This is a genomic window from Mesorhizobium sp. M8A.F.Ca.ET.208.01.1.1 (assembly GCF_004791315.1).
Taxonomy (GTDB): Bacteria; Pseudomonadota; Alphaproteobacteria; order Rhizobiales; family Rhizobiaceae; genus Mesorhizobium.
Genome location: NZ_SRUT01000002.1, coordinates 165,302 through 222,972, shown reverse-complemented (window position 1 = coordinate 222,972; position 57,671 = coordinate 165,302). Strand labels below are relative to the sequence as shown.

Sequence of the window (57,671 nt, the reverse complement as noted above, 5' to 3'; positions counted from 1 at the left end):
TCATGATTTACGAAGTTTCAGCGGAGCGCTCCGATGATCGCTTCACGGTCAACCCGGCGCGCCGCTTCCTGGATTGGCGCCGGGAGTTGCGGAAGCTCACCAATTGCGGCATCCCGATTTCGGCACTGAAAGCCAGGGAGGGCCTTGTCGCGCTCAAGATCGCCCGCGTCCACTATGCGCGGGGCGACCTGGAGACCGCGTCGCGCTTCCTGGCGGTGGCCGCGGCCGCACCGAAGCGGCGTTCGGAAGCCTGGCGCTGCCTGCGCTACACGCTCAAGCTCAAGGTGCGGCGCCGGCTGTCCTTTCCGCTGACCCAGATGCAGGGCGCGTTGTAGGCCTCGCGCCGCGCCAGGTGCCGACGCCAGCAGGATCGCCTGCTTTGCAGGCGGCGTGTGGAACCAGCAGTCAACCAGCAGCTTATCTACGCGTATTTGCGTGGAGCTTACATGCTGCAGAGATCAGGATTGTCGCTGAGCCCGTCGGCGGAGACAGATGCATCGCCGCGGAACGGGGCGCAAAGCTCAGCCGAGCATGCCGCGCTGACCTATGTCAGCGATGCCGAGCCCGGTATCCGCCGGCTGAAGGCGGGCAAGGGATTTACTTACAGGGGACCGGAGGGGAAAGCGGTGTCCGACGCCGCCAGGGCGCGCATCGCGGCGATCGTCATTCCGCCGGCCTGGACCGATGTCTGGATTTCGCCCGATCCGAACGGGCATATCCAGGCGACCGGGAGGGATCAGCGGGGGCGCAAGCAGTATCGCTATCATCCGCAATGGGCCGAGGAGCGCGACGGCGCCAAATATTCGAGCCTCGTCGCTTTCGCCCAAAGCCTGCCGGACCTTCGGCGCAGGATCGACAGAGACCTGCGCCGTCGCGGCCTGCCGCTCGAACGCGTCGTCGCCGCGGTGGTCTGGCTGCTCGACAACACGATGATCCGCGTCGGCAATGCCGCCTATGCACGCGACAACAAGAGCTTCGGCCTGACGACATTGCGGGACCGGCATGTCGACATCAAGGGATCAAGCCTGCGCTTTGCCTTCAAGGGCAAGTCCGGCAAGGAATGGAGATTGAAGCTGGTCGACCGCCGCATCGCCGGGATCGTTCGGGGCGCGCAGGACCTGCCGGGGCAGAAGCTGTTCCAATATCTCGACGAGGACGGCAACAGGCGCCCTGTGCGCTCCGACGACGTCAACCACTATATACGCGAAGCGGTCGGCGACGCGTTCAGTTCGAAGCATTTCCGCACGTGGGGCGGCACCATCCACGCCGCGTCACTGTTTGCGCAGACGCAACTGCCCGAAAGCCAGGCGCAGCAAAAGCGGGTGATGAACAGCGTCATCGACAAGGTGGCCGAGCGGCTGGGCAACACGCGTGCGGTCTGCCGCAAATGCTATATCCATCCGCAGGTTTTCGAGGCCTGGTCGCAGGGACGGCTGCTTGCCGAAATGGCGGAAGCCAACAAGCGCAAGCGGTCCATAGACGGTCTCGATGAGGAGGAGGCGCTTGTGCTGAGATGGCTGGAAACACACGAAAGCTAACCCGGCGCGACTGACGAACACCGAATCCGCAGCTGCCGGATTTTTTTATCGACGCCGTGTCGGGATCGGTCCTACTGTTTCGTCCTTTGATACAGAAAGGACCGATCATGCTCTACGCCATCCTGTGCTATGCTTCCGAAGACGTCGTCAGCTCCTGGAGCAAGGCGCAGGACGACGAAGTGATGGCCAATCTCCTCAACGTCCAGGACAAATATGCCAAGGCCGGCCGGCTCGGCCCGGTGGCGCGGCTTTTGCCGACGACAGCGGCGACGACACTGCGGAAGGTCAAGGGCGAATCCGTTGTCATCGACGGGCCGTTCGCCGAGACCAAGGAACAATTCCTTGGCTTCTACACGCTCGAATGCGCCGATCTCGACGAGGCCGTGGAATTCGCCCGCGAACTCTCCGAGGTCAACCCCAGCGGCGGCTCGTATGAGATCCGGCCGGTGTCCGTCTTCAATCCCACCGGGGTTGCCGTATGACCGAACTTGCCTGGATAAGCTCGGCCATCAGTGCCGCCCGTCCGCAGGCGATGGGCGCGCTGCTGCGCTATTTCCGCGACCTCGACACCGCGGAAGAAGCTTTCCAGGATGCCTGCCTCAGGGCGCTCAAGAACTGGCCGCAGAATGGACCGCCACGCGATCCAGCGGCCTGGCTGATCTTTGTCGGCCGCAACAGCGGCATCGACGCGGTGCGCAAGCGCGCCAAGCAGGCGCCGATGCCGGAGGAAGACCAGATTTCCGATCTGGAAGACGCCGAGAGCGATATCGCCGAGCGGCTCGATGGCGCGCATTACCGCGACGACATATTGCGGCTGCTGTTCATCTGCTGTCACCCTGATTTGCCCGCGACGCAGCAGATCGCGGTCGCGCTGCGCATCGTCTCCGGCCTCACCGTCAAGCAGATCGCGCGTGCCTTCCTGGTCGGCGAGAGCGCCATGGAACAGCGCATCACCCGCGCCAAGGCGCGCATTGCCGATGCGGGCGTGCCGTTCGAGACGCCGGGCGCGGCCGAGCGCTCCGAACGGCTCGCTGCGGTCGCCGCCATGGTCTACCTGATCTTCAACGAGGGGTACTCGACCAACAGCGGCGAAGCGCCGGCCCGCGCGCCGCTGTGCGAGGAGGCGATCCGGCTGGCCCGGCTGCTGCTGAGGCTATTCCAGACCGAGCCGGAGATCATGGGGCTGACGGCATTGCTTCTCCTGCAGCACGCGCGCGCACCGGCCCGTTTCGACGGCGACGGCGAGATCGTGCTGCTCGAGGACCAGGATCGGCGCCTGTGGAGCCGCAAGATGATCGAGGAAGGGCTGGCGCTGGTCGACAAGGCCCTGCGCCACCGCAAGCCCGGTCCTTATCAGGTGCAAGCGGCGATCGCCGCACTCCATGCGCGGGCGGCGAAAGCCGAGGACACGGACTGGGTGGAAATCGACCTGCTTTACGGCCTGCTCGAACAGATGCAGCCGTCGCCGGTCATCACCCTCAACCGTGCGGTCGCGGTCGCCAAGGTGCGTGGACCGGAAGCGGCACTGGCGATGATCGAGCCGCTCGAGCCGAGGCTTTCCGGCTATTTCCATTTCTTCGGCCTCAAGGGCGGGCTTCTGATGCAGCTCGACCGGGGCGAGGAGGCACGCATTGCCTTCGACCGCGCCATCGCGCTGGCCAACACGGCGGCGGAAGCGGCCCATATCCGCATGCATATCGACCGCCTGATCAAGGACGGCGCCGTGCGCGCGCCGGCGACAAAGGCAAACTGAGCCCCCTCTGCCCGTTCAGCCCAGGCATCGTCTGGCTCAATCGTGCGGCTTGGGCTTGGACCATGCCGGGGTGGCGATTTTCCCCTGAAACAGGTAATGGCACGCCATGACAGCCCCTTCCAGCCGCGACGGCGCCGGGAAGGCATGGCGCAAGGCGTTGACCCCAGCCATATGAGCGGCGGGATCTGAAAGGAACAAAAATGACGATAGCGAAGGAAACGGCCGAGCTTCTGGCGAAACTGGGCGTGGCCAAGGAGGCGCTTGACGGCGGCGACCTGATCGTGCGCAGCCCGGTGACGGGTGAGCAGATCGCGGCGCTGAAGACGATCTCGCCGGCCGATGCGGCAAAGACCATCGACGGAGCGCACAAGGCATTCCAGTCCTGGCGGCTGGTGCCAGGTCCCAAGCGCGGCGAACTGGTGCGGCTGCTGGGCGAGGAACTGCGCGCGCACAAGGCTGAGCTTGGCCGGCTGGTGTCGATCGAGGTCGGCAAGATCCCCTCCGAAGGGCTCGGCGAAGTGCAGGAAATGATCGACATCTGCGATTTCGCCGTCGGTCTGTCCCGTCAATTGTACGGGCTGACCATCGCCACCGAGCGTCCCGGCCACCGTATGATGGAAACCTGGCATCCGCTGGGCGTCGTCGGTGTCATCTCGGCTTTCAACTTCCCGGTCGCGGTGTGGTCGTGGAACGCGGCGCTTGCCCTGGTCTGCGGCGATGCCGTGGTATGGAAACCTTCCGAGAAGACGCCGCTGACGGCGCTTGCCTGCGAAGCGATCTTCAAGCGTGCCGTCAAGCGTTTCGGCCCCGACGCACCGCAAGGCCTGGCGCCGGTGCTGATCGGCGACCGCGCGGTCGGCGAGATCCTGGTCGATCATCCCAAGGTGCCGCTGGTTTCGGCCACCGGCTCGACCCGCATGGGCCGGGATGTCGGTCCTCGCCTGGCCAAGCGTTTTGCACGCGCAGTGCTGGAACTGGGCGGCAACAATGCCGGCATCGTGTGCCCGACGGCCGATCTCGACATGGCGCTGCGCGCCATCGCCTTCGGCGCCATGGGCACGGCCGGCCAGCGCTGCACGACGCTGCGCCGCCTGTTCGTCCATGACAGCGTCTACGATGCCTTGGTGCCGCGCCTAAAGAAGGCCTATCAGAGCGTTTCGGTCGGCAATCCGCTGGAGACCTCCTCGCTGGTTGGGCCGTTGATCGACAAGGCCGCGTTCGATGCCATGCAGAAGGCCCTGAGCGAAGCGACCGACCATGGCGGCAAGGTGACCGGCGGGACGCGTGTCGAGAACGGCCATCCCGATGCCTATTATGTCCATCCGGCGCTGGTCGAAATGCCGAAACAGGTTGCACCGGTGACGGAAGAGACCTTCGCGCCGATCCTCTATGTGATGAAGTATTCCGACTTCGATGCCGTCCTCGACGAGCACAATGCTGTCGGCGCCGGCCTGTCGTCGTCGATCTTCACCCGTGACCTGCAGGAATCCGAGCGCTTCCTCGGTGTGGACGGCTCGGATTGCGGCATCGCCAACGTCAACATCGGCACCTCCGGGGCCGAAATCGGCGGCGCGTTCGGTGGTGAAAAGGAAACTGGGGGCGGCCGCGAGAGCGGCTCCGATGCGTGGAAGGCCTATATGCGCCGCGCCACCAACACGGTGAACTATTCCAAGGCGCTGCCGCTCGCCCAAGGCGTCTCGTTCGACATCGATTGAGAATGCCAGGGGTGCCCCCGTCAGGTCGATCAGCTGCGCGAGCATCAATCGACACAGGTGGAGGGTGTACACGCGGCTGTAACGCTGGACAGCTTCCGACACTTGTCCAGCGTCGGCTTTTTCGTAACTGGGCGCTGGCAGAGCCTGCCGACGCTGCCGAGGTCGTCGGCGTCGCGCAGCCACGCAAACGCGGAACCGGTCAATCCACCTGTTCTGGCACAATTCCGGACGGAAACGTATCACGGCTGAAATGGCTCTCGTGTGCCGCTGCTCAGCCGTCGCCTTGCGATGGCGGGAAGCAGGCCTTGAAGGCCGTGTCGACGACGGCCAGCTTGGCCGCCTGGACAGTCATGTATTCCTCGTAAAATCGGTGCGACACCCACATCACCGAATGGCCGCGCTGACCAAGCCAGCCAATGCTGCCGAGCTCCTCTGCCGTGCGCAGTTTGCGGCCGAGATGGGTCCGCGACAGCTTGAGCCATTTGGCGAAGTCACCGATCGAAACCACGCTGGTCGGAATCCGCTCCAGGCCGGCGTGGGCGGGGTCGATGCCCGACATCAGCCAGTCCATGACGATGCCGCCATTGTTGAGCCAGATGAACAGGGAAAAGGTCTGGTTGGGTTCGCGCACCGGCTTGGACGCAAGCAGTCCGTCAGCCACCAGGGGCTGCAGCGTGGCAAGCATCTCGGGACGCTCCAAATATCTGGCCAGCCGGTCGCCGCCGTCGATATGGTCAAGCGTGCGCAGATGGGCTGTTACCCAGCCGGTGAATCGCTCGATGGTCGCCGCTGTCGGCTGCAGGGGATGCGTGCGACCGTCCCCGCCCGCCACATACTCGGCGATGTTGTAGTGCAGCATCTCCTTGATGAAGGCGTCCGCGGTATTGCGGCTGGCCACCGCATTCTTGTGCACGACCTCGATGAAACGCGATACGGTCAGTTCCTTGCGGCGGTCATTCGGGTCGCGCCTGAAGTGCATGGCAAGGCCGACATGACCCAACAGCCAACGCTGCTGGGTGGCAAAGATGGAAGCCAGCCGCGGGCTTTCCTCGTAGATACGGATCAGGGACTGCGACTGTTCCTGAACGTAGCGGTGCAAGGCCGGATGGCCGGCTATGTCTTCCAGATTCAGCGCTGATCTCCCGATGCTTTGAATCACCTCGGATGGCGAGGTTGCGTTCCCCATTTTCCAGTCTTCACCACGCGTGTCCAGACGTACCAATTGCGAAGGACAGGGCCAGCCGAGCCACAGATCCACGGCACGGTTACATGCGCATTCCGCCAACCGCTTGCCATGGCTTGGAAAACGCCTCCCAACTATGGTCAGCCGAACGGTGGAATCCAGCCAAGCGAGCGGCGTGGTGCGACGGTTGTCCGCAGGGGCATTTCCTTTTGCTGGTCCATGGAGGCATCTTTCACCCCCATCACCCCCGGCGAAGTCGAATTAACTGTTGGACAGGTTCGATCCCACCTTCCGACCGGAGTTCAGGCCGGCCCGGCGGGGGGCATGTCGCCTTCACTCGGCGGCCTGGACCCGATTGGCCGCGATGATCGCCCGGATCTCGGACCGGCAGGAGCCGCAATTGGTGCCCGCCTTCAGCGTGGCGCCGATGGCGTCGACGCTGGTGCAGCCAGCCGCCACGGCAGCCGTGATCTGGTTGACTCCAACGTTGAAACAGGAGCAGACGGTCGCGCCGGCATCTGGCCGCTCGGCACCGGCGCGGCCGGCGACGATCCTGAAACGCTGCCGCTGGCTGGCGTGGACCTCATCGAGTTGCTCGGCCGCCCAGCCGCGCGACACCGCGACCGGACCGGGCGCGATGAACAAGGCACCCGCCAGATGCTCGCCGTCGAAGGCGGCGATGCGGTGCTGGCCGGCCTCGCGGTCGTGATAGGCAAGCATTTCGCCATCCGCAGCATCGAAGAGCGAACCGGCGAAGGCCGTCCAGTCGACATCGTCGTGGGCAAAGGCGAGCTCGACCCGCCAGCCGCCCCGGCATCTGGCTACCGCCCAATAGTCGGCCATCGCCACGGGCCTTTTGCGTGTCACGGCAAAGCCGAATGCCCGAGCGGTGAATTTCTCGATGCGGGCCGCGACATGCTTCAGCGCCGGCTGGCCCGACACCGGATCGGTAAGCGATGTGGTGAGCGTGTCGAGCCGACCCCTGGCGGCGAATTGATCGGTCCAGTGCATCGGCGCGAACAGGCTGCCCTGACGCTGGCGCGTGGTCACCAGCGCGCGGACCAGCACTTCGCCGCGCGGAGTCGAGACGCGTGCGATGTCAGCATCGCCAACGCCGTGGCGTTGCGCATCCACCGGGTGGATTTCGACGAAGGGCTCGGCGATGTGCTGGGACAGGCGCGGGCTTTTGCCGGTGCGGGTCATGGTATGCCAGTGGTCGCGGATGCGGCCAGTGTTGAGGATGAGCGGGAAGTCGGGGGTGGTGCGGGTTTCGACGGTCGGGCGGATGGCGATGAAGCGCGCCTTGCGGTCGGGCGTGTAGAAGTTGCCGTTGGCGAAGAAGCGAGTGGGCTGGTGCCCGGTCGAGTTGACCGCGTCGGGCGGAGGTTCAGCTTGAGTACTTCCGCCTGGCTGAAGTGCTGGCCACTGAAACGGCGCAAGCGCTTCATACCCATCGGCGTCAACATCAGCATAGGCCCCGATGTCAAAATCCCGCGCGCCGTCATTCTCGAATCCTGACAACGCGGCGTGCTCAGCAAAAATCTCCGCTGGCGTTTCATGCGCAAACGCGTCGTCAAAGCCCATGCGCCGCGCCACCTCGGCAATGATCCACCAGTCGGGCCGCGCCTCGCCGGGGGCCGGCAAGAACGCGCGCTGGCGCGAGATGCAGCGCTCGGAATTGGTGACGGTGCCGTCCTTCTCGCCCCAGGCCGTCGCCGGCAGCCGGACATGGGCATGGCGGACCGTGTCGGTCTCGGCCAGCACGTCCGACACCACCACGAAGGGGCAGGCCTTGATCGCCGCTTCGACGGCGCCTGCATCCGGCATCGAATCGACCGGGTTGGTGGCCATGATCCACAGTGCTTTCACGCGCCCGTCGGCAACCGCCTTGAACATCTCGACCGCCTTGAGGCCGGGCTTGCCTGCAATCTCCGGTGTCTTCCAGAAGCGACGCACGCGTTCGCGATGCTCGAGATTTTCGATCTCCATATGGGCGGCGAGCATGTTGGCCATGCCGCCGACCTCGCGGCCGCCCATGGCATTGGGCTGGCCGGTGACCGAGAACGGTCCGGCGCCGGGCTTTCCGATACGGCCAGTGGCAAGATGGCAGTTGATGATGGCGTTGACCTTGTCGGTGCCCTGGGACGACTGGTTGACGCCCTGGCTGTAGACGGTGACGGTCTTTTCGGTCCTGGCAAACAGGCTGTAGAAACGGCCGATCTCGTCTTCGCTGAGCCCCGTGGCGGCAGCGACGCCGGCAAGGTCGAGCGCCGAGGCGGCGAACAGTGCCTGTCCAAAGCCGGACGTATGCGCCGTGATATAGGCACGGTCGAGCGCATTGTGCTGACCGAGCCATGCCAGCAGGCCGGTGAACAGGGCGACGTCGCCATCCGGCGCGATCGCCAGGTGCATGTCGGCGATATCAGATGTCATGGTGCGGCGCGGGTCGACCAGCACCACCTTCATCTCGGGCCGTTTTTCGCGGGCAGCCGCGATGCGCTGATAAAGCACCGGATGGCACCAGGCGAGGTTGGATCCGACCAGCACGACCAGATCAGCCAGTTCCAGATCCTCGTAGCTTCCCGGCACCGTGTCGGAGCCGAAGGCGCGGCGGTGGCCGGCGACGGACGAAGCCATGCAGAGCCGCGAATTGGTGTCGATGTTGGCCGAGCCGACAAAGCCCTTCATCAGCTTGTTGGCGAGGTAGTAATCCTCGGTCAGCAACTGGCCGGAGACGTAGAAGGCGACCGCGTCGGGACCATGGTCGGTAACGACTTGCGAGAAGGTCGAGGCGACGAGGTCGAGCGCCTCGTCCCAAGAGGAGCCCCGGCCGTGGATTTGCGGACCGAGCAACCGGCCGTCGAGGCCGATGGTCTCGGCGAGCGCGGAGCCCTTCGAGCATAGCCGGCCGAAATTCGCCGGATGATCGGGGTCGCCACGGACGGACACCTGCCCGTCCGTGGCGACCTTTGCCAGCACGCCGCAGCCCACCCCGCAATAGGGGCAGGTGGTCCTCACCTCTCGCGCTTCAACGATCTCCATGTCAGGCGGCGCGGCTGGCCAGCGCTTCCAGCGCGATGAACAGGCGCTCGCCTTCCCGCTTCACGGGAATGGTGCGCACGGCGCCTTCGTCGGCGCCAAGCGCCTTGCCCGTCTCCAGCGAGATGACCCAATTGTGCAGAGGGCACGTCACGGCCGCGCCATGGATGATGCCCTGGCTCAGCGGTCCGCCCTTGTGAGGGCAGTGGTCCTCGATGGCGAAGACCGCGTCGTCCGCTGTGCGGAAGACGGCGATCTTGCCTTGTGGTGTGGCGACGCAACGCGCGCCCCGCCGGGGAATGTCGGAGAGGGTGCCGATGGCGATCCAGTTCATAGCACTGCCTTTGCTTGATAGGATCGCGCCCAGGCGCCCCCCTCTGTCCTGCCGGACATCTCCCCCTCAAGGGGGGAGATTGGCAGCTTCAGGCTCACCGCCCATTCTGCAACGTCGACAATTGGCGAAGGCCGCCATGGTGATCGATCTCCCCCCTTGAGGGGGAGATGGCCGGCAGGCCAGAGGGGGGTGGCTCGCGCTGACATCTCCATCACTCCGCCGCCTGCGCAAACCCGACCGAAGCCATCGGCCGGAACTCGTGCTTGTCCTTGCCGGAGACGCGCTCGGACCACGGATCGACCTGGGCAAACTTCTGCGAAAAGACGAAGCGCTCGTAATAGGCTCGACGCTTCTCGCCATCGTCCATGATCTGGCGCTTGACCTCGGCTATGCCGATGCGCTTGGCCCATTTGTAGATGCGCTCGAGGTATCGGCCTTGCTCGCGATACATCTGCGTCAGCGCCACGATGTGCTCCAGCGCCTCGTCCTCGGTCCTGACCAGGCCGAGCACTTCCGTGCCCTTGATATCGAGACCGGCGGCACCGGCGAAGTGGATCTCGTAGCCGCTGTCGACGCAGATCACGCCGACATCCTTGCACGTCGCCTCGGCGCAGTTGCGCGGACAACCCGACACCGCCATCTTGACCTTGGCGGGGGTCCACGAGCCCCACATGAATTTCTCGATGCGAATGCCGAGACCGGTCGAATCCTGCGTCCCGAAGCGGCACCAGTCCGAGCCGACGCAGGTCTTCACCGTGCGCAGCCCCTTGGCGTAAGCATGGCCGGAAACGAAGCCGGCCTGGCCGAGATCGGCCCACACCGCCGGCAAATCCTCCTTGCGGATGCCGAGCATGTCGATGCGCTGGCCGCCAGTGACCTTGACCATCGGGATCTCGAACTTGTCGACGACGTCGGCGATGGCGCGCAGTTCGGCGGCGTTGGTCACGCCGCCCCACATGCGCGGCACCACCGAATAGGTGCCGTCCTTCTGGATGTTGGCGTGGACGCGCTCGTTGATGAAGCGCGACTGGTAGTCGTCGGCGTAGTCGTCAGGCCAGTCGCAGACGAGGTAGTAGTTGAGCGCCGGCCGGCATTTGGCGCAGCCGCAGGAGGTCTTCCATTCCAGTTCCTGCATGACCGCCGGAATGGTCTTCAGCGCCTTGGCCTTGATCAGCCGGCGCACCTCGTCATGGCCGAACGTGGTGCAGGAGCACATGGGCTGTACGGCGGCCGGGTTGTAGGTGTCGCCGAGGGTCAACACCATCAGCTTTTCGACCAGCCCGGTGCAGGAGCCGCAGGAGGCCGACGCCTTGGTGTGGGCGCGCACGTCGTCGAGCGAAGTCAGGCCCTTGCCCGTGATCGCGCCCGTGATCTTGCCCTTGCAAACGCCGTTGCAGCCGCAGATTTCCGCATCATCCGGCAAGGCTGCAACGGCCGCCATAGGGTCCAGCGGGGCACCCCCCTGGTAGGACTGGCCGAAGATCAACGTATCGCGCATTTGCGATATGTCGGTCTGTTTCTTCTTCAGGTCGTTGAACCAGGCGCCGTCCGATGTCTCGCCATAAAGCACCGTGCCGATGATGCGGTCGTCCTTGAGCACCAGGCGTTTGTAGACGCCGGCGGAAGCATCGCGCAGCACGATCTCCTGGCGGTCGTCGCCGTCGGCGAAGTCGCCGAGCGAAAAGAGGTCGATGCCGGTGACCTTGAGCTTGGTCGGCGTGTCCATGTGGACGAAGGCGGCGGTCTCGTCGCCGGCAAGCTGATGAGCGGCAACACGCGCCATCTCGTAGAGCGGCGCCACCAGCCCATAAACCATACCGCCCACCTCGGCGCATTCGCCGAGCGCGAAGATGTCGGGGTCGTTGCTGCGCATGCCGGCATCGACGACGATGCCTCTGTTGACGGCGACGCCTGCATCCTTGGCCAGCGCGGCGTTTGGCCTGATGCCGACCGCCATCACCACCAGCGTCGCCGGGATGATGGTGCCGTCGGCGAGTTCCACCTGCTCGACCTTGCCATTGCCCGTAATCGCCTGGGTGTTGGCCTTGGTGATGACCTTGATGCCGCGCTCCTCCACCGCGCGCTGCAGGAGATAGCCGGCGGCCGGATCGAGTTGGCGCTCCATCAGCGTCGGCATGACATGCAGCACGGTGACGTCCATGCCTTGCGCGTTGAGGCCGGCCGCCGCCTCCAATCCGAGCAGGCCGCCGCCGATGACCACGGCCTTGGCCCGCGACTGGGCGGCGAGCATCATTGCCTGGACGTCGTCCAGGTCGCGATAGGTCAGTACGCCCGGCAGATTGTGGCCCGGCACCGGGATGATGAACGGCACCGAGCCGGTGGCGATGACGAGCTTGTCGTAGGGCTCGGTGACGCCATGATCGGAGGTGATCGTCTTCGCCGTCCGGTCGATGGCCACGATCTTGTGGCCTTTGTAGAGGGTGATGCCGTGCTTGATGTACCATCCGTCGCCATGGATGATGATTTCCTCATAGGCCTTCTCGCCGGAGAGAACCGGCGACAGCATGATGCGGTCGTAGTTCACGCGCGGCTCGGCGTTGAAGATGGTGACGGCGTAGCGGCCCGGCGCCTGCTCCAGCAGATGCTCCAGCATGCGCCCGGGGGCCATGCCGTTGCCGATGATGACGAGTTTTTCGGTCATGGCGTTACTCCGCGGCTTCGACGAAGCGGTGGCGTTCGTAGAGGAATTTCAGCACCGCCTCGCGGCAGCGCAGGAAGGTGCGGTCGGAAGCAAGTTCGATGCGCCGGCGTGGCCGCGCCAGCGGCACGGGAAGCACTTCGCCGATGGTCGCGGCCGGACCGTTGGTCATCATGACGATGCGGTCGGACAGCAGCACCGCCTCGTCGACGTCATGGGTGATCATGATCGTCGTCGAGCCGAGCCTGGAATGGATATCCATCACGGCGTCCTGCAGATGGGCGCGCGTCAGCGCGTCGAGAGCTCCGAACGGCTCGTCGAGCAGCAGGATCTTGGGCTCCATGGCCAACGCCCGTGCGATGCCGACGCGCTGCTTCATGCCGCCGGAGATTTCGGCCGGGCGCTTGTCGCTTGCATGCGCCATCTGCACGAGGTCGAGATTGCGCATGATCCAGTCATGCCGCTCGGCCTTGCTCTTCGAACGGCCGAAGACTTTCGACACCGCCAGGTTGATGTTTTCGTAGACGGTCAGCCACGGCAACAGCGAATGGTTCTGGAACACCACGGCACGTTCGGGGCCGGGGCTGTCGACTTCCTTGTCTTCCAAAAGCACGGCGCCGGCGGAAATCTTGGTCAAGCCGGCGATCAGGTTGAGCAAGGTCGACTTGCCGCAACCCGAATGACCTATGATGGAGACGAATTCACCCTTGTGGATGGTCAGCCTGATGTCCCTCAGCACCTCGCTGACCTGGCCGCCACGCGCGAAGGATTTGTCGATGTGGTCGAGTTTGAGATAGGCGGTCATGGCGCTGTCCTCACTTTGCCGTCGTGCCGCGGGTGACAAAGGCGCCGACCGCCGCGACCAGGCGGTCGAGGCAGAAGCCGGTGACGCCGATATAGGCGAGCGCGACGATGATGTCGGGCAGCCGTGACGAGTTCCACGCGTCCCAGATGAAGAAGCCGATGCCGACGCCGCCGGTCAGCATTTCGGCTGCGACGATGGCAAGCCAGGATAGGCCGATGCCGATCCTCAAGCCGGTGAAGATGTAAGGCGCCGCGGCCGGCACCATGATCTTGACGAAGAATTCGAGCTGGTTCAGCCGCAGGATGCGGGCGACGTTGCGGTAGTCCTGCGGGATGTTGCGCACGCCGACGGCGGTGTTGATGATGACCGGCCAGATCGAGGTGATGAAGATCACGAACAGCGCCGATGGATTGGAGTCGCGGAAGGCGGCGAGCGACAGTGGCAGCCAGGCGAGCGGCGGCACGGTGCGCAGGATCTGGAACACCGGATCGAGGCCGCGCATCGCCCAGACCGACTGACCGACCAGCGCGCCGAGCGCGACGCCGACCACCGCCGCCATGCCGAAGCCGATGGCGACGCGCTGCAGCGAGATCAGCACCCGCCAGGCAAGACCGATGTCCTGGGGGCCGTTGTCGAAGAACGGATGCGCGATCAGGTCATAGGCTTCGTTCCATACCTGGCTCGGCGGCGGCAGGCTTGCCGTCGGCGACGAGCAGGCGACCTGCCAGACGACGAGCAGAAGGGCGATGACGATGGCGGGCGGGACGAGGGCGCTGGCGACCTTGCCTGCGATCGATACCAGATCAATGCGCCGCCGCGTCTTGGCGGTGAAGGCGACCACCTCGGCCGGCTTGGCCGGGAATGCTTTTACCTTGGTGTCCTCGATGACTTGGATGGACATGTCCTGGGAAAACTCCGTGGCGTCTGGTCGAACTGAACGAGAGACGGCGAAATGCCGTTTGGCCTGACTAGGCCGATGCCTTGATCGTCAGGCTGTCGAGATAAGCCGAGGGGTTGGCCGGATCGAAAGTCTTGCCGTCGAAGAAAGTCTCGACGCCGCGCGAAGACGAGGCCGGGATGTCGCTTGCCGCGACACCGAGTTCCTTGGCTGCCTCGCGCCAGATATCCTCGCGGTTGACCTGGTCGACCAGCGCCTTGATGTCTGTGGTCGGCGCGAACTTGCCCCAGCGGATGTTCTCGGCGAGGAACCAGCTGTCGTGGCTCTTGAATGGATAGGAGACGCCGCCCTTCCAGAATTTCATGTAGAGGTCGGTGGCGGTGGCGACCCGGCCGTTGCCGTAGTTGATGTCGCCCTTGAGGCGGCCGACGATGTCGGCGACAGGCACGTTCATCCATTGCCGCTTGCCGATGATGGCGGCCATCTCGTCCTTGTTCTCCTTGGCGTCGCACCATTGCTGTGCCGCCATCACCGCCATGACGATCGCCTTGGTGGCGTTCGGATATTTCTCGATGAAGGCGGCGCGCAGGCCGAGCGCCTTTTCCGGATGACCCTTCCAGATCTCGCCGGTCGTGGCGGCGGTGAAGCCGACGCCCTGGTGGACGAGCTGTTCGTTCCACGGTTCGCCGACGCAGAACACGTCCATGTTGCCGACCTTCATGTTGGCCACCATCTGCGGCGGCGGCACGACGATGGTCGAGACGTCCTTGTCGGGGTTGATGCCGCCGGCGGCCAGCCAGTAGCGCAGCCACAGATCATGTGTGCCGCCCGGGAAGGTCATGGCGGCCTTGACCTCCTTGCCTGCCGCCTTCTTGGCGGCGAAGGCGTCCTTCAGCTTGGAGGCATCGAGGCCGACGCCGGTGGCGGCATACTCCTGGGCTACTGAAATGCCCTGGCAATCGTAGTTGAGGCGAGCGACGATTGCCATCGGCAGCGGCTGGTTGTTCTGCGTCACCTTGCCGGTGTGCATGAGATAAGGCATCGGCGTCAGGATGTGGGCGCCGTCGATGCCGTTGGCTTCGCCTCCGAGCATCAGATTGTCTCGCGTCGCACCCCAGGAGGCCTGCTTGAGCACCTCGACATCAGGCATGCCGAATTTCGCGAACAGGCCTTTCTCCTTGGCGATGATCAGAGGCGCGGCATCGGTCAGCGCGATGAAGCCGAGCTTGGCGCCGGTCACTTCGGGACCTTTGCCTTCGGCATGGGCGCCAGCGGGAAACAATGTCCTTGCGGCAATAAACAGTCCCGCCGTCAGCGCGCTGCTGGCCAGAAAATCACGGCGGGTGAAATCCTTGAGGGACGTGCCAGTTCCAATCCGTTTCGTCATCGTCGTCTCCGGTTGAGCGCCTTGGAAGCGCCGTCGATTGCGTGTTCGGCCAAAAACAAAAAAGCCGCCGTCCAGGCCTTCGCGCATCCCTGGGGATTGCGCAGTGACCTGAGCGGCAGCTTTGCCTGTGGCGCCCGCCATTGGACGCCTGTTCCGTTGCCCGAGAAGGGCTCGTTCATTTCAAAGCAGGAACCGTGCCAGTTTCCCTCTGGAAGAAAACATCAAATGAATTCAGTGGGATCGGAGCATCACGCGGCAACTCGATCCACCGCGATTGGGGTCAAACATTGATCACCTTGCCTACAGGGGCGCATAATTTTTGTGCAATGCAAAAGGATGGCGCAGAAATGATCAGGCTTCTCCGAGGGTCGTTTTTTGGCTGTCGACATAGGCGTCGATCTCGTCCGGATCGAAGATCTGGCCGTTGAAGAAGCCGTCCGGGCCGAGCACCAGGCTGGCGCCCGCCGAGCCCACCGGGGTCGCCACCTTCAGCGCACCCTCGACCTTGGCATTGGCGCCCGGCAGCGCGACGCCGAGCGGCTTCAGCGCCGACCGGTAAAGGTCGGGCCGGTAGCAGTCGCGGGCGATGGCGAGATTCTCCGGCGTGTGCGCGACATGACCCCAGCGCACCATCTGGGTGTAGAACCACAGCGCATGGCTCTTCCAGGGGAAATTGGCGGCCTTGTCGAAAGGCACGAAGAAGTCCTCGACGGCCCGCTGTGCGCCGCCGCCGAGCCGCAGATGCCCGGTCAGGATCGGCATCTGAACGGCCGCCTCCTGGCCAAGGAAGCCGGGCTGCGCCATCAGCGCCGCCAGTTCGCCACGATTTGCCGGGTCCTGGCACCAGCGCGCCGAGTGATGCAATGCGCGCAGGAGTGCAGCCAGCGCCTCGGGATTTTGCTCGGCCCAGGCCTTGCGCGCGCCGATGACCTTTTCCGGGCTGTTGCGCCAGAGCAGCGCCTTCACGGTGACGATATGGCCGGTGCCGGCCGCCACCGCGGCGCTGTTCCAGGGTTCGCCGACGCAATAGCCGTCGATGCGCCCAGTGGCCAGCGCGTCGGCCATGAAGGGCGGCGGCACAATCACGATCTCGATCTGCCGCTCTGGATCGATGCCGCAGGCGGCAAGCCAGTAGCGCAGTTCGTAATTGTGCCCGGAATGCGGGTGCACGACGGCAAAGCGCAGCGCCTCGCGGCCGGCGGCCGCCCGCTCGCGGATGAACGCACCGAGGGCCGCGCCGGCGCGAGCCGGATCGAGATCGGGTACGGCGCCGTGCGCCGCCATGCCGGCCCACACGGCGTTGGAGATGGTGACGCAGTTGCCACCGAGCCCCAGCGAAAAGGGCACGATGGTCTCGGAGGCGAGGGGGGTGAGGCCAAGATTGCAGGCAAGCGGCATCGGTCCCAGCATGTGCGCAAGGTCGAAATGGCCGATGGCGATGCGGTCGCGGATGTTGGCCCAGGAGGTCTCGCGGTGCAGCGCCAGATCGATGCCTTCGCGCGCGGCAAAGCCCAGTTCGCCGGCTGCCACCAGGACGGCGCTATCGAAAAGCGGCATGAAGCCGGCGGTGATCTGATGCTCGGCGCCCATGTCTATTCGTCCCCCGGTCCGAGAAGCCCGGCGGCAGTCACCAGGCTCTGGGCGATATCGCTGATCTTGCGGTTCTGGTTCATCGCCGTCTTGCGCAGCAGCATATAGGCGGCCTCTTCGCTCAGGCCGCGCGATTTCATCAGGATGCCCTTGGCGCGGTCGATCACCTTGCGGCTCTCGAGCTCGCTGCGCGCCTCGTCCAGTTCGCGCGCCATGCGCGAGAAAGCGTTGAAGCGGCTCACCGCCATGTCGAGGATCGGCTTGACGCGCTCCTGCCTCAACCCGTCGACGACATAGGCCGAAACGCCGGCATCGACCGCGGCCTCGATCGAGGCCTGGTCGGAGCGGTCGACGAACATGGCGATCGGCCGCTTTACCGCACGTGACAGCTGGAACATGTTTTCCAGCATGTCGCGGTTGGGGTTTTCCAGGTCGATGACGATGACGTCGGGCTCGATCTCGGCGATGCGGCGCGCAATGCCACTGACGTCATGGATGACGGTGACCCGCTGATGGCCCGCCTCGCGCAAGCCAGCCTCGATTATCGAGGCACGGATGCGGTTTTCGTCGATCACCAGGACGGCGAGTGAAGTTCGGATCATGCCCGCATTGTGGGCACGCTCGGAAATTTGTGCAATGCGGCAATGGCGGCGTCGGCGGGAGGCGACGGCTGTCAACGGCTATCCTTGGCGGCAACCCGCCAAGGGTTGGATCAGGAGACGGTTGGATCAGGAGACGGAGCGGCCTCAGCCGCAGACGCGAACGTCCTCGAACACTCTGTGGTGGTGGCGCCAATGCACAATCGTTTCCGTGTGGCAGCGGTGATGGTGGTGGCGCCAGCGGTAGCCGCCATTGTCGTAGTCATCGTACTGAGCGTTCTGGTCGCCGTCATACTCGTTGTCATAGTGGCGCATATGATGACGGCGAACGACGATTCCGGAATCGTCATCCGAGGAATATTGGCCGCCGTCGTCGGACTGGATAGTCAGGCTGGCGGCTTGGGTTGGCGCCGTCGCCGCCGCTGTCGCGGCGAATGCCAGCACCGAGGCCAAAATCAACTTTTTCATTCCATCCTCCTGTATATTCAACACATAAACTCGCTGAAGAACCGGGTGTTCCGCTCGAATCCACACGCTTTGCGACGCCGGCGACATCAAGGTGTTATCGGCCACATGCTAAAGGCGAACGAAGGCGGTCAGCGGCAGATGGTCGGAGGCCACGCGCGACAGCGGCGTGTCATGCGCTTCGACGGTCGCGATCATGCCGTGCCGGTTGGCCATGATCCGGTCGAGTGCCAGCAGCGGCAGGTTGGACGGGAAGGTGGGGACTGCTGGCGGCTGCGGGCCGAAGGTCGCGTGCAGCGTGTTCAGCGCGGAGCGGTTTCCGAGCCGCCATTCGTTCAGATCGCCGAGCAGGAGCGTCGGCTTCTCGTCGGGGCTGTTCATGATATCAAGCACGACCTGGGCCTGCTGCGAGCGGGAGCGGCGCAGCAACCCCAGATGGGCCGCGATGATGCGCAAGGACTGGTTCCCGTCGAGATCGATCTCGGCCACCACGGCACCGCGGGGTTCGAGACCTGGAAGCCTGATCTGATGCACGTCGCGAACGACGCCCCTTTTGAACAGCAGGACATTGCCGTGCCAGCCATGGCCTTTGCCCGTTGCGGAAATGGGCACAGGCACGAGGCCGGTTTCCAGTTCAAGACGGTGCAGGTCGAGGAGCCCGTCGCGGTCGCCGAAGCGATTGTCGGCCTCCTGCAGGGCGATGACGTCGGGGGCGATCTCGCGGATGACGCGGCTGGTGCGGTCGGGATCGAACTTGCGGTCGACGCCAATGCATTTGTGGACGTTGTAGGAGGCGACCAGCGTCCCGGTGACGCCGTCCTTCTTCGGCGACAAGGCGTTGGCCTTGCGCATCCGCCTGTCGCGAATGGACAGGAGCATGCTGGCCGGCAGGCTGCGCCCATTCATTCGCATAGCGTGCCCATCATCCCTGCCGTTCTCATCATGCACCTAGAAATAGAGTCATTCGGCCGATGTTCCATGGTTGGCGACACGCTATCGGGCAAACACGTCATTTTGTTAAAGACAGAATTTCTCAGAGATAGGGCGATCCCAGCCAGAGGATGCGGTCAAACAGGCGGATGATGAAGGGCCGCGCGCGCAAGGAGGCCAGCGTCACTGGAACGGCCGTTTCGATCGCCGATCCGATCCGGGTCTCGATCTCGGTGGCAAAACCCGCGTCGAGGACCTCCAGATCGATCTCGAAGTTGAGCCGCAGCGAACGTGCATCGAGGTTGGAGGACCCGACATAAGCCCATACGCCGTCGATCGAAAGCAGCTTGGAATGATCGAAGGGGCCTTCCGTGCGCCATATGCGGCAATAATTCTTCAGGATCTGGTCGAATTGGGCGGTCATGGCGCGGTCGACGAGGAAGAGGTTGTTCACCGCCGGCACCACGACATCGATCTCGACGCCGCGCCTGGCCGCGGTAACCAGGGCGCTGATCAGTTCCCGGTCCGGCAGGAGATAGGGCGACATCAGGCGTATCGACTTGCGCGCGACCGAGAAGGCGCCGATCAGCAGTTTGTGGTTGGTTTCGTTGCTGGCGTCCGGCCCGGATGCAACCGCACGCACCAGCATCGGCTGGCCAGCGGGCGGTGAAACCGGTGTGATCCGCCAGGCATCGCCCTTCAGCGCCTCCTTGGTGGCGAAGCGCCAGTCTTCCGCGGCGACCGAGAAGAGATCGGCGACAACGGGTCCGGTGACCTGGAAATGCGTGTCCTTGGCGCTGTTCGATCCGGCGAACTCCGCCGAAAAACCCTTGCGGATGTTCATGCCGCCAGTAAAGGCAACCGTGCCGTCGACCACCAGGATCTTGCGGTGGGTCCGCAGATTGGCATAAGGCAAGCGCAGGCCCATGACGATGTTGCCGTTGAAGACATCCGCCGTGATGTTGGCGCGACGCAGATGCCCCAGGATGCTGGGGACGGAGTAGCGGGCGCCGACGGCATCGATCAGCACACGCACGGTGACGCCGCGCTGGACAGCGCCGGCCAGCGCTTCGACGAAAAGCAGGCCGACCGCGTCATTGTCGAAAATATAGGTTTCGAGCAGGACGCTGCGCTCGGCCCCGTCGATCGCCGCGCACATGGCGGGGTAGGCCTCGTCGCCGCTTTCCAGCACGTCGATTGCATTTCCCGGGTTGAGCGCGCGCCGCGCCACCCTGTCGCCCAGCGTTCTGAGGCCGGTGAACCGCTGTCCATAGCGCTCGATGATCAGCGCCTCTTCGGCGGCGACGTCGCGCTCATGCTTGGCCGACACCAGGCCCTCGGCAAGCGGGCGCTGCGCGCTGATCGTGGCGCGGCGGATGCGGTTGATGCCGGCCACGGCATAGATCAGCACGCCGAGAATCGGCGACAGCACCATGATGCCGACCCAGCCGGTGGCGGCGCGGACGTCCTCCTTGGTCATGACGGCATGGGCAATGCCGATGGTCGCCATCACCACCGAGATGATCGCCAGTATTTGGGGCCAGTGAATCGCCAGGGTCTCGAACATTGCCAGGACTATCCAGCGAGCGCCCGCGGAAGGCAATGCAGCCGGCGATTTCCACACTCACCCATTGGGCTCCGCCGGTGAGAGAACGGCCGGCGCACGGTTATTTGAGCAAGCCAACCAGGACATTGAAAGCGGCGTCGATATCGGCGCGCACCGGGGCCTTGACGGCGTCGCCGTCGCGATCACACAGGGCCGCGAACATCTCCTGATGATGTTCGTTGGCGGTCGAATAGTTTCCCGAATCGTGCAGCATGTTGAAATAGGGGCTGATCTGCAGCCACAGGTTCTCGATGGGAAGGACGGGACGATGAGCACAAAGGCACCTGAAACGGCGGCGGAATTTCTGGCCGGCCTCAATGGACAGCGCGTGCTGGTGACAGCGGGCGCCGGCGGCATTGGTTTCGCCATCGCCGACACGCTGTCGCGGCTCGGGGCGCGCATCGTCGTCTGCGACGTGTCCGACGAGGCGTTGGCTGCCGCTCCCGGCAAGATCGACCTGGTGGCCGCGGTCAAGGCCGACGTCTCACACGAAGACGACGTCGACCGGCTGTTCGAGACGGTCGCCGAAAAGCTCGGCGGGCTCGATGCCCTGATCAACAATGCCGGCATTGCCGGCCCGACCGGCGGCGTCGACGAGATCGAGCCGGACGACTGGCGGCGCTGTCTCGATGTCTGCCTGACCGGCCAGTTCCTGTGCGCGCGGCGCGCCGTGCCGATGATCAAGGCGGCGGGAGGCGGCTCGATCGTCTCGATGTCGTCGGCAGCCGGCCGCCACGGCTATGCTTTCCGCACGCCCTACTCGGCCGCCAAGTTCGGCGTGATCGGCTTCACACAGAGCCTTGCCAAGGAACTCGGGCCGCACGGCATCAGGGTCAATGCCATCCTGCCCGGCATCATCGAGGGTCCCCGCATCGAGGGCGTCATCTCGGCGCGCGCCAGGCAGATCGGCATCAGCCACGAAGAAATGACCGGGCGCTATCTGCAGAACATCTCGCTGCGCCGCATGACCAGCCCTTATGATGTCGCCTCGATGGTCGCCTTCCTGCTTTCGGATGCGGGGATAAACATTTCCGGCCAGTCGCTCGGCGTCGACGGCAATGTCGAAACACTTTGAGGGCAAGATCCATGGCACAGGTTGCGATCGTCGGCAGCGGATTCATCGGGCGGGCCTGGGCGATCAGTTTCGCGCGCGCCGGCCATGACGTCCGCATGTGGGACCAGTCCCGCGCCGCGACCGGCGGCGCGCGCGACTACATAGAAGGTGTGCTCGGCGATCTCGCTGCCAACGACCTGCTGCGGGGACAGTCCGCCGCCACCGTGCTCGATCGCATCACTGTTGCCGCCGAACTCGGCGAGGCGCTGGCCGGCGCGATCCATGTCCAGGAGAACACGCCGGAAAATCTCGAGGTCAAGCGTGAGGTGTTTTCGCTGATCGACTCTGCTGCCGATCCGCGAGCGGTGATCGCCAGTTCCAGCTCGGCGCTGTTGCCGTCGAAATTCACCGACCATTTGCAAGGGCGGCATCGCTGCCTTGTCGTGCATCCGATCAATCCGCCCTACCTCATTCCCGCCGCCGAGGTCGTGCCAGCGCCGTGGACATCGGCCGAGACGCTCGAAAGAACACGCGCCTTCCTCATCGAGGCCGGCCATGCGCCGCTGGTGATGAAGCGCGAACTCGACGGGTTCATCATGAACCGCCTGCAGGGCGCGTTGCTGGAGGAAGCGTTCCGGCTCGTCGCCGACGGCTATGCCAGCGTCGAGGACGTCGATATCGGCATCCGCGACGGGCTGGCGCTGCGCTGGTCCTTCATGGGACCGTTCGAGACCATCGACCTCAACGCGCCCGGCGGCGTGCGCGACTATGTCGAGCGTTACCAGGGCATCTATTCCAACATCTTCCCGCAGATGTTGCGCCGGGTCGACTGGGCGGGCGAGGTGATGGAGACGGTTGAGGCCGAGCGCGGCAAACGCCTGCCGAGGGAAAAACTAGGCGAGCGGCAAGTGTGGCGCGATCGCCGGCTGATGGCGCTGGCGGCGCACAAGAAGAAATCGGATCAGGAGTTCGGACAATGAAAGAAACCAGCCGCAAGCCCGGCGCCACGGTGGCCAGGGGCAAGGTCATCATCACCTGCGCGGTGACCGGAGCGATCCACACGCCGACCATGTCGCCCTATCTGCCGATCACGCCGGACCAGATCGCGTCGGAAGCGATCGCGGCGGCCGAGGCGGGAGCGGCAATCCTGCACCTGCATGCCCGCGATCCCGAAACCGGCAGGCCCGACCAGACGCCGGAGGCGTTTGCCCGCTTCCTGCCGCGCGTCAAGCAAGGCACCAATGCCGCCATCAACATCACCACCGGCGGCAGTCCCTACATGAAGGTCGAGGAGCGGGTAAAGCCGGCCGCTCAGTTCAAACCGGAAGTGGCCTCGCTCAACATGGGTTCGATCAATTTCGGGCTCTACCATCTCGCCGACAAATACGAGACCTTCAAATTCGACTGGGAAAAGCCGCATCTGGAAGCGACGCGCGATCTCGTCTTCCGCAATTCGTTCAAGGACATCGAATACATTCTGGCGACTTGCTACGACAACGGCACGCGCTTCGAGTTCGAGTGCTACGACATCGCGCATCTCTACAACCTTTCCCATTTCGCCGATCGCGGGCTGGTGAAGCCGCCCTTCTTCGTGCAGTCGGTGTTCGGCCTGCTTGGGGGCATCGGCACGCATCCGGAGGATGTCGCCCATATGAAGCGCACCGCCGACCGCTTGTTTGGCGACCAGTTTCGCTGGTCGGTGCTCGGCGCCGGCGCCAGCCAGTTGCGCATCGCCGCGCAGTCGGCGGCGCTTGGCGGCAACATCCGCGTCGGGCTGGAGGACAGCCTGTGGGCCGGCAAGGGCAAACTCGCCAAATCGAATGCCGAGCAGGTCGTGCTGGCGCGCAAGATCATCGAAGGGCTTGGCATGGAAGTGGCGACACCGGACGAGGCGCGCGAAATCCTGTCATTGAAGGGCGGCGACCAGGTCGCCTTCTGACGCGGCCCGCTGCCGCGCTTTCCCGGGACGGCGTCCTGCGCGGCAGCCTATTCGCCATCACCGGCCTTGGGCGTCGTCGACCGTCACGAGGCGACGCGCGGCAGCAAGCGCGTCGTTGATCGCGAGAGTCTCCGCCGCGAAGCATTGCTCTCCCGTTACAGCGGGCGGTCATTCGAGCGTTCAGCAGTTGGTCGATCAAGCGTCGACAGAGTTCCCTTTGGAAAGCCCACCCTGACCCATGGGAAAGCATAGATCCGGGGTGATCCGGCATCGTCATGTGCTGCCTTGGTTCGCTGGGGCTTCCTGTTCTTTGGTACCACATCTATTGTATATCAGAGGGAATGAAATTACCGATGTAACACTTCGATTGAAGGCGAAGGGGGGCGCCGAATGATGACTTTCAACTTCCGGGGGCCACCCGCGGGCGACGGCGATATGTCGGCCGAATGCCAGGAGCAGTTGCTGCCTCTCATCAATGAGATCGTCCAGGCGGCGGTGGCGGCCGGCTGGAATCGGGACGACGTTCTTCTGGCTTTCGTGGAACTCGCCTGGGATCTGTACGAGAAACGGCGCGGTGATCTGTAGCAGCGGCCGCCGATAACCGGATCCACACCGCAGGCGTCGATCTCGCGGACAGGTTATGATCCGCGCAGGCTGCGCCAACGGCCTCAATCAGTCGTTGACCAGAATACAGAATCGCATGACCGGTCGTGTCAGGACCGATCGGCGAAACTCCGGATGACGAGGCCTCGCGCCAGACGAAAATGAACGCTCGTCAACTCCTATTCGCTGGCCATTTTTTTCTTTTCTCGAATAAAGATTTTTCTTTGCGCGTGGGAGTTCTTCCCAAGCCAAGGTGTGTGCGTTACGCTGCGTTCGGGTCGGGAAAAGGGTATTCGAAGTAGCGTCGATACGGCTGAGGCAGCGCGAATGAACAATGCGGACGAGGCTCGGGAAGGCGGCGTTTCCCGAGGCATCGATCGGGAGCGGACAGCTCGATACGTCCTGGACATCATTCCTGAAAGTGCCGGTCCGCGAAGGGCCACCGCGCAAGGAAGCGTGATCTATTCCGTTCGCGGGCCAGGCTCGCAGGCATTCCCGGCCAGGGAACACTCCGTAGGCATCGTGCTTGCGCCCATACGCAAGTTGAGGGCCTCGCTCGGCAGCGACAAGCTCCAGCAATACGATGCGCCGGTCGGGTGTCTCGTCATCAATCCCGCCGGCGTGGACAGCAATCTTGCCTGGTCCGTGACCAGGGAAAATGCCCTGGTCTCCATCTCTCCCGAAGCACCGTCGGCTTTGGCTGCTCATGAGTTCGACATCGGCGATCCTCGCCGGGTTTTCGGATCAAAGTCATTTGGCCTCCACCATGAAGAAATACAGGGGAAGGACACCAACCGGTTATGCTTCCGCCAGAAACTGAGGCGCTTCTGCGCCTGCAACCGGAAACGATTACGGCCAGGAGTCCAAGAGAAAACCGGACAGCGTCCCCGGGAGAGCCGCGCCGCGCGGTATGGCAAAGCCGCCCCATCAGGTGCCCGGGGCTCGGAGACCGGGATTTCCTGCAAGGAAATCGGTGTTCTGCAAAATACGTCCATCGCGAATGCGCCCATGGTCGAGGCGAGAAATTGATCGATGCGCCCGGATGCTTCGAGGATTGCCACCGGCATGGATGTCGAGGGGAGTGGGATATCTCTTGCCGGCTCGCCCTCGCCACCGACCGGCCGGCTCGTTCCATCACAATTTATTTTTCCGGGAACCGCGTGGACGCCGCCAAGGTTTGGCTTGCGCAGGGACCCCTCAGGAGGCCGAAACGGTGCGGCGCGATGATGACCCCCCAAGATGGATTGCGGATGTGGTGAGACAGCCGCTGGCGAATGTAAAAGGCGGGCTTTCCGCCAGCAGTGCGCGCAAGGTGCGGGACTTCCTGGATGAGAACTTCTCGCGCAAGCTGGCGATTTCCGAGATGGCCGCGGTCTGCGGGCTTTCATCCTATCACTTCGTGCGGGCCTTCTCGCGGACGTTCGGGATGCCGCCGCATCAGTATATTCTCGATCTGCGGCTGGATTTTGCGGAGAGACTGCTTGCCGAGAGCAGCCTGGCGATCGCCGACATTGCCCATCTCAGCGGTTTCTCGAGCCAGAGCCATTTCACCACCATGATGAAGAAATACCGGCATGTAACGCCACTGCGGTCGCGCTCGAACAAGCTTATCTCGAAGACCAGGTGATGGATAAGCTGCGGCATATCTTGGAAATATAGGTGATACCTATTAAAGTTCCAGCTAAAGTAATAAGCCGTTAACCTCTGCCGAGTTGTTCCGCGATTTTTTCTTACGACACAGCAAGATCGTGAAATACCGCGCACAAGAATCATGTCTTTCTGCCGCTTGGGGGAATTATCTGACATTTTCATGCCGACTGGCGCGCTGAGAGGGACCATGACCGACAATTGCATCTCACGTCACTCGTTTGTCCAGCATCGCGCGGCGCTTTTCGCCAGTCACTGGATCGCGAATGCCGATCCTCGCTCCCGCTCGGCCCGGCGCCGCCTGATGGCTGTACTGCGCATGGCGTCCCGCGTTCTAGGCATGCGTCGTAAAGATCGGGGTATCGGTGCGATTGGGGCTGTTTTCGGCGCCTTGGGGCTGGCTATTGCGCCTCAGGCATTTGGCCAAGTTATTCCAGGCGGTAACTATACAGCGGGCGCCGGAACGGCGAGTGGTGCCAACGGCATCGCGATCGGTTGCACAGGATATACGGCCACCGTCGGAGCGCCGACGGGAGGCATGGCCATCGGCTGCCGAGCGATTTCCAACGGGAATAATTCAGTTGCGATCGGAGTCGATGCGCAAACCCAAGGCGGCGGGGCTGTCGCCATGGGTCAAGGATCCGCGGCGACCGCGCAGAATTCGACTGCCGTAGGCAACTTCGCTGCTGCGAGCGGGCTGCGCGCGAGCGCTTTCGGCACAAACACCGTTGCGTCCGGATTGGATTCTCTCGCCCAAGGCAGCTTCGCCGCCGCCGGCGCCCAGAACGCAGTGGCTCTCGGCTTCCAGGCACAAGCCACGCAGCTAAATTCGGTCTATCTCGGTTCGCGCACCGTTGCTGGAACAGGAGCGCTGGCACAGAGCGCCATCGGCATCGGCACGGATGTGACGGCATCCCAGGTCGACGCCATCGCGGTCGGACGTTCATCCGTTGCGTCGGCACAATACTCGGTGGCTCTCGGCCTGAGCGCAAAAGCCACCGGCGCCGGCGGCGCGATGGCGCTGGGCCAGGGCACGATCTCGAGTGGCACCAATTCGGTAGCGATCGGCGTTCAGGCCAGTGCCACCTTGGCCGGCGCCAATGCTTTGGGTACCTTCTCAGTCGCTTCGGGAGGTAACTCCACGGCGGTCGGCACCAGTTCCACCGCCAGCGGCGCCAATTCGTTCGCCGGAGGCTGGGGATCTGTCGCCAGCGGTGCCAATTCCACTGCCGTAGGACGTCAGGCCGCCGCGATCGGCACAAGCGCCACGGCGATGGGTGATGCAGCCAAGGCCTGGGGCAACCAGTCCATCGCATTCGGCGTGAACGCGCAGGCAGGCGTTCAGGCCAACACGGCCCTGCCCAACAGCATCGCGATCGGCACCAATTCGCTTGCTTCCGGCGGCTTCGGCGTCGCGCTCGGCCAGGCCACTCAGGCCACTGCCGACTTTAGCACGGCAGTCGGCAATGGGGCCGTTGCCAGCGGCGCAAACGCCTCCTCATTCGGCGTCCTGGCCAGCGCGACGGCAAATAATACCCTCGCCGCCGGCGTCAACGCCGGTGCCAGCGGAGCCGGCAGTACCGCTCTCGGCAGTGGTGCCCGAACCACCGCCGTGAATGCCGTCGCTGTCGGCGCTGGGACGAGCGCGTCCGGGATAAACTCCGTCTATATCGGCCAGACCAGTTTTGCGACGAGCGCCAGCGGACAGAGCGCCATCGCCGTCGGCACGGACGTGACGTCATCCGGGGACGACGCCCTTGCGATGGGGCGTGAAAGCGCGGCGACTGCAACCAACGCCATCGCGGTCGGTCTCCAGTCTTCCGCTGATACCGCCGACTCCGTCGCCATCGGCACCAGGGCGATCGCGACCGGGGGGAAGGCTGTCGCAATCGGCGCAGACAACGTTGCTTACGGCGACGGCGCGGTGGCCATCGGCGATCCTAGCTTCGCCAGCGGCACCGGCGCCTTTACCGGCGGCGCCAACAACATCGCCAACAGCGACGGCACGGCAACCGCCACCGCGGCCAATACGGCCAACGGTGCTGTCGCTATCGGCAACAGCAACAAGGCGATCGGGCAAGGCTCCGTCGCGCTGGGCAACGGCTCCACTGCGGGTGCCGCCGGCCTCGCCGGCAATGTCGCGCTCGGCAACGGTGCGACGGCGGCGGCAAGCTCCGGCGACGTGGCGCTCGGCTCGGGTTCGGTGACCGCCGTAGCGGTCGGCACGCCCAACGCGGTGATCAACGGCACCACCTACGCCTTCCAGGGCACCAATCCGACCTCGACGGTCAGCATCGGCGCGCCCGGCGCGGAACGCACTATCACCAATGTCGCCGCGGGGCGGATCAGCTCGACGTCGACCGATGCCATCAACGGTTCGCAGCTCGCCGCCACCAACCAGGCCGTCGACGCCATCGGCACCACGCTCAGCACCATCGGCAGCGGCGTGACCAATCTCGGCAACACGATCAACAACATCGCCGGTGACACCTCGACCGCCTATACCGACGCCAATGGCGTGGGCATCCGCTATGCCCGCACCAACGAGGCCGGACTGGCGCAAACGGACTCCTTCGCACAGGGCGTCGGCTCCACGGCCGTCGGCTACCAGGCGACCGCGACCGGCGTCAGCGGGCTGGCGCTCGGCCGCGACAGCGCGGCCAGCATCGACGGCAGCGTGGCACTCGGTTCGGGCTCGGTGTCCGATCGCGCGATCGCTCCCGCTTCCGGGCAGATCGCCGCAGGTCCGTCGAACTTCATCCAGTACAACACCACCGACAAAGTGCTGCTCGGCGCCGTTTCGGTCGGTACCGCCACCTCCTACCGGCAGATCACCAACGTCGCCGATGGCACGCAGGACCAGGACGCCGTGACGGTGCGCCAGCTGGCGGGGGCGATCGCGGCGGTCTCTGCCACCTCGACGAAATATTTCCATGCCAATTCGACCGCTGGCGATTCGCTGGCGGTCGGTGCGGAATCGGTCGCGGTCGGCCCGACCACGGTCGTCAACGGCGACAATGGCGTCGGCATCGGCAATGGCGCCATCGTCGACCAGACGGCGCCTGGCGGCACCGCCATCGGCCAGAACGCTCATGTGATGCTGGCCGACGGCATCGCGCTCGGCACCGACTCGACCGCATCGGGCATCCAGTCGGTGGCGCTCGGCGCCGGCGCCCAGAGCACCTTCGCCAACAGCGTCGCACTGGGTGCGTCGTCAACCACCACGGTTGGCGCGCAGGCCGGCTACGCCGCCTTTGGCCTGACCGCTCCGCAGACCTCGGCCGGCGAAGTGTCGATCGGCGCCGCGGGCGCCGAGCGCAAGCTCACCAATGTCGCGGCGGGCTCGGCCGGGACCGATGCCGTCAACGTCTCGCAGCTGCGCGGCGTCTCGCAAAACGTTTCCAACCTGTTCGGCGGCGGCACCACGGTCAATCCCGACGGCTCGATCACCGGCCCGACCTACACCATCCAGGGCAACAATTATTCGACCGTCTTTGATGGTTTCACTGCTGTCGACAATGCGCTGACCAACATCAACAATGGCGGTGGCATCAAGTATTTCCACGCCAATTCGACGCTGGCCGACTCCACCGCCAGCGGCACCGACAGCGTCGCGATCGGGCCGGCCAGCGTGGCCAGCGGCACCAACAGCCTTGCCGCCGGCAATGGCTCGACAGCCACGGGGCAGGGCGCCGTCGCGCTCGGCCAAGGCGCCAAGGCCAACAACGCCAGCGATGTGGCGCTCGGTTCGGGTTCGGTGTCGCAGACCGCCGTCGGCACGTCCAGCACGGTCATCAACGGCAAGACCTACGCCTTCGCCGGCACGACCCCGACCGGGACCGTCAGCGTCGGCGATGCCGGAACCGAGCGGACGATCACCAATGTCGCCGCCGGGCGCGTTTCCTCCGGCAGCACCGATGCGATCAACGGGTCGCAGCTCTACGCCACCAACACGGCGATCGAGGACCTGACCAAGACGATCGGCGGCATCGGCGGCACCGTCCAGAACACCGTGCAATACGACACCGTCAACAATCCGGACGGATCGACGACCAAGACCAACAAGATAACGCTGCAGGGCGGTGACCCGAATGCGCCTGTCGTCATCTCCAATGTCGGCCCCGGCGTTACCGGCACCGACGCGGTCAACGTCAACCAGCTGAACCTGAACCTGGCTCAGAGCAAGACCTATACCGACCAGGTGGCGGTCACGACGTTGCAGCAGGCCAACAATTATACCGACCAGAAGCTCAGCCAGCTGAATTCCGACATCAGCGGCATCAGGGACGAAGCACGGCAGGCGGCGGCAATCGGACTGGCGGCAGCCTCGCTGCGCTATGACGACCGTCCCGGCAAGCTGAGCGTGGCGGCGGGCGGCGGCTTCTGGCGGGATTCGAGCGCCTTTGCCTTCGGCGCCGGCTACACCAGCGAGGACGGCCGCATCCGCGGCAACGTGTCCGGCACGGCGGCGGGCGGCAATGTCGGTGTCGGCGCCGGCCTGAGCTTCACCTTGAACTGAGGCGGACAACAGGGCGGCAATGAAAAGGCGAACCGGCCATGACAGGCTAGACGCAGACTCGGGAAAGCCGTTTGGCTTTCCCGGATTTGCCATGGCATGCCTGACCTGCCTGGCGCTTGCCGGCGGGCTGGCGCCGGCTGCCGGGCAGGTGGCTTCGCCCTACAGGATCAAGCCCTCCGAGGTGGTCGTGCCTCCCGACGTGAAGCTCGGACAATACCAGCGCACCATCCGTCCCTTCGAGAACTGGACGCTGATCTGCGACGAGAACCTCAAGGCGCGCAAGAAAGTCTGCAATGTCTCGCAGGTGATCGAGGACGGCGCCGGCAAGATGGCGTTCAGCTGGTCGCTCGCCGCCACCCAGGACGGCAAGCCCTACATGATCCTGCGCACCGCGCCGAACGCCAGGAGCGATGGGCTTGTGTCGCTGAAGTTCGATGGGCGCGCCGAGCCGATCGACGTGCATCTGAACGGCTGCAACGAAATGGTCTGCGTCGGCATGCTGCCGGTGGGACCCCTGATGCGCCAGGAGATAGCGCAGAAGGCGACGCCGGCGATTTCCTATCCGACCGTCGATGGCCAGACCATTACCGTCACCGCAACGCTCAAGGGGCTGTCCGAGGCCCTTGCGCCAGTCAAATAACCGAGGCAGCACCGTGAGCCAGCAAGATCCATTCATCTCCGCGACGCGCAGCAATCCGGCCGTCGAGCCGGACCGCAAAAGGATCGTCGAGCCGGATCGCAAGAGGATAGTCGAGCCGCCGCGGCGGTGGCCGCGCGTCATTGGATTTTCGCTGCTGGGGCTGGCCATGATGGGCATTGGCTTCGCCGGCGCGAACTATGCCGCGATCGCCGGTCTGGTCGGCAGCCCGACGGCCGCTCAGGCCGAGGCGGCCGCCGCTCCCGCACTGCCGGACTCGCCCTTCCTCCAGCACGTCAAGCAGGCCGGCGTGCAGGCCTGCTCGACCATCTTTCCGGTGCTCGGACAGCTTTTGACGACCGGCGCGAAGTACAGCGTCAAATCCCTGTGGAACGACCAGGCCGCCGACAAGCACGCCGTCCAGGCCTTTGTCGGCATGGACTATGCCACGGACCGTTACAGCGGGCCTGCGGCCGGCGTGGTCTTCGCCTCGCCCACCGCTTCGGGCTGCGAGGGCGCGATGGTGCGGGTGGCGCCGTTCGCAAGTCCGTGCGCCGACATTCCGTCCGTTCTTCCGCAAGGCAGCAAGATCACCGACCATCTCGGACAGGTCGAAGTGTACGAGCTTGGCGGCAACACGGGCGAAGCCCTTCTGCTGCCGACGGGCAACACATGCGTGGTGATTTCCATCGCATCGGCGGCCAAGTGAGGATGTCAGGCGAATGGGCGAGACGCCCTGGAAAGGATTGCGGACCATGAAATCGCGACGTTTGACAGTCTTGTGCATGGCCTTGCTGTGGAGCGGGCAGGTCGTCTCGGCCGATCTGGTGGAGCCGTCCGAGCCGCCACAGGAGGAGAAAGGCATCTGGGCGGCAATCGCCTATTCCCAGACCGACACCAAGTATGGCTTCTTCTGGGGCGCCGACAAGCGGCAGGAAGCGAAGGACATTGCGCAGAAATATTGCGAGAATGCCGGTGGAAAAGCCTGCAATGTCGTTGCCGTGTTCCGCAATCACCGCCATTGGACGGACGACGACGAGACCGGATTTCCCTACAAGCATTGCGGCGCGCTGGCGGTGGCCGACAAGGTGGAGCATCGGTTCACCCCCTGGGGCGTGAACTCCGCCGAAACGCGCCGCGAAGCCGAAGATCTCGCCTTGCAGGCCTGCGAGGCAGGGGGGATCCAATGCAAGATCCGCGAATGGGTCTGTACGTGACCGTTGCCACGGGGCCTCGAAGCCGACACTTTGGGCATTTGCCCGGCACCGAAGAGAAGGCCGCATTCATTGGTTCGTAGACATTTTTCGCTGAAGGCAGCCGCCATCTGCGCGGCGACCTTCTCCGCTTCGCTACCGGCTGCTTTCGCCCAACAGCAGCAGGCTGGGTCGCTTCCGAATGGCGCGTCGTCGCTCCAGGAAACCTATCAGGACTGGCAGCTGGCCTGCGTCATGCAGGACAATGCCCGGGTCTGCACGGTCACGCAGGACCAGACGCAGAAAAACGGCCAGAGGCTACTGGCCGTGGAGTTGCGCGTGGGGCAGAAGGGCGGACTGATCGGAACCTTGCTGCTGCCCTTCGGCATCCTGTTCGATCCCGGCGTGGCGGCACAGATCGACGACCAGCCGCCTGTCGGGCCGTTGAAGTTCAGGACCTGCCTGCCGAATGGCTGCGTGGCGCTGTTTCCGATCGACCGGGCGCTGATGCAGAAGCTCAAGGCAGGTACCGAGCTCAAGCTCGACGTCACCACCGCGGCCGAGACCACGCTTAGTTTTCCGGTGTCGCTGAAAGGCCTTGGCGCTGCCCTTGACCGCATGGTCGCGCTCAGCGCGCGTTGAGGAGCATGGCGACAGCGGCCCGAGCCTTGTAGCGAAGGAACGGACGCGCAGCCCTCGGATCAAGACAGCAGGATTTTCCGGCGAGCGAAGGTCTCGGCGATGGCGAGAACCGCGGCGTGTATCGGCCCCGCGGTGAGACTGGGCATGACCGACGCGTCAACGACAAAAAGATTGTCGAGCGCCTTGAGCTTGAGATTCGCATCGACGACGGCGTCCGGGTCCTTGCCCATCCTGCAAGTGCCACAGGGATGGTGGTGTGTAATGACCGACCGCGCGATGAAGTCGTCCATTTCAGCCGTACTGTTCAGGGTGCCTGGCAGGAGCTCGCGCTCTCGCCAGCCGGCGAGTTCATCTCGATGTCCGATTGTCCGGGCTGCCTCGAGCGCCCCGCGAAACAGCGCGCGGTCCCGACCGCTTTGCAAGTATGCGGGGTCGATGATCAATCGACCATCGAGTTCCGGCCCGCTTATGCGCACGCTGCCGCGGCTCGTCGGATGGGTGATCCCGAACAGCAGCGAATATGCAGTGCCAGCGGCAGGCGCCTGAAAGCGCTCGGACACGATCGGCGCGACGCCGCAACCGACGACAATTTCGGGCTGGCCGGTACCGGTAAACCCGTCGGCCCGCATATAGGCCATCGACTCCGAGTGCTGAAGGCGCGAGGGGGGAACGGGTTTGCGGGCCGCATAGAGGTTGCCGGCACCAAGCAGGTGGTCCTGAAGGTTTCGACCGATCTCCGGCATATCGATCACGCAGCTGACGCCCGCGGCGTCGAGTATATCGTGCGGACCGATGCCCGAGCGCATCAGCAAGGCCGGACTTTCCAGCGCGCCGGCGCAAAGCACGATTTGATCCGCAAGGATTTCGACCCGACCCTGCCGCCCCACGACCTCGAGGCCGCGGACCTGATTGCCCTCCAACTTGAGCCGCCGCACCCGCGATCCCGTAAGAATGGTCAGGTTCTTGCGGCTTCGAACCGCCGGCGTGAGCCAGGCGTCGGCCACCGTGACCCGCAGACCGTCTCGAATGTTCAAAGAGTTCGGGGTGACGCCGATCATCTGTCCGCTGTTGTGACCCTCAAGACGCGGCAGGCCGAGCGAAGCGCCGGCTTCGATGAACGCGCGTGCGACCGGACTTACCTCGTCGGTCGGCAAATGGACGGGCATCGGCCCGCCCTTGCCGTAAAGGCCGTAGCCACCGAGCGGGTGATCCTCGATGGCTTGAAACGCGGGCAGCAATCCATTCCAGCTCCACCTGTCATCGCCGGTCGCGTCGACCCATGCCTGGAAGTCGAGGGGATGGCCGCGCATGTAGCCCATCGCATGCAGGCAGCTCGAGCCGCCCACCAACCGCCCGCGCGCCCAGTGATGCACCCGGCCCGCAGTCCCGGTTTGCGGCTCCGTGCGATAGTCCCAATCGTAGCCGCGCCCCTGAAGCGCCGGCCAGGCGGCGGGGTTCCAGATGTCGGGGTCCGCCGCCTCTTCGCCCGCCTCGATCAGCAGAACGCGACTGTCCGGCTCTTCACTCAGTCGTGCTGCAAGCAACGCGCCAGCCGACCCGCCGCCGACGATGACGATATCGGCATCCCGTTCGCGCTCAAAATTCGCCCTGGTCATCATCACTCCATCTGACGCTTGCGTGTTTGGATGGTCGGCATGTCTGGCGACGGCACGGGTGAAGCCCCGCGATCGACCTGCGCTCGGCGGACCGTCGATCCGCAATGTCATGAAGGATTTCGAGCTTTCAGACGCAGCAGCTGTCTTCCGAAAAACTCAAATCGCGCTGTCCATGGACATCTTCGCTGCCGCTTTCGCCTTCAACAGGTGATTCTTCGAGGCTTTGCGCGCGGCCTTCTCATCGCCGGCGGCGATGGATTCGAATATCTCCTTCATCTCCGCCAGGCTGCTTTGTGCCCGGCCTTCCAATGACATCGATCGTCCTCGAAAGAAGCTGATCCTGGCCACCAGGCCACGATGGACTTCCTCAAGAATGGGATTCCCGCAATTCGAGAGTATGATCGAATAGAAGTCCGCGGCGGTCATGACCTGCGCCAGGCTGTCATTGCTGGATGCCGCCTCTTCGAACGCGGAAAGAGACTTCTCGAGTTCAAGCAACTGCTCCGGGGAAATTCTCGACGCGCATCGTCCCGCCGCCTCGACTTCCAGCAGCTCTCGAACCTCGTAGATGGCGGTTGCCACCTCCCACGAAAGTGACGGTATTGATGGCCCGCGGTTGGGTACAATCTCGATCAGGCGCTCGGCCTCGAGACTGCGCAAAGCTTCCCTCAGCGACGGGCGACTGATGCCGAGCTGTGTGCACAGCTGACTTTCGATGAGGCGGCTTCCCGGCTGGAACACTCCGGAGAAGATGGCGAGCCGTAACTTGTCGACGGTCTCCCGCTGCACCGTCCGTGGCGAAATCCGCAAATTCAAATCTGGAGGCATGGGCAACGTCTCATAGGTTTGAGTCGCAATCTCCGCGGCACCATACGCGACGCGGTGGAAAATAGCCAGATTGTCAAATCTGAAGATTGCAAGAATGTCAGACAATCTGCTTGACGCGCTCCCGGCTGTATGATCCTTTTGAAGGAGACGGGCAGTGATGGTGAGGATCATGAACATGGCGGCAGAGATAGCTTGCGACCCATTTGGCTCGCGACGCATCGACACCGGCAGCATCGCCTTGAACGTGCGCGAGACGGGCAACGGCCCGTTGATGCTGTTTTTCCACGGCATAACCTCCAACTCGGCGGTCTTCACGCCGTTGATGGCTCGGCTCTCGGATCGTTTCACGACCGTAGCTGTCGACCAGAGGGGGCATGGCCTCAGCGACAAGCCGGAAAGCGGCTACGAGGCGAATGACTATGCTGACGACATTGCCGGCCTGATCCGCACGCTCGACCGGGGGCCTGCCATCCTCGTCGGACATTCGCTTGGCGCGAGAAACTCCGTCACCGCCGCCGTGAGATATCCGGATCTGGTACGGTCGGTCGTCGCAATCGATTTCACGCCATACATCGAAACCGAGGCGCTGGATGCGCTGGAAGCCCGCGTGAACGCGGGAAGCCAGCTTTTCCAGGATATCGATGCCGTCGAAGCCTATCTTGCCGGCCGCTATACCAACATTCCCGCCGCTGCCATCAAGATCCGAGCCGAGAGCGGCTATCATCGGGTCGACGGCGGGCTGCGGCCATTGGCGTCGCCCGAGGCCATGGCCCGGACAGCCAAGGGCCTGCGATCAGACCTGGCGCCCGCCTATCGGGACGTGACGAAGCCCGTCCTCATCGTTCGGGGCGAGGCGAGCAAATTGGTTTCGGCGGCGGCGCTTGCAAAAACAAGCCGGTTGCGGCCGGATCTGCCCGTGGTCGTCGTTCCGGGCGCCGACCATTACGTCAACGAGGTTTCTCCCGAGATCACGCTGAAAGCCATCACGAATTTCATCGACGCCTGACGGCCCAGCACGCCGTCTTCTTGTACGCAGCATCAGGATAGAAAATGGCCAATGTAAACAGAACCCAGGGTAAGGCGCGCCGTGCCGAGGTCGCTGGCGGCGGCTTTGCCGGCCTGACAGCCGCCATCGCTCTCAGGCAAAACGGCTGGGACGTCAGGCTGCACGAAAAGAGCTCGGAGCTCCGGGCATTCGGCGCGGGTATCTATCTCTGGCACAATGGCCTTCGCGTGCTGGAGGGACTGGGCGCCCTGGATGATGTTCTCCAAGGTTCGCACACGCCTCCCACCTACGAGACCTGGATGCACAACAAGTCGGTTTCCAAGGAGACGTTCAACGGTCTGCCCTGGCGCATCATGACCCGCAGCCATCTGCATGATGCCCTGGTCAACCGCGCCCGTGCGCTGGGCGTCGACATATCGGTCAATTCGGAGGCGGTCGCCGCCGATCCGGAAGGCCGCCTGACACTTCAAACCGGCGAGGTGCTCGAAGCCGACCTGATCGTCGGCGCCGACGGCGTCGGCTCGAAGGTCAGGGATTCCATCGGCTTCAAACAGGACCGATGGGTTTCCAAAGATGGCCTCATCCGGCTGATCGTTCCTCGCAAGAAGAAGGAACTCGGCCACGGCGAGTGGGACAACACCATCGACATGTGGAACTTCTGGCCACGGGTTCAGCGCATCCTCTATTCGCCCTGCAACGAGAATGAGCTCTATCTCGGCCTCATGGCACCGGCCGCCGACCCGCGCGGATCGCAGGTTCCGATCGATCTCGAGGTTTGGGTCGAGATGTTTCCTTTCCTGGAGCCCTGCCTGATCGAGGCGGCGAAGCTGAAAACCGCCAGGTACGACAAGTACGAGACGACCAAGCTGGACAGCTGGACAAGAGGCAAGGTCGCCCTCGTGGGCGATGCCGCGCATGCGATGTGCCCGGCTCTTGCCCAGGGCGCCGGTTGCGCGATGGTCAATGCCTTCAGCCTGTCGCAGGACCTGGAGGCGGGCTCTTCGGTCGAGGACGCGCTCGTCGCGTGGGAAAAGCGCATTCGCCCGATCACCGATCGCTGCCAGGCGCTGTCCGGCGATTACGCGGCGAACCGCTCGCTCTCGAAGGGAAACATGTTCACGCCGGCAGCTCTGGAAGCAGCCCGCTACGACCCGCTGCGCGGCGTCTTCTCATGGCCGCAGTAAGCTCGGACCGGCGGTCAACGAATTAATCGGCGCGTGCGGAAACTGCGCGCACCCTTCAGGAGATAAAGATGAACTATTCCAGTGAAGTCGAACGGGACTATGACGTCAGGGGTTGGTACGCCTCGGTCCAGGAAAGCCGGCATGACGGCGGCCAGCCTGGCGAGACCCTCGTCAAAGTCGCGACTGGCGTCGTCATACGCAATCCGTATGCCGGAAAGTTCGTCGCCGAACTGTCCGAGCTGACGAATCCGAGCTCAGCCATCGGTCATGCGCTCGGTGAGCGGGCCGTGGCGCTGCTCGGCAACAGGCCGGTCGAAAGCTATGGCAAGGGCGGTATCGCGGGCACATCAGGCGAACAGGAGCATGTCGTCGCCTGCATCACCACGGTGTTCGGAGATCCGCTGCGGCAGCAGGTCGGGGGCGGCAAGGCCTGGATTTCGTCGGTCAGCAAGGTCGCCGCCGCCGGCACATCCATCGATATCCCGCTTGCCCACAAGGACGAGCTCTACATCCGTTCCCACTATGATGCGGTCACCTTTTCCGTGCCGGATGGCCCGCGCCCCGATGAGCTTTTGATCTGCGTCGCCGTCGCATCGGGTCCGCGCGTGCATCAGCGCGTCGGAGGCAAAACCGTCGCCGACCTCAAGGTCGGTGTCTAGTTCGATCGAAATTGGCGAAGGACGAATTCCATGCCCCTGAACATCAAGGACCTCAAGATTACATCGGCTGATTTCAAGCCGCTCGGGAAATTGCGCGACGAGCATGCCGGCGACAAAGGCAATGTGTTGCCCAGGCTTACGGTCAGCGGCGTGCCGGCAGGCGCGAAGGAACTCGCGGTCATCTGCCATGATCCCGACGCGCCGTTGCCCAACGGCTTCACGCACTGGGTCGTCTACGGCATCGATCCGTCGACCACCGATCTTTCGGACGCGCAGGAAAAATTCCGCGTCGGCCCCAATGGCGCCGGCGGCAAGCAGTATTACGGGCCTCAGCCGCCCGCTGGCCATGGCGAACATCACTACTACTTCTGGGTCTATGCCTTGGACACCCACGTCGAAGGGACACCCACCAGGGAGGAGTTCCTGCAGAAATATGCCGGCAACATCATCGAGCAGAATCGGATCGTCGGCATCTACGAAAACAAGTGAAATCCGCGGCGCCGGCGACCGATAACAACAACAAGAATGGTCGCTGTCACCGCAATGGGAGAATTGGAAATGAGAGACAACGGCCCCGTGCACCAGAAGGTCTTCGAAGAGCTGGTCACAGCGACGAAGATCCTTCTGAACGAAGGCATTATGGATACGTTCGGGCACATCAGCGCCCGGGACCCCGAGGATCCCGAAAGCTTCTTCCTGGCCCAGAAGCTTGCTCCGAGCCTGATAACCGTCGACGACATCCAGCGTTTCAATCTCGACGGCGAGACGTCGGATAACAGACCCTCCTATCTCGAGCGCTATATCCACAGCGAGATCTATAAGGCGCGGCCCGACGTTCAGTGTGTGCTCCACACCCATTCTCCGGCTGTCCTGCCGTACTGCTTCGTCGATACGCCGCTTCGGCCGGTCACCCACATGGGAGCTTTCATCGGCGAGTCGGTCCCGGTCTACGAGATTCGCGACAAGAATGGCGACGAGACGGATCTCTTCGGCGGCAGCCCCGGGGTCTGCGCGGATATCGCCGAAAGTCTCGGCAACCAGACCGTGGTCCTCATGGCGCGGCATGGTGTCGTCAATGTCGGCAACTCCGTGCGGGAGGTCGTCTTCCGCGCCTTCTATCTCGAGCAGGAAGCAGCAGCGCTCACGGCCGGCCTGCGGATCGGCAATATCAAATATCTGTCGCCGGGCGAGATAAAGACGGCAGGAAAACTCGTCGGTGCCCAGATCGATCGAGGATGGAATCACTGGTCGCAGCGTCTCAGGCAAGTGGGCCTTGCCTGATCCTTGAACATGGCCTGGAAGAGCTTGGTCCGAGCCAAGCTCTCTGGGCCTCGATCTCGTTAATTCTCTGGCGCCTGAGCGTCAGGCGAAAGCAACAAAACCATGCCGCACGCGGAAAGTTACGACTACATCATCGTTGGGGCCGGATCGGCCGGTTGCGTGCTCGCCAACCGGCTGAGCGCCGACCCCGGATGTTCGGTACTGTTGCTGGAGGCCGGCGGCTGGGATCGCGACCCCATGATCCACATCCCGCTTGGCTGGGGCAAAATCCTGACGGAGCGCCGCCATGACTGGATGTATTTCTGCGAGCCGGAAGACAATGTCGGCGGCCGCAGGGTCGAGTGCGCGCGCGGCAAGGTGATCGGCGGGTCGTCGTCGACCAACGCCATGGCCTATGTGCGGGGCAATCGCGGCGATTACGACCGTTGGGCGGCCAGCGGGCTCCAAGACTGGTCGTACGAAAAGGTGCTGCCGTATTTCCAGAAGCAGGAAAGCTGGGAAGGGGGCGGCAACCGTTTTCGTGGTGGCAATGGCCCGGTCAGCACGCAGTTCTGCCGCTACAAGGACACGCTGATCGACGCCTTTGCTCAGGCCAGCGTCGAGGCGGGTTATCCGCAGACGGACGACTACAATGGTGAGCGGCAGGAAGGGTTCGGCCGCCTCCAGATGACGATTTCGAAAGGCCGGCGCAGCTCGACCGCGTCCGCCTATCTGCGGCCGGCCCTGAAGCGGCCCAATCTGACCGTCCTGACCGGAGCGATAGCGACGAAGATCACCTTGGAAGGCACGCGCGCTAACGGGGTGGTGATAAACCATGGTGGCGGCGAACGGACGGTCGTCGCCCGCAAGGAAGTGCTGCTCTCGGGCGGCGTCATCAACACGCCGCAACTCCTGATGCTGTCCGGCATCGGGGCGCCCGAGGAACTCGCGGCGCACGGTATCCAGACGCGGGTCGACCTGCCGGCGGTCGGCAAGAACCTGCAGGATCACGTCTCGGTCATCCTCATGTACCGACGCCGGGCTCCGGGCGGCCCTTTCCTTCGCAACATGCGTGCCGATCGGATCGGGTTCGATTTCGCCAAGACCTACTTCACGGGTCGGGGTTTCTCGGGCGATGTCCCCGGCGGCGTTGTCGCCTTCCTGAAAAGCGGTCCGGAACGGCCGTTGCCCGATGTGCAACTGCTGTTCACGGCGGCCCCGCTCGCTGCGTGGCCATACCTCAAGCCGTTCAAGGCGCCATTTCCGGACGGTTTCGCCACGCGGATCGTGGCGACGCAGCCTGAAAGCCGGGGGGCGGTGAAACTGGCCTCGGCCGATCCTCTCGCGGCACCGCTGATCCATCAGAATTTCCTCGCTTCGCCGAAAGACTGGGAGTCCCTTCGCGCCGGTTTCCGGGTGGCGAGGGATCTCGCGGCGCAGCCCTCCATGCAGCCCTTCATCGAGGCGGAGTTCTTTCCCGGTCCCAAGTGCCAGAGCGACGACGAGATCGACGAGCATATCCGCAAGACCTCCATCACCGTGCATCATCCGGCCGGGACATGCCGCATGGGGGCCGATGCGGCCTCCGTCGTGGACCCGCAATTGCGCCTTCGCGGCGTCGACGGCCTGAGGGTGGTGGACGCGTCCGTCATGCCCGACCTGGTCTGCGGAAACATCAATGCGGCGGTGATCATGATCGCCGAGAAGGCCGCCGACCTCATCGCGGCATCAAAAGCAGCAACGGAAAGCAGGGCAGCGTGATGATCCAACGTATCGCCATCATCGGTCTGGGGACGATGGGGCCAGGCATGGCCGCCCGGCTCGCCAGGGGCGGCCTGCAGGTCGTCGCCTACGATGTTGCCCTGGCGGCGATCGAGCGCGCGGGGGCCATGCTGGGCGTGGCCGAGACCGTTCTGGATTCCCTGGGTATCGCGGTGCCTCCGGCCGGTGCCGGAACGGTCCGCTTCACGGATGATATCGCGGACGCGGTATCGGGTGCCGACCTCGTCATCGAGAACGTTCCTGAAAACATCTCGATCAAGGCCGATGTCTATCGCGCGATCGACAGCCTGATCGCATCGGACACGATCGTCGCGTCCGACACGTCGGGTATCCCGATCACCAAGCTGCAGGCGCATATCTCGCATCCCGAGCGGATGGTGGGCATGCACTGGTCGAACCCGCCGCACATCATCCCGATGATCGAGGTGATCGCCGGCGAGAAGACGGCGCCGCGGACCGTGGCCGTTATCCGCGACCTGATCCGCTCGATCGGCCTCTTGCCGGTGGTGGTCAAGAAGGACGTTCCGGGTTTCGTCGAAAACCGCGTGCTCTATGCGCTGTTGCGCGAGGCGGTCGATCTCGTCGAGCGCGGTGTCATCGAGCCGGAAGATCTAGACACCTGCGTGTCCTGGGGCATCGGTTACAAGATCGCCGTGATCGGGCCGATGGCGCTGCTCGATATGGCGGGCCTCGATATCTACAAGTCCGTCTCGTCTTTCCTCAACGCCGATCTCTCCAATCGCGACGACGTCGCGCCGATGGTGCTGGAAAAGACGAATGCGTCGAAGCTCGGCATCAAGTCGGGGGAGGGCATGTTCTCCTATACGCCCGAGCAGATAAAGGCGCTGCAAGGGGAGCGGGCGCGCAAACTCGTCGCGGTGCGGCGCATCCTGGAAGGCCGGGAGTAGCCAATGACACATCATGCTCACAAGGCCGGTCGGATTTTGGCGCCGCATGGAGGATCAAACCATGCGTGTTGAGACCATTCGAGCAGCGGGCGGCCGGCCGGCCCATATCCGTCACGACGACCTGATCTCCGCCAAGGGCGTTTCGGTGGTCATGGCCAGGCAACTGGTTCTGCAGAACATCGATCTTTCGGTGCCGAAGGGATCGTTTGTTTCTCTCATCGGTCCTTCCGGTTGCGGCAAGAGCACCTTGCTCAAGGTTCTGGCCGGGCTGGTAAATCCGACAAGCGGCAGCGTTTCGATCGCCGGGCTTTCGCCAGTCGAGGCGGCGCGCAAGCGCATGATCGGCCTCGTCTTCCAGGACGCCAACCTGCTGCCGTGGAAGAATGCCGTCGACAACGCATCCATGCTGCTCGGCATCGCCGACAAGTCGCTGTCGCGCGCGGAGCTGCGGGCACGCGGACAGGAGATGCTTGAGCTGGTTGGCTTGGGCGATTCTGCCCACAAGCGTCCAAACGAATTGTCGGGTGGCATGCGCCAGCGCGTCGCCATCGCGCGGGCCCTGGCGCTCGATCCGGCGGTGCTGCTGATGGACGAGCCGTTCGGCGCGCTTGACGCCATTACCCGCGATTCGATGGGCCAGTCGCTGCTGGAGATCTGGCAGCGCACCGGCAAGACCATCGTTCTCGTCACGCACTCCATCGACGAGGCCATTCATTTGTCGCGCCATGTCCACGTGCTGGGGATCAAGCCCGGCCGGATCACCGAGAGCCTCGACATTGGCCTGCCCTATCCACGCGATCTGTCGGTGACGGAAGATCCGGAGTTCGTCAGGCTGGTGGTTCAACTGCGCACCATGCTGCGCGCCAGCCATCAACCGGGAGGCGCGTCATGAGCGATCAACCCATCCCCAATCTCTCCGACTCGCGGCTTGCCTCGAACTGGGCGGCCGCGACCGGCAGCTGGCTCCCGGCGGTCATACTTCTGCTGGCGACGATCATCGTTTGGGAAGCCGTGGTGCGGATCTTCGCCATCTCCGCCTACATCATTCCCGCCCCGTCCGAGATCGCGCAATCGCTGGTCGCGCAATGGGAAACGCTGATGCAGGCGACCCTGGTGACCGCGGGCGAGATCCTGTTCGGGTTCCTTGTCTCCGTCGTGGTCGGCGTCGCCATTGCGCTGGTCATCGTGCGCTTCGACTGGCTGGGGCGAGCGCTCTACCCGCTGGTGGTGCTGTTCCAGAACGTGCCCAAGGTGGCGCTGGCGCCGATCTTCATCCTCTGGTTCGGCTACGGGCTCGCGCCCAAGATCGGCCTGATCCTGGTCATCGCCTTCTTCCCGGTGACATTGTCGATGCTGGCCGGCATGCAATCGGTCGATCGCTCGCTGCTGTCGCTGATGAATTCGGTCGGCGCCAGCCCGACGCAGATCCTGTTCAGGATCCGCGTCCCGCATTCGCTGCCGAACCTGATGGCGGGAACCAAGATCGCGGCCACGCTAAGCGTGATCGGCGCCATCGTCGGCGAATTCGCCGGCGCCTCGGACGGGTTGGGCTACGTCATCCAGTTCGCCTCGACCCAGCTCGACACCGCGCTGGTCTTCGCGGCGCTGCTGCTCGTCTCCGTGCTCGGCATCGCCTTCTACTACGCGGCCGAAATCCTCGAACGCATCGTGGTGCCGTGGGCACCCAAATTCAGCCAGGCCTAGGCCTCTCGATCAACCACCGACAATAAAAGGGAACAAAAATGCTGAGACGCTCACTTATCAAGGTAGCCACGCTTGCGGCATTTGCCGGGGCGCTTGGCTTCTCGAACGCGGCGCTGGCGGCGGACAAGGTCACTGTCCAGCTCGACTGGGTCGTTCGTGGCAACCACGCCATGTTCTTCGTCGGCAAGGAAAAAGGCTTCTTCGCCAAGAACGACATCGACGTCGCCGAAATCCGCAAGGGTTCGGGTTCGCCGGATGCCATGCGGCTGGTGGGCAACGGGAACGCGGATTTCGGTTTCGGCGATCTCCCCACGCTTGCCGTCGCGCGCTCGCAGAACGTTCCGGTGGTGGCGGTGGCCGCCGTCAACCAGCACTCGCCGCTGGCGATCATGTCGCTCGCAAAGACGGTGAAGCTCGCCAAGCCGGCTGATCTCAAGGGCCTGACCATCGGCATCCATCCGGCGGGCTCGACATACATCTTCTTCAAGGGCTTCCTGGCGGCCAATGGCCTGACCGAAAAGGACATGACGCTGAACAGCGTCTCGCCGCCCTATGAGAGCTATCTGCTTCTGGGCCGGGTGCAGACGGTGGTCGGCTATGTCGACGCCGAGGTGCCCGAACTGGAGGCCAAGGCGGGCGGTCCGGGTTCGCTCAGCATCATGATGGGCGCCGACCATGGCTGGAAGGCTTATGGCTCTGGCCTGTTCACCTCGGAGGCGATGATCAAGGACAAGCCCGACGTCGCCGCCCGCTTCGTCAAGGCATACAGAGAAGCCTTCGACTATGTCGTCGCCCATCCGGAAGAAGCCGCCGAGATCACGGCGAAGGCTGCTCCGGGCTATGCGGACAAGAAGGATGTGCTGCTGGCGCAGATCAACGCCGACATCGCCTCGACCTTCAACAGCCCCGACACCAAGGACCATGGCCTCGGCTGGATGACGAAGACGCAGTGGGAGGAAACCCTGAAGACGCTCACCGACCAGGGCGTGCTCAAGGCGGCGCTGTCGGCCGACGACGTCTTCACCGACAAGTTCCTGGCGAAGGAATAAGGCACGATGTTCCGGGCGGACGCATCAATGAGCGCCTACCGGCACGCCAGGCCGTCCTGCAGCATGCTGCAGGACACCGCGCGCGCGCCCTTGGCGGCGTCGGTCCGGTCGAGCGTGATCTGCGCGCGGGTGGCGTATGCGCGGCCAGACAGGCCGCACCACAGCCGCTCGACCGGCAGGTTCTCGCGCTTGTCGTTGAGAATGGTGAAGGTGCCGGTCTTGGGGTCGAACCAGAGTTCGATGCGAGCGCTCTTGCCCGGCTCGATCGTGGCGATCCCTTCCGAATACCAGTGGGCAAAGTCGGCGTTGCAGGACACGCCTTGCTTGCCCGCATTCGATATCGTCAACGGCACCATGTCGAGCCCGTCGGTGCCCTTGCGGACAATCACATGGTGCAACTCAACCGCGTTGGCGAGCGATGTGAACGCCAAAATCACGGGAAGGGCATAACGGATTTTCACTTTGCCTGAGCTCCATGGGGTAGTTTTCTCAGGCAGTCTATCTCGCTTCGGCGCAATAACAACAAGAATATTGATTGGAAAATCAAACAGAGAGGGTAATATGTTTAAGATCCTTAAGAGCAGTGTAAGTGCATTTATATTGTGCGGTGTCTTGATGGGCGGCGCGCTTGCCGGCGAAGTCAAGTCGATCGCCATACTGACGCCCGAAGAGGGCACGGATTATGGCTGGAACCAGCAGGGCATCGACGCCGCCAAGGCAGCCGGCAAGGCCGCCGGCGTCGAGGTGGTCGTGGCCCAGGGCCTCGGCTATGGAGATGTCCGTCCGACGCTGCGCGAGCTCGCGTCCGACGGCGCCAGCCTGCTGATCGCGCATGCCAGCGGCTACAACACCTCGGCGCCCGAGATCGCCAAGGAACTGAAGGTTCCGGTGGCGATCGTCGACACGCCGAACGGCCTGGAGAAGGGCCTCGTCGCCGACTACACGCTGAGCGGTCACCAGGGCGCTTATCTGGCCGGCCGTCTGGCCGCCAAGATGTCGCGCTCGAAGTCGGTCGGCATCGTCGTCTCCGGCGAACCGCCATCGTGGAACTCGCAGTCGGCGGCGTTCGCGCAGGGCGTGAAGGCGGAGAACCCGGACGTCAAGATCACCTATGCGGTGATCGGGCCGGCCGCCTACAGTGACGCCGCAGGCGGCAAGCGCGTCACCGAAAGCGTTATCGCCTCGGGCGCCGACATCATCTTCGGCCAGGGCAACGGCTCCAGCTTCGGCATGCTGCAGGCGGTCGAGACGACCAAGGCCGCCGATGGCGGCAAGGTCTATTTCATCGACGTCATCGGCGACAAGTCGCCGATCGACAAGGGCTTCCTGCTGTCGTCGGTGGTGTGGAACATCGAACCGGTCTACGCGGCGATGATCGCCGACCTGAAGGCCGACACGTTCGGTACCAAGCACTATTCGATCGGCCTCAAGGACGATTCCGTGCAGTTGCTGAAGACCGCCGCCATCCCGGACAAGGTCTGGGGCGAAATCCAGGCGCTGCGCGAGGACGTCATTTCCGGCAAGATCAAGGTCGAGCCGGTCTATGACGCGGCCGCCGTCAGGGCGCTGATGACAAGCGTCGCCCAGTAAGGCGATCAAAGTCGGCTGCCGGAGGGGCGATCGGTTCGCTCCTCCGGACCGTTCCCATTTTCTGGTGCTGGGCTTTCATGAGCAGTCTTTCTTCATCGCCCGTCGATATCAGCGACATCGTCGCGCTTGAAGGCGTGACCAAACGCTTTCCCGGCATTGTCGCCAATGACGGCATCGACCTGTCGATCCGCCCTGGCGAGGTGCATGTGTTGCTCGGCGAGAACGGCGCGGGAAAATCCACCTTGATCGGCATGCTGTCGGGCCTGCAGCAGCCGGACGAGGGGCGCATCCTTGTCGACGGCAAACCGACGCCGATCACATCGCCGCGCCATGCGCTGGCGCTCGGCATCGGAACGGTGTTCCAGCACATGATGCTGGTACCCACCCTGACGGTCGCCGAGAACCTGCTTCTTGGCGGGCCGTGGTGGCAGCGTCCCAGGACCGAGGAGCTCGAGGCCCGCGTGGCCGAGATCACCCGCAGCCTCGGCATTACGGTGAAATTGCATGCCAGGGTTTCGGAACTCTCGCTCGGCGAGCAGCAGCAGGTCGAGATCCTGCGCGCCATGGTGCGCAACAGCCGCCTGCTGATCCTCGACGAATCCACCTCGATGCTGACACCGAAGGGCATCGAGGAACTTGGCGCACTGATGCGCCGCCTCGTCGAGCAAGGATTGGCGATCGTCTTCATCACCCACAAGCTCAAGGAAGCGGCCGCCTTTGGCGACCGCATCTCGGTGTTGAAGCTCGGCCGCAAGGTCGGCGAAATACCACCCGAGCGGTTTCGCGCGCTTGGCGAACAGGAGATCATTTCCGAGATCGTGGAGTTGATGTTCGGCAAGCAGAAGGACGATCCCGAAGCGATCGAATGCCCGGCCCGCGCGGTCGATGCGCAAGCCGCGCCGCTGCTTCAGGTCGCGGATCTCACGGTCGCGCCGACCGACAACGCGCCCGGCCTGTCGTCGATCTCCTTCGACATCCGTCCGGGCGAGATACTCGGCATCGCCGGCATCGACGGCAACGGCCAGAAGCAACTGGCGGAGGCCTTGGCCGGCCAGCGCGTGGCGACCGGTGGTTCGGTCCGGCTGGAGGGCACCGCCATCGAGGGCCTGAGTGTCGGCGAACGCCGCCAGCGCGGTCTTCGCTACCTGACCGACGACCGGCTGGGCGAGGGCACTGTCGGCACGTTCCCGGTCTCCATCAATTTCTTCCTCAAGCAGGTCGGCGCGGCGCCCTTCTGGCGCGGCGGCGTCGAGCAGCGCGCCGAGATCGACAAGCGCGCCGCCGAGCTCGTGCGCGAATACGATGTGCGCACGCCAAGCCTGAAGACGCCGGTCGCGCGGCTTTCGGGGGGCAACATCCAGAAGGTGCTGCTGGCGCGCGAACTGGCCGAGGGCGCGAAGGTGGTGATCTTCAACAAGCCGACCTACGGGCTCGATCTCGCCAACACGCTGGCCTCGCGCCAGCGCATCCGCGACACGGCGGCACGCGGCCTCGCCGTGCTCCTGATCTCCACCGACCTCGAGGAACTGCTCAGCATGTGCGACCGCATCGCGGTGATCGCCAATGGCGCGCTGGTCGGCACCGTCGCCAATGCCGACGACGCCCGCACCAGGGTCGGCCGCCTGATGATCGGACTTGCCGCATGAGCATCGACACCGCACCCGCCGCCAGCGCCACCGCACTCGATGCCACGAGCGGGGCGGCCACGCGCCGTGACATTCTGCATCGGCTGCTGATGACGATCGGGCCGATCCTTGCCGCTCTCGTCATCGCCGGCTGCATCCTGCTTGCCGTGGGCGTCGACCCGCTCGCCTATTATGGCTATGTGCTGGAAAAGGGCCTGTTCTCGCCGCTCGGCATCCAGCAGACGCTGACGCGCATGGCGCCGCTGCTGTTTCTCGCCGCCGGCCTGATCGTGGCCTTTCGCGCCGGCATGTGGAATCTGGGCGGCGACGGCCAGTTCCTGCTCGGCGCGGTCACCGCGGCCGCAAGCGCTCCGGTGCTGGTGCAGATATTGCCCGCCTGGCTGGCGCTCTTCTGTTCGTTCCTGATCGCCATGCTGGTGGCCATGATCTGGTCGCTGGTGCCGGCGCTGCTGCGCGCCTATCAGGGCGTCAACGAGATCATCACCACGCTGATGATGACGTTCCTCGGCACGTCGCTCGCCAATGTGCTGGTCAAGCTGGTGTTTCGCGATCCAGGCACGACCGTGCCACAGACCCGCACGCTGCCGGTGGAAGACCGGCTGCCGCGCCTGTTTGAAACCACGATCACCAGTGGCCTGCTGCTCGGCCTGGCGGCAATCATCATCGTGCATCTGGTGATGACGCGCACGGCATTCGGGCTGAAATTGCGGATCGTCGGCGCCAATCCGCGCGCCGCGGTTCATGCGGGGCTGGGCGTGCCCGGGCTGACCATTGCGGTCTTTGCCATTTCGGCCGGACTCGCGGGTCTTGCCGGCGCTGTCGACATCATCGGCGTGCAGGGCAATGTCCGCGCCGACTGGAACCCCGCCTATGGGCTGGCGGTCATTCCGGCCGTGTTTCTCGCCCGCATGAACGGCTTTGCCGCGATAGGCTTCGTGTTCCTGCTTTCGGTGCTGTCGATCGGCGGCGAGAGCGCGGCGCGGCGACTTGGCGTGCCCAATCATTTCACGCTGGTGCTGGTCTCCATCGTGCTGATCGTGCTCGCTCTCGCCGAGTATGTCGACCACCGCTATCACCAGTCGAGAAAGGCCTGACATGACCGGGCTGTTCAGCGAAGTCTTTCTCAGCGCGTTGCTGTTTGGCGCCGTCACGGCGGCCATCCCGTTGTTGCTTGCCGGCCTCGGCGAACAGATGTCGGAAAAGGCCGGCGTGCTCAACATCGGCATCGAAGGCATGATGCTGGCCGGCGCCTATCTCGGCTTCGTCGGCGCCTTCTATTCGGGATCGCTGTGGCTGGGCTTCCTCACGGGTGCGGCCGGCGGCATTGCGGTGGCGCTGATCATGGCGCTGCTTTGCGTGCGCATCGGGCTGAACCAGATCGTCATCGGCATCGCGCTGACGCTTGGTCTCGAAGGCCTGACGGCGCTGCTTCACCATTTCCAGTTCTCGCGCAGTTATCCCCGCCTGCCGGCGGCGGACGCAACCGTCATTCCGCTGCTGTCGGACATTCCGATCATCGGCCCGGCCTTCTTCAAGCATCATCTGATCGTCTATCTGGCGGTCGCCCTTGTGTTCGGCATGGGCTACCTCTACCGGCGCACGCAGCTCGGCCTCAATCTGCAGGCCGCCGGCGACAAGCCGGCCGCGCTCGACGTTGCCGGCATCGACGTCATCAGGACCCGAACCATCGCCGTGCTGACGACCGGCGCGCTGGCCGGGCTCGGCGGCGCCTATCTCGCCAATGTCGGGGCGGGCCTGTTCATTCCGTTCATCACCAATGGCGCCGGCTTTCTCGGCATCGTGCTGGCCATGCTGGCGCGCGGGCGTCCGGTCTGGGTGCTCTTCGGGGCGCTTTTGTTCGGCGTCTGCCTGTCGCTGACCACGGCCATGCAGGTGGCGGGCATCAACATCCCGACCGACGTCATCCAGATGCTGCCGTTCCTGGCGGTGATGATCATGCTGGTGCTGTTCGGGCGGCGGGCCAGCCTGCCGGCGGCGCTCGGCATTCCATACGAGCGCGGCGCGCGCTGACAGAAACCAGATGCGCGGATGGGACCCGCGCCGGAAACGGAGGCAACAATGTCGGATACCAAGGTCTACCTGCTCGACGGCGGCTCGCTCGTCCTCGACGGCTATCATGTCTTCTGGAACCGCGGCCCGGGCGGCGAAGTGCGCTTCCCCGTCTACTCGATCCTGATCGAGCATGCCGAGGGCCGCTTCCTCATCGACACCGGCTACGACTATGACCACGTCATGAAGGTGCTGCCCTTCGAGAAGCCGATCCAGGAAAAGCACCAGACCATTCCCGGCGCGCTGGCGCTGCTCGGGCTGGAGCCCAGGGATATCGACGTCGTCGTCAACTCGCATTTCCATTTCGACCATTGCGGCGGCAACAAGTATTTTCCGCACGCCAAGAAGATCTGCCATCGCACGGAGGTCCCGCAGGCCTGCAATCCGCAGCCCTTCGAACATCTCGGCTATTCCGACTTGAGCTTCTCGGCCGAGGCGGCCGAAGCGCGTGGCGCGACCGCCCAGTTGCTGGAGGGCACGACGCGCGCCAACTCGACCTTCGAGGGCATTGACGGTGACGTCGACCTCGCCAAGGGCGTCAAGCTGATCTCGACCCCCGGGCACTCGATCGGTCATTACAGCCTCCTGGTCGAGTTTCCCAAGCGCAAGCCGATCATGTTCACGATCGACGCCGCCTATACGCAGAAGAGCCTTGAAACGCTTTGCCAGGCAGCCTTCCATATCGACCCGGTCGCGGGCGTCAATTCGATGCGCAAGGTGAAGAAACTTGCCGAGGATCACGGCGCCGAGCTGATGTACTCGCACGACATGGACAACTTCAAAACCTACAAAACCGGCACGCAGTTCTACGGCTGACCGCCGCCAATCCGGAGACCAAGACCATGCGCTATCTCGAACACGCCGATCCGGTCATCACCCTGACCGCTGGACCGGTGAACGCTTATGCCGAGGTGCTGCGGGGCCTCGGCCGCACCGTGCTTTACGATTACGACCCGGCCTTCCAGCTCTTCTACGAGAAGGTCGTCGACAAGGCGCAGAAGGCGATGCGGCTTTCCAACAAGCCGGTCATCCTGCATGGCGAGCCGGTGCTGGGCCTGGAAGCGGCGGCAGCGTCGCTGATCACGCCCGACGACGTGGTGCTCAACCTTGCCTCGGGTGTCTACGGCAAGGGGTTCGGCTACTGGGCGAAACGCTATTCGCCGCATCTGCTCGAGATCGAGGTGCCCTACAATGAGGCGATCGACCCGCAGGCGGTTGCCGACATGCTGAAGGCGCATCCGGAAATCACGGTCGTCTCCGTCTGCCATCACGACACCCCGTCGGGCACGATCAATCCGATCGATGCTATCGGCGCGCTGGTATCGGCGCATGGCGGCTACCTGATCGTCGATGCCGTGTCGTCGTTCGGGGGCATGAAGACGCATCCGGAGGACTGCAAGGCCGACATCTATGTCACCGGGCCGAACAAGTGCCTCGGCGCACCTCCCGGCCTGACCATGATGGGCGTCAGCGAGCGGGCCTGGGCCAAGATGAAGGCCAATCCGCTGGCGCCGCGCGCATCGATGCTGAGCATCGTCGATTGGGAAAATGCCTGGTCGAGGGAAAAGCCGTTTCCGTTCACGCCATCGGTCTCGGAAATCAACGGGCTCGATGTCGCGCTCGACCTCTATCTCAACGAGGGGCCGGAAGCGGTGTGGGCGCGCCATGCCCTGACCGCCAAGGCCATGCGTGCGGGCGCCACCGCGATGGGCCTGTCGATCTGGGCCGCCTGCGACAAGATCGCCTCGCCGACGACGACCGCTGTCCGCACGCCGGATGGTGTCGATGAGAAAGCACTTCGCCAGGCAGCGCGCGCCCGCTACGGCGTGGTGTTTTCGTCGGGCCGCGGCGAAACCTTGGGCAAGCTGACCCGCATCGGCCATATGGGCCCGACGGCGCAGCCGATCTACGCGATCGCGGCACTGGCGGCGCTTGGCGGCGCCATGAATGCGGCAGGCCGCAAGCTTGCGGTCGGCAAGGGCATCGACGCGGCGCTGGCCGTGATCGACGCCGACGCCTGAACAGACATCACCAGATTGCGCATTGAGGAGAAATTTCATGACTGAACGGCTTGCGGGAAAGGCGGCGCTGGTGACGGGCGCCGCACAGGGCATCGGCAAGGCGATCGCGGCGCGGCTGGCGGCCGACGGCGCGACCGTCATCGTCAGCGACATCAATGCCGAGGGTGCGAAGGCCGCGGCCACCGCGATCGGCGGCAAGGCGAAGGCTGTCGCCGCCGATATTTCCGATCCGGCCTCGGTCAAGGCGCTGTTCGGCGAGATCCAGGCGCTGACCGGCGGCGTCGAGATCCTGGTCAACAATGCCAGCATCGTGCCGTTCGTCGCCTGGGACGATGTCGACCTCGACCATTGGCGCAAGATCATCGACGTCAACCTGACAGGGACGTTCATCGTCACCCGGGCGGCGACGGACCAGATGCGGGCGGCGGGCAAGGCCGGACGCGTGATCAGCATCGCCTCCAACACCTTCTTCGCCGGCACGCCGAACATGGCCGCCTATGTCGCGGCCAAGGGCGGCGTCATCGGTTTCACCCGGGCGCTGGCCACCGAGCTTGGCAAGTACAACATCACCGCCAATGCGGTGACGCCCGGTCTGATCGAGAGCGATGGCGTCAAGGCCAGCCCGCACAACGAGGCGTTCGGCTTCGTCGAGATGCTGCAGGCGATGAAGGGCAAGGGCCAGCCCGAACACATCGCCGATGTCGTGGCATTTCTCGCATCCGATGACGCGCGCTGGATCACCGGCCAGACGCTCAACGTCGATGCGGGCATGATCCGGCATTAGAGGCCATCGACACATCGACAGCCACGGCCGGCAGGTTGCGGGCGGCAGGGACCCGCCTGAGGCTATGTGGATCGACTCGACGAAAGCGGGGCTTTCCGTACTCGTTCGCAGGCTAAGTGGGGCTAGATCGGCCGAACGGCCCCACACGCCCCTGCTGATGACGGTGTTGCGGTAGGCTTCCCCAACCCGGTTGGGACTCGCGGCATTCAAAAGACCCACTGCAGCGCAAGGCCGACCACGGACAGTCCCATTGTGACTGTCGCAAGCCATCCGAGAAAGCGCAGCCAACCCTCGACGGGGAATTCGCCCATGATGTCGGAACGCCCGGTCATCAGCATCATAACGACCATTACGGGGACGGCGCATATGCCGTTGATGACGGCGCTCCAGTAAAGCGCCTTTATGGGATCGATCGGCGTGAACATGATCCCCATGCCCAGCGCCACGGCGGCCGCCAAGGTCGCATAAAATGCCATGGCTTCCTTCGGCTTGCGCTCCAGTCCCACTGGCCAACGGCGCGCCTCACCCACGGCGAAGGCGGCCGAGCCCGCCAGAACCGGAACCGCGAGAAGGCCGGTGCCGATTATCCCCATTGCAAAGATCGCAAATGCGAATTTGCCTGCGACCGGCTCCAGCGCCTTGGCCGCATCGGTGGAGGAATTAATGTCGGTCACTCCGGCCTTGTGCAAGGTGGCGGCGGTCGTGACGATGATTGCAATGGCTATCAGGTTCGAAAAAGCCATGCCCACCAAGGTGTCGGCGCGAATGCGCTGGAAGGCGCCCGACGCCTGCCACGGTGCCCATCTCAGCGGCTTGGCCTTCGGGTCGATCTTCTCCTCTTCGACCTCTTGCGACGCCTGCCAGAAGAACAGGTAGGGAGAAATCGTGGTGCCGAGTATGGCCAGAAGCGTCGTGAAAAACGCTCGGTTCCATTCCATGTGCGGGAGAACGACCCCCTTGAGGGCCTCCCCCCATGGGATATCAGCCAGAAACGCAGCCACCACATAGGCAAAGAGGCTCAGCGTTGTCCATTTCAGGACCGTGACGTATCGGCTGTAGTCGAGAAAGACGATCGCCAGAACGCATGCCATGCCGAACGCAAGGACGTAAAGCGAGCTTGGGCCGCCCACCAGCAGTCGCAGCGCATCAGCCATCGCGCTCAGGTCCGCCCCGATGTTGATCACGTTGGCGGCGAACAAAAGCAAGGCTACAAAATACATCAAGGCAGGCGGGTAGTATCGGGAGAGATTGCCGGAAATACCTCGACCTGTCGTCCGCCCTATCCGCGCGGCTATCTCCTGGATCGCGACCATGAGCGGAAAAGTGAATACCATGGTCCAACCGACATTGAACCCCAGCTGGGCGCCCGCTTGGCTGTACGTGCCGATGCCCGAAGGGTCGTCGTCCGAAGCGCCTGTGATGAAACCAGGTCCGATTGTGCGCAGGAATCGCTGGACTGGCCCTTTTGCCCGAATGTTGCTCTGTTTCTCCGAGACGTCGACGCTCGTGTTGCTCATGCAGGTGCTCCAGAAACGCGGATCCTTCGAGATCCGCTTGAAGCAAAATTCGGCGATCGCCGTTCGGTTCCTTTAGCCATTGCTGAAACGCCCGGCAGTTAGCCCCTCAGCGCGCGAGAAATATCATGTCACCAGCAAAGGAGGCACACTCCAAGCGACAAGATACCAACGGCCGCTTGGGAGAAGCTTTTTTGGCGGGGGGCAACCGCGGTTTGCGTTCGAGTACCGCCGCCCTTCGCGAGCGTGGACATTTGAGCCGCGCAGTTCGGCGCAACCATCGCGTAATCCGGCTTCAAACCCCACTTCTAGCGATATTCATCTAGAGTGAGTCCGTAGTAGTGTAAGCGAGATGCTGTTTCAGCGATTTATACGATTTTCGCGCGGAATATCTTTAAACCTGTAGGCGCGATCCCTACGTCATTCTCTGTTATGTCTATCAAGGCAACACCGATGTAACATCGCTCACGGCCACGCCTGCCCTCACTGGGGACTCGGGATGCGCGGTCATTTTCCCATACAATGAGCAGCCCAAACGTTCGACACGCCCTTAGTGCGTCGAGCGCGTCGGTGCGCAATCTCCCCGCTTCATAAATCAACACCAACCGGGTGACCGTCGGGTGAACGAACCCGCGCGCCCATAGGAGAGAAAAGATGGAAGCCCTGCAATATCTCGGCCCGATGGAATGGATGGCTGTCGAGGTGGCCGTGCTCGTCATCGTGCTGGCGATCCTGTTCTGGTGGAGCGGCGTGGTCCGCTACATCCCGAACGACAGGCTCGGCATCTTGGAAAAACTATGGAGTTTTCGCGGCTCGGTCAGCAATGGCTTCATCGCGCTCAACCGTGAGGCAGGCTATCAGCCGGAAGTCGTGCGCGGCGGCCTGCATTTCTTCATGCCGTTCCAGTATTCGATGCATCGCGCCAATCTTGTCACCATCCCGCAGGGCCAGATCGGCTATGTCTTTGCCCGAGATGGCAAGCCGCTGCCTCCGACGCAGACACTTGCTTCCAACACCGACGCCGATGATTTCCAGGATGTGCGCGGCTTTCTCGAAAAAGGCGGACAGAAAGGGCCGCAACGCAAGATCTTGCGTGAAGGCACCTATGCCATCAATCTCGCACAGTTCATCGTGCTCACCGCCCAGTCGATCCATTCCGTTAATCTGAGCTCGTCGGAGCAAAACCTTTTTGCCAATATGTCCAGCATGATCTCGGAGCGGGGCGGCTTTGAGCCAGTCGTCATCCACAATGCCGAGGACATGATCGGTATCGTCACCATCCATGACGGTCCGGCCCTGCCGGACGGCGAGATCATCGCACCGACCGTGGCCAATGATCCGAACGACCCGAACTTCCACAACAATTTCCAGGACCCGGAGAAGTTTCTCGATGCCGGTGGTTACCGTGGCCGCCAGTTGCAGGTGCTGGCCGACGGCAGCTACTTCCTCAATCGCATTTTCGCGACTGTCGAACTGGTCGAGAAGACGATCATTGACGTCGGCACGGTGGGTGTCGTCGTCTCCTATAACGGCCGCCACGGCACGGATATTTCCGGGCAGGCATACCGTCACGGCGAGCTGGTCGAAATCGGCGCACGCGGTGTCTGGTCGACGCCGCTGCTGCCAGGCAAGTATGCGTTCAATACCTATGCCGGCAATATCATCACTGTGCCGACCACCAACTTCGTGCTCAAATGGACGAAGGAGCAGTTTGGCGAACACAGGCTGGACGAGAACCTGTCTGAAGTGTCGTTGATCACCAAGGATGCGTTCGAGCCTGTGCTGCCGCTGTCCGTCGTCGTGCACATCGACTATATGAAGGCGCCACTCGTGGTGCAGCGTTTCGGCGACATCAAGCGGCTTGTCGAACAAACGCTCGATCCGATGGTTTCTGCTTATTTCAAGAATATCGCCCAGACCAAGACGCTGATCCAGCTTTTGCAGGAGCGTAGCGATATCCAGCGTAAATCGGGCGAGGAGATGCGCGAGAAATTCAATTCCTACAGCCTCGAGCTGCAGGAAGTGTTGATTGGTACGCCACGTGCCGGCAATGGCCAGAACAGCATAGAGCAGATCCTTATCCAGCTGCGCGAGCGCCAGATTGCGGTCGAAAAGGTCGAGACTTATAAATTGCAGGAGAAGGCGGCCATCCAGGAACGCACGTTGCGTGAGAAGGAGGCGCTCGCCGAACAGCAAGCCAAGATCACGACTTCGGCACTTACCATCGAGATCAGCGAGAACGAGGGCAAGGCGCAACTCGCCCGCACCCGCCAGCAGGCGGAAACCATTCAGGTCACTGCCAAGGCAGAGGCCGAGAAGGTGCGCCTCGGCGGCCAGGGCGAGGCCGACATGATCAAGGCTATCGCGCTTGCCGATGCCGAACGCATCAAGGCGACCGGTTTTGCGGATGCCGAGAGGGTTCGCGCCGTCGGCCTGGCGGAGGCCGAAGCCACCGAGAAGAAGGTCGCGGCCTTCGGCGGCCCGGACTATCAGCTCAACTCGCAGGTTCTCATGCGCTTCGCCGAGGCGATCGAAAATGGCAGGCTACCGCTCGTGCCGCAGATCCAGATCGGCGCTACCGGTGGCGAGAAGGGGGCCGCCAACGGCCTTGTCGAGATGATGCTTTCGATGCTCGTTGCCGACCGGGTTGGACCGCAAATCCTACCGGATGAGGTCCCGGCACCCGTTGAGGAGGAGTGATCGAGGATGGGCCGGTTGGACCGGCCCATTTTGCGCTCTGCCGAAACATGCCGGGATGGGGGCGGCGCCTGCAATCTTGGGCCGCCCTCGACCGTGGCTCTCCACCCAGCGAACCCGCATGCCGAAAAGCGGGCCGCATCAATCGGCCGCCGCAATACAAACATTGCGTGCGATAGTGGGTTTGAAGTGGTAGCGGGAGGGCGTTTCAGTCGGAGTAGCCTCCATGCTTTCCCTACGATCGCGCGCTTCGCCGTTGCCGTCGCTACCGGGCAGCGTCATCGCCTGATCTTCGCGCCCTTCCTGCCGCCGCCCGCAGCGGCCGAGCGTTTGGCCTGAGGCTCTTAGACTTTCAGTCTCTTTTTATCTGCGATACATGCGAGTGAAGTGAAACTGGATAGTCGTCTCCGATGAGTGCAGCAAACGATGTAAAAGATGGAGACCTTTTTGTCGGTCTTTCCGGCCTCGCTCTAGCCGACAACCGAATAACTTTTTCGCGGAATATCGTGCTGGAGAAGACCTTTGCGCATCTCATGTCGCCGATGACGATGGCGTTTTCTCCGCCCGGTCCTGGCGGCTATCACCCGGCACCATGGAAGTCCGCGCGAGGCGGCTTCG

At 63.7% G+C, this 57,671-nt stretch carries 51 protein-coding genes (2 of these 51 running past the window's edge); 35 read left to right on the top strand and 16 right to left on the bottom strand.

The genetic code is table 11. The features are described from left to right. From EN851_RS11620 to EN851_RS11600, 5 genes are all read left to right on the top strand, one after another. On the top strand, positions 1–335 hold the end of the coding sequence (locus EN851_RS11620; RefSeq protein WP_135929267.1) for a glycosyltransferase family 2 protein. Its footprint begins 604 nt before the window's first position; the window shows 335 of its 939 coding nt (coding positions 605–939); the start codon falls outside the window, past its left edge; its stop codon occupies positions 333–335. 111 nt (positions 336–446) lie between these two features. After that, entirely contained in the window at positions 447–1,538 is a 1,092-nt protein-coding gene (locus EN851_RS11615) for a DNA topoisomerase IB (protein WP_127275603.1), read from the top strand. Between the two features lie 107 nt (positions 1,539–1,645). Then, complete coding sequence (locus tag EN851_RS11610; protein ID WP_127275602.1) at positions 1,646–2,020, top strand: YciI family protein; 375 nt, start codon at positions 1,646–1,648, stop codon at positions 2,018–2,020. After that, positions 2,017–3,291, top strand: coding sequence for an RNA polymerase sigma factor (locus EN851_RS11605; RefSeq protein ID WP_127275601.1), 1,275 nt, complete (start codon positions 2,017–2,019; stop codon positions 3,289–3,291). Before EN851_RS11610 ends, EN851_RS11605 begins: the two co-directional genes overlap by 4 nt. 200 nt (positions 3,292–3,491) lie before the next feature. After that, positions 3,492–5,006 carry an aldehyde dehydrogenase family protein gene (locus tag EN851_RS11600; RefSeq protein ID WP_135929266.1) on the top strand — a complete coding sequence of 505 codons (1,515 nt, stop codon included), beginning with the start codon at positions 3,492–3,494 and terminating at the stop codon, positions 5,004–5,006. Between the two features lie 271 nt (positions 5,007–5,277). Here the strand turns inward: EN851_RS11600 and EN851_RS11595 are convergent, their stop codons facing one another. From EN851_RS11595 to EN851_RS11535, 12 genes are all read right to left on the bottom strand, one after another. Beyond that, entirely contained in the window at positions 5,278–6,192 is a 915-nt protein-coding gene (locus EN851_RS11595; protein WP_127869850.1) for a hypothetical protein, read from the bottom strand. A 330-nt stretch (positions 6,193–6,522) separates the two neighbouring features. After that, entirely contained in the window at positions 6,523–9,231 is a 2,709-nt protein-coding gene (locus EN851_RS11590; protein ID WP_135915074.1) for a nitrate reductase, read from the bottom strand. A 1-nt stretch (position 9,232) separates the two neighbouring features. Beyond that, positions 9,233–9,562, bottom strand: coding sequence for a nitrite reductase small subunit NirD (gene nirD, locus EN851_RS11585; RefSeq protein WP_127275597.1), 330 nt, complete (start codon positions 9,560–9,562; stop codon positions 9,233–9,235). A gap of 211 nt (positions 9,563–9,773) precedes the next feature. Beyond that, positions 9,774–12,224 (bottom strand): nitrite reductase large subunit NirB, encoded by a 2,451-nt coding sequence (gene nirB, locus EN851_RS11575; RefSeq protein WP_127869847.1) that lies wholly within the window; start codon positions 12,222–12,224, stop codon positions 9,774–9,776. Between the two features lie 4 nt (positions 12,225–12,228). After that, positions 12,229–13,026, bottom strand: coding sequence for an ABC transporter ATP-binding protein (locus EN851_RS11570; RefSeq protein WP_127275595.1), 798 nt, complete (start codon positions 13,024–13,026; stop codon positions 12,229–12,231). Positions 13,027–13,036: 10 nt separating this feature from the next. Next, positions 13,037–13,927, bottom strand: coding sequence for a nitrate ABC transporter permease (ntrB, locus tag EN851_RS11565; RefSeq protein ID WP_127869845.1), 891 nt, complete (start codon positions 13,925–13,927; stop codon positions 13,037–13,039). Positions 13,928–13,994: 67 nt separating this feature from the next. Then, the gene (locus tag EN851_RS11560) at positions 13,995–15,311 is read right to left on the bottom strand and encodes a CmpA/NrtA family ABC transporter substrate-binding protein (protein ID WP_135915075.1); all 1,317 of its coding nucleotides are present in this window, start codon (positions 15,309–15,311) and stop codon (positions 13,995–13,997) included. A 351-nt stretch (positions 15,312–15,662) separates the two neighbouring features. Further along, positions 15,663–16,901 (bottom strand): CmpA/NrtA family ABC transporter substrate-binding protein, encoded by a 1,239-nt coding sequence (locus tag EN851_RS11555; protein ID WP_189521834.1) that lies wholly within the window; start codon positions 16,899–16,901, stop codon positions 15,663–15,665. A 2-nt stretch (positions 16,902–16,903) separates the two neighbouring features. Next, on the bottom strand, positions 16,904–17,503 hold the full coding sequence (locus tag EN851_RS11550) for an ANTAR domain-containing response regulator (RefSeq protein WP_127275591.1): 600 nt from the start codon (positions 17,501–17,503) through the stop codon (positions 16,904–16,906). 144 nt (positions 17,504–17,647) lie between these two features. Next, positions 17,648–17,968 (bottom strand): hypothetical protein, encoded by a 321-nt coding sequence (locus EN851_RS11545; RefSeq protein WP_135929264.1) that lies wholly within the window; start codon positions 17,966–17,968, stop codon positions 17,648–17,650. Between the two features lie 108 nt (positions 17,969–18,076). Further along, entirely contained in the window at positions 18,077–18,877 is an 801-nt protein-coding gene (locus EN851_RS11540; RefSeq protein WP_127275589.1) for an endonuclease/exonuclease/phosphatase family protein, read from the bottom strand. Positions 18,878–18,998: 121 nt separating this feature from the next. Next, complete coding sequence (locus EN851_RS11535) at positions 18,999–20,462, bottom strand: phosphatidylserine/phosphatidylglycerophosphate/cardiolipin synthase family protein (protein ID WP_135929263.1); 1,464 nt, start codon at positions 20,460–20,462, stop codon at positions 18,999–19,001. 307 nt (positions 20,463–20,769) lie between these two features. On the opposite strand from EN851_RS11535, the gene EN851_RS11525 reads away from it, so the two are divergent. The 11 genes from EN851_RS11525 to EN851_RS11475 all read left to right on the top strand — a co-directional run bounded on the left by EN851_RS11525 (position 20,770) and on the right by EN851_RS11475 (position 32,735). Next, a complete protein-coding gene (locus EN851_RS11525; RefSeq protein ID WP_135929262.1) occupies positions 20,770–21,576 on the top strand; it encodes an SDR family oxidoreductase in 807 nt (268 codons plus the stop codon). An 11-nt stretch (positions 21,577–21,587) separates the two neighbouring features. Further along, on the top strand, positions 21,588–22,535 hold the full coding sequence (locus EN851_RS11520; protein WP_135929261.1) for a 3-hydroxyacyl-CoA dehydrogenase: 948 nt from the start codon (positions 21,588–21,590) through the stop codon (positions 22,533–22,535). Continuing rightward, entirely contained in the window at positions 22,532–23,494 is a 963-nt protein-coding gene (locus EN851_RS11515) for a 3-keto-5-aminohexanoate cleavage protein (protein WP_127869839.1), read from the top strand. Before EN851_RS11520 ends, EN851_RS11515 begins: the two co-directional genes overlap by 4 nt. Positions 23,495–23,884: 390 nt before the next feature. Further along, a complete protein-coding gene (locus EN851_RS11510; protein ID WP_127280931.1) occupies positions 23,885–24,079 on the top strand; it encodes a hypothetical protein in 195 nt (64 codons plus the stop codon). Positions 24,080–24,424: 345 nt separating this feature from the next. Then, positions 24,425–25,126: a hypothetical protein gene (locus EN851_RS36275; protein WP_189521833.1), complete on the top strand. Its 702-nt coding sequence runs from the start codon at positions 24,425–24,427 to the stop codon at positions 25,124–25,126. Between the two features lie 52 nt (positions 25,127–25,178). Continuing rightward, positions 25,179–25,724 carry an AraC family transcriptional regulator gene (locus tag EN851_RS11500; RefSeq protein ID WP_245520731.1) on the top strand — a complete coding sequence of 182 codons (546 nt, stop codon included), beginning with the start codon at positions 25,179–25,181 and terminating at the stop codon, positions 25,722–25,724. 210 nt (positions 25,725–25,934) lie between these two features. Next, positions 25,935–30,263: a YadA-like family protein gene (locus EN851_RS11495; RefSeq protein ID WP_135929260.1), complete on the top strand. Its 4,329-nt coding sequence runs from the start codon at positions 25,935–25,937 to the stop codon at positions 30,261–30,263. Positions 30,264–30,354: 91 nt separating this feature from the next. Beyond that, positions 30,355–30,903 (top strand): invasion associated locus B family protein, encoded by a 549-nt coding sequence (locus EN851_RS11490; protein WP_127869835.1) that lies wholly within the window; start codon positions 30,355–30,357, stop codon positions 30,901–30,903. A gap of 13 nt (positions 30,904–30,916) precedes the next feature. Continuing rightward, complete coding sequence (locus EN851_RS11485) at positions 30,917–31,609, top strand: hypothetical protein (RefSeq protein WP_135929259.1); 693 nt, start codon at positions 30,917–30,919, stop codon at positions 31,607–31,609. A 46-nt stretch (positions 31,610–31,655) separates the two neighbouring features. Beyond that, a complete protein-coding gene (locus EN851_RS11480) occupies positions 31,656–32,117 on the top strand; it encodes a DUF4189 domain-containing protein (protein ID WP_027144313.1) in 462 nt (153 codons plus the stop codon). Positions 32,118–32,186: 69 nt separating this feature from the next. After that, positions 32,187–32,735 (top strand): invasion associated locus B family protein, encoded by a 549-nt coding sequence (locus EN851_RS11475; RefSeq protein WP_135929258.1) that lies wholly within the window; start codon positions 32,187–32,189, stop codon positions 32,733–32,735. 59 nt (positions 32,736–32,794) lie between these two features. Here the strand turns inward: EN851_RS11475 and EN851_RS11470 are convergent, their stop codons facing one another. Further along, positions 32,795–34,351, bottom strand: a complete 1,557-nt coding sequence (locus tag EN851_RS11470; protein ID WP_135929594.1) for a GMC family oxidoreductase — start codon at positions 34,349–34,351, stop codon at positions 32,795–32,797. A 156-nt stretch (positions 34,352–34,507) separates the two neighbouring features. Further along, positions 34,508–35,284 carry a GntR family transcriptional regulator gene (locus EN851_RS11465; protein WP_245511694.1) on the bottom strand — a complete coding sequence of 259 codons (777 nt, stop codon included), beginning with the start codon at positions 35,282–35,284 and terminating at the stop codon, positions 34,508–34,510. 64 nt (positions 35,285–35,348) lie between these two features. Here EN851_RS11465 and EN851_RS11460 point away from each other — a divergent pair, with 64 nt between their 5' ends. The 10 genes from EN851_RS11460 (at position 35,349) to EN851_RS11415 (ending at position 44,731) form a co-directional block, all read left to right on the top strand. Next, complete coding sequence (locus EN851_RS11460; RefSeq protein WP_127870023.1) at positions 35,349–36,185, top strand: alpha/beta hydrolase; 837 nt, start codon at positions 35,349–35,351, stop codon at positions 36,183–36,185. A gap of 44 nt (positions 36,186–36,229) precedes the next feature. After that, the gene (locus EN851_RS11455) at positions 36,230–37,369 is read left to right on the top strand and encodes an NAD(P)/FAD-dependent oxidoreductase (RefSeq protein ID WP_127869832.1); all 1,140 of its coding nucleotides are present in this window, start codon (positions 36,230–36,232) and stop codon (positions 37,367–37,369) included. Positions 37,370–37,437: 68 nt separating this feature from the next. Next, complete coding sequence (locus EN851_RS11450) at positions 37,438–38,028, top strand: amino acid synthesis family protein (RefSeq protein WP_127275691.1); 591 nt, start codon at positions 37,438–37,440, stop codon at positions 38,026–38,028. Positions 38,029–38,058: 30 nt separating this feature from the next. Next, the gene (locus tag EN851_RS11445) at positions 38,059–38,517 is read left to right on the top strand and encodes a YbhB/YbcL family Raf kinase inhibitor-like protein (RefSeq protein WP_127275690.1); all 459 of its coding nucleotides are present in this window, start codon (positions 38,059–38,061) and stop codon (positions 38,515–38,517) included. A 36-nt stretch (positions 38,518–38,553) separates the two neighbouring features. Further along, complete coding sequence (locus EN851_RS11440) at positions 38,554–39,309, top strand: class II aldolase/adducin family protein (RefSeq protein ID WP_245520730.1); 756 nt, start codon at positions 38,554–38,556, stop codon at positions 39,307–39,309. Between the two features lie 102 nt (positions 39,310–39,411). Further along, positions 39,412–41,049 (top strand): choline dehydrogenase, encoded by a 1,638-nt coding sequence (locus EN851_RS11435; protein ID WP_135929257.1) that lies wholly within the window; start codon positions 39,412–39,414, stop codon positions 41,047–41,049. Then, positions 41,049–41,978, top strand: coding sequence for a 5-formyl-3-hydroxy-2-methylpyridine 4-carboxylate 5-dehydrogenase (gene fhmpcd1, locus EN851_RS11430; protein ID WP_135929256.1), 930 nt, complete (start codon positions 41,049–41,051; stop codon positions 41,976–41,978). Before EN851_RS11435 ends, fhmpcd1 begins: the two co-directional genes overlap by 1 nt. A gap of 61 nt (positions 41,979–42,039) precedes the next feature. Beyond that, complete coding sequence (locus tag EN851_RS11425; RefSeq protein WP_135865500.1) at positions 42,040–42,870, top strand: ABC transporter ATP-binding protein; 831 nt, start codon at positions 42,040–42,042, stop codon at positions 42,868–42,870. Next, on the top strand, positions 42,867–43,682 hold the full coding sequence (locus EN851_RS11420) for an ABC transporter permease (protein WP_135929255.1): 816 nt from the start codon (positions 42,867–42,869) through the stop codon (positions 43,680–43,682). Before EN851_RS11425 ends, EN851_RS11420 begins: the two co-directional genes overlap by 4 nt. Positions 43,683–43,720: 38 nt before the next feature. Then, entirely contained in the window at positions 43,721–44,731 is a 1,011-nt protein-coding gene (locus EN851_RS11415; RefSeq protein WP_127869827.1) for an ABC transporter substrate-binding protein, read from the top strand. Between the two features lie 35 nt (positions 44,732–44,766). Here the strand turns inward: EN851_RS11415 and EN851_RS11410 are convergent, their stop codons facing one another. Beyond that, positions 44,767–45,192 (bottom strand): hypothetical protein, encoded by a 426-nt coding sequence (locus EN851_RS11410; RefSeq protein ID WP_127869826.1) that lies wholly within the window; start codon positions 45,190–45,192, stop codon positions 44,767–44,769. Positions 45,193–45,292: 100 nt separating this feature from the next. Here EN851_RS11410 and EN851_RS11405 point away from each other — a divergent pair, with 100 nt between their 5' ends. The 7 genes from EN851_RS11405 to EN851_RS11375 all read left to right on the top strand — a co-directional run bounded on the left by EN851_RS11405 (position 45,293) and on the right by EN851_RS11375 (position 52,842). Next, positions 45,293–46,321, top strand: a complete 1,029-nt coding sequence (locus tag EN851_RS11405) for a BMP family protein (protein ID WP_127869825.1) — start codon at positions 45,293–45,295, stop codon at positions 46,319–46,321. Positions 46,322–46,398: 77 nt separating this feature from the next. Then, the gene (locus EN851_RS11400) at positions 46,399–47,967 is read left to right on the top strand and encodes an ABC transporter ATP-binding protein (RefSeq protein ID WP_135929254.1); all 1,569 of its coding nucleotides are present in this window, start codon (positions 46,399–46,401) and stop codon (positions 47,965–47,967) included. Continuing rightward, a complete protein-coding gene (locus tag EN851_RS11395) occupies positions 47,964–49,061 on the top strand; it encodes an ABC transporter permease (protein ID WP_127869823.1) in 1,098 nt (365 codons plus the stop codon). Before EN851_RS11400 ends, EN851_RS11395 begins: the two co-directional genes overlap by 4 nt. Before the next feature lies 1 nt (position 49,062). Further along, positions 49,063–49,998 (top strand): ABC transporter permease, encoded by a 936-nt coding sequence (locus EN851_RS11390; protein WP_127869822.1) that lies wholly within the window; start codon positions 49,063–49,065, stop codon positions 49,996–49,998. A gap of 48 nt (positions 49,999–50,046) precedes the next feature. Then, the gene (locus EN851_RS11385) at positions 50,047–50,853 is read left to right on the top strand and encodes a 4-pyridoxolactonase (RefSeq protein ID WP_127275679.1); all 807 of its coding nucleotides are present in this window, start codon (positions 50,047–50,049) and stop codon (positions 50,851–50,853) included. A gap of 26 nt (positions 50,854–50,879) precedes the next feature. Further along, a complete protein-coding gene (locus tag EN851_RS11380; RefSeq protein WP_135915094.1) occupies positions 50,880–52,058 on the top strand; it encodes an alanine--glyoxylate aminotransferase family protein in 1,179 nt (392 codons plus the stop codon). 37 nt (positions 52,059–52,095) lie between these two features. Beyond that, on the top strand, positions 52,096–52,842 hold the full coding sequence (locus EN851_RS11375) for an SDR family NAD(P)-dependent oxidoreductase (protein WP_135915095.1): 747 nt from the start codon (positions 52,096–52,098) through the stop codon (positions 52,840–52,842). Positions 52,843–53,048: 206 nt separating this feature from the next. On the opposite strand, the gene EN851_RS11370 is transcribed toward EN851_RS11375, so the two are convergent. Further along, positions 53,049–54,359, bottom strand: coding sequence for an Nramp family divalent metal transporter (locus EN851_RS11370; RefSeq protein ID WP_135915096.1), 1,311 nt, complete (start codon positions 54,357–54,359; stop codon positions 53,049–53,051). A gap of 651 nt (positions 54,360–55,010) precedes the next feature. Between EN851_RS11370 and EN851_RS11360 the strand changes: the two genes are divergently transcribed. Further along, positions 55,011–57,056, top strand: a complete 2,046-nt coding sequence (locus EN851_RS11360) for a flotillin family protein (protein ID WP_135929253.1) — start codon at positions 55,011–55,013, stop codon at positions 57,054–57,056. Positions 57,057–57,463: 407 nt separating this feature from the next. After that, positions 57,464–57,671, top strand: partial view of a HEPN domain-containing protein gene (locus tag EN851_RS11355; RefSeq protein ID WP_135929252.1) — the start only. 680 nt of this gene lie beyond the right edge of the window; only the first 208 of its 888 coding nucleotides appear in the window; it begins with the start codon at positions 57,464–57,466; the stop codon falls past the right edge of the window.

Coding starts and splice junctions, on each gene's coding strand:
- EN851_RS11615 (WP_127275603.1), top strand. CDS start 447: ATGCTGCAGAGATCAGGATTGTCGCTGAGCCCGTCGGCGGAGACAGAT.
- EN851_RS11610 (WP_127275602.1), top strand. CDS start 1,646: ATGCTCTACGCCATCCTGTGCTATGCTTCCGAAGACGTCGTCAGCTCC.
- EN851_RS11605 (WP_127275601.1), top strand. CDS start 2,017: ATGACCGAACTTGCCTGGATAAGCTCGGCCATCAGTGCCGCCCGTCCG.
- EN851_RS11600 (WP_135929266.1), top strand. CDS start 3,492: ATGACGATAGCGAAGGAAACGGCCGAGCTTCTGGCGAAACTGGGCGTG.
- EN851_RS11595 (WP_127869850.1), bottom strand. CDS start 6,192: ATGGGGAACGCAACCTCGCCATCCGAGGTGATTCAAAGCATCGGGAGA.
- EN851_RS11590 (WP_135915074.1), bottom strand. CDS start 9,231: ATGGAGATCGTTGAAGCGCGAGAGGTGAGGACCACCTGCCCCTATTGC.
- nirD (WP_127275597.1), bottom strand. CDS start 9,562: ATGAACTGGATCGCCATCGGCACCCTCTCCGACATTCCCCGGCGGGGC.
- nirB (WP_127869847.1), bottom strand. CDS start 12,224: ATGACCGAAAAACTCGTCATCATCGGCAACGGCATGGCCCCCGGGCGC.
- EN851_RS11570 (WP_127275595.1), bottom strand. CDS start 13,026: ATGACCGCCTATCTCAAACTCGACCACATCGACAAATCCTTCGCGCGT.
- ntrB (WP_127869845.1), bottom strand. CDS start 13,927: ATGTCCATCCAAGTCATCGAGGACACCAAGGTAAAAGCATTCCCGGCC.
- EN851_RS11560 (WP_135915075.1), bottom strand. CDS start 15,311: ATGACGAAACGGATTGGAACTGGCACGTCCCTCAAGGATTTCACCCGC.
- EN851_RS11555 (WP_189521834.1), bottom strand. CDS start 16,901: ATGGGCGCCGAGCATCAGATCACCGCCGGCTTCATGCCGCTTTTCGAT.
- EN851_RS11550 (WP_127275591.1), bottom strand. CDS start 17,503: ATGATCCGAACTTCACTCGCCGTCCTGGTGATCGACGAAAACCGCATC.
- EN851_RS11545 (WP_135929264.1), bottom strand. CDS start 17,968: ATGAAAAAGTTGATTTTGGCCTCGGTGCTGGCATTCGCCGCGACAGCG.
- EN851_RS11540 (WP_127275589.1), bottom strand. CDS start 18,877: ATGCGAATGAATGGGCGCAGCCTGCCGGCCAGCATGCTCCTGTCCATT.
- EN851_RS11535 (WP_135929263.1), bottom strand. CDS start 20,462: ATGTTCGAGACCCTGGCGATTCACTGGCCCCAAATACTGGCGATCATC.
- EN851_RS11525 (WP_135929262.1), top strand. CDS start 20,770: ATGAGCACAAAGGCACCTGAAACGGCGGCGGAATTTCTGGCCGGCCTC.
- EN851_RS11520 (WP_135929261.1), top strand. CDS start 21,588: ATGGCACAGGTTGCGATCGTCGGCAGCGGATTCATCGGGCGGGCCTGG.
- EN851_RS11515 (WP_127869839.1), top strand. CDS start 22,532: ATGAAAGAAACCAGCCGCAAGCCCGGCGCCACGGTGGCCAGGGGCAAG.
- EN851_RS11510 (WP_127280931.1), top strand. CDS start 23,885: ATGATGACTTTCAACTTCCGGGGGCCACCCGCGGGCGACGGCGATATG.
- EN851_RS36275 (WP_189521833.1), top strand. CDS start 24,425: ATGAACAATGCGGACGAGGCTCGGGAAGGCGGCGTTTCCCGAGGCATC.
- EN851_RS11495 (WP_135929260.1), top strand. CDS start 25,935: ATGACCGACAATTGCATCTCACGTCACTCGTTTGTCCAGCATCGCGCG.
- EN851_RS11490 (WP_127869835.1), top strand. CDS start 30,355: ATGGCATGCCTGACCTGCCTGGCGCTTGCCGGCGGGCTGGCGCCGGCT.
- EN851_RS11480 (WP_027144313.1), top strand. CDS start 31,656: ATGAAATCGCGACGTTTGACAGTCTTGTGCATGGCCTTGCTGTGGAGC.
- EN851_RS11470 (WP_135929594.1), bottom strand. CDS start 34,351: ATGACCAGGGCGAATTTTGAGCGCGAACGGGATGCCGATATCGTCATC.
- EN851_RS11460 (WP_127870023.1), top strand. CDS start 35,349: ATGAACATGGCGGCAGAGATAGCTTGCGACCCATTTGGCTCGCGACGC.
- EN851_RS11455 (WP_127869832.1), top strand. CDS start 36,230: ATGGCCAATGTAAACAGAACCCAGGGTAAGGCGCGCCGTGCCGAGGTC.
- EN851_RS11450 (WP_127275691.1), top strand. CDS start 37,438: ATGAACTATTCCAGTGAAGTCGAACGGGACTATGACGTCAGGGGTTGG.
- EN851_RS11445 (WP_127275690.1), top strand. CDS start 38,059: ATGCCCCTGAACATCAAGGACCTCAAGATTACATCGGCTGATTTCAAG.
- EN851_RS11440 (WP_245520730.1), top strand. CDS start 38,554: ATGGTCGCTGTCACCGCAATGGGAGAATTGGAAATGAGAGACAACGGC.
- EN851_RS11435 (WP_135929257.1), top strand. CDS start 39,412: ATGCCGCACGCGGAAAGTTACGACTACATCATCGTTGGGGCCGGATCG.
- fhmpcd1 (WP_135929256.1), top strand. CDS start 41,049: ATGATCCAACGTATCGCCATCATCGGTCTGGGGACGATGGGGCCAGGC.
- EN851_RS11425 (WP_135865500.1), top strand. CDS start 42,040: ATGCGTGTTGAGACCATTCGAGCAGCGGGCGGCCGGCCGGCCCATATC.
- EN851_RS11420 (WP_135929255.1), top strand. CDS start 42,867: ATGAGCGATCAACCCATCCCCAATCTCTCCGACTCGCGGCTTGCCTCG.
- EN851_RS11415 (WP_127869827.1), top strand. CDS start 43,721: ATGCTGAGACGCTCACTTATCAAGGTAGCCACGCTTGCGGCATTTGCC.
- EN851_RS11405 (WP_127869825.1), top strand. CDS start 45,293: ATGTTTAAGATCCTTAAGAGCAGTGTAAGTGCATTTATATTGTGCGGT.
- EN851_RS11400 (WP_135929254.1), top strand. CDS start 46,399: ATGAGCAGTCTTTCTTCATCGCCCGTCGATATCAGCGACATCGTCGCG.
- EN851_RS11395 (WP_127869823.1), top strand. CDS start 47,964: ATGAGCATCGACACCGCACCCGCCGCCAGCGCCACCGCACTCGATGCC.
- EN851_RS11390 (WP_127869822.1), top strand. CDS start 49,063: ATGACCGGGCTGTTCAGCGAAGTCTTTCTCAGCGCGTTGCTGTTTGGC.
- EN851_RS11385 (WP_127275679.1), top strand. CDS start 50,047: ATGTCGGATACCAAGGTCTACCTGCTCGACGGCGGCTCGCTCGTCCTC.
- EN851_RS11380 (WP_135915094.1), top strand. CDS start 50,880: ATGCGCTATCTCGAACACGCCGATCCGGTCATCACCCTGACCGCTGGA.
- EN851_RS11375 (WP_135915095.1), top strand. CDS start 52,096: ATGACTGAACGGCTTGCGGGAAAGGCGGCGCTGGTGACGGGCGCCGCA.
- EN851_RS11370 (WP_135915096.1), bottom strand. CDS start 54,359: ATGAGCAACACGAGCGTCGACGTCTCGGAGAAACAGAGCAACATTCGG.
- EN851_RS11360 (WP_135929253.1), top strand. CDS start 55,011: ATGGAAGCCCTGCAATATCTCGGCCCGATGGAATGGATGGCTGTCGAG.